Consider the following 57671-nt stretch of genomic DNA (forward strand, 5'->3'; position numbering starts at 1 on the left):
ATGATGGAAGGTAAGACGTTGCATGAGATTATCACTGAAATTAAGACAGCGTTTAAAGCGATTTTTAAGTAAGTTTATTTTTTTCCGCCCCACTTTGGGGCTTTTTTATGGAGTGAACTATGAGTAGTTATATCAAACAAATCCAAACCACACTTAAGCAAGCAGGGCTATACACAGACGAAGTTGACGGCATTGCCGGCCCCAAAACAGTTGCTGCAGTCAAAGCCGCTGCTGCTAACGAGCTGCTAGATGCAGAAGCCAAGCGAGCAGTTGAGCAACAAAACGCATCACACCCTGAGCTTGCCACACCCAAGCCTGACCAGCCACTTGTTGAAGCTAGTGGCTTTGAGCTTGGCGAAAAGAGCTTAAAGCGATTAGAAGGCGTTAATGACAATCTTGTCAAAGTGGTCAAGCGAGCGATTGAAATTACCCCCATTGATTTCATGGTTGTTGAAGGGGTGCGTACTAAAGAGCGTCAGCGTCAGCTTGTGGCCAAAGGTGCCTCTAAGACAATGAATAGCCGACATCTGACGGGTCATGCTGTAGATATTGCCCCCGTAGTAGATGGTCAAGTGTCTTGGGATTTTAATGACTACTACCCACTTGCAAAAGCAATGGCAACTGCCGCCACAGAGCTTGGCGTTAAAGTTCGTTGGGGTGGAGCATGGACGACCATCACTAATAAATCTGGTACACCGCAAGATTGGGTGAAAGCCTATCGTGCAGGTGGTGGACGCTTCTTAGATGGTCCGCATTTTGAGTTGCCTGCTTGATTCTGCTCCAAAAGCTGCTCATTTGAGCGGCTTTTGTTTTGCCTGAGCTGATTACTCTTGTTCTAGCTGATAAATCTCAATCACATTGCGACAGCGACTGTTATCCATCGTGTAGATGGCTTAAAATAAAAAACCCCATTTGGGGTTTTTATTGAAAATCTGGCGTATGCACCAGCTTTGATGAGATTTTTTAGTTAAGTGATAGGGTGAAATAATAAGAGTATATATGAAAGTATATTTAATTTCAAATATAAAAAAATACAATATTATCAATATATTATATAAGTAATTCCAGTCCGACCACTGGTACCATCTAAACTTCCGTAGAAGTTCGTTAAAGTTCAAAAACCCTTGAAGTGTATGGCTTTAAGGGTTTTTTATATAAAGTCCATAAATTTTTATTGCAATACACAATTTTAGGGGTAAAATTTGGGATGCATCATGCATTTAGGCATCATTCTAATGCCCCCAGTCATCTTGATAAGCCAGCCTTCTACTTAAAAACCCTTGATGACCAAGGGTTTTTATATTTGCTATGCTTGTTTATTTGGCAATCACCCCACACGCCATGCGAGCACCGCCACCGCCCAAAGGTGCTGGATGGTCAGAATGGTTATCGCCACCTTCATGAATCATCAAAGACAAACCTTTGATTTGTTCTAAGCGTTTGATGCGTGGTGCCAATACTGATGTGGAAGCTGTGCCATCAGCATTGACAATCAGCACAGGCAAATCACCCAAGTGGGCATCATGTTGCCAAGGCAGACCATGTTTGCCTGCATGTTTGGGGTCCCAATGACCACCTGCCCCCAAACCTGCTACCAGTTTGCCGTCTTTTTCTTTGGGTTCACAGCTTGGGTTTTCATGCAGGTGAAAGCCATGTGCACCAGCAGTCAAACCATGCAGTTTGGGTGTGAACACCAAACCATGTTTTGAGCGAGTTACTTCAACCACGCCAACATCTTTGTTGCCAGCAACAGGGTCAAGCAGTTGCATATTGATGGTCAGTGCTGGCTTTGCCATTGCTACTGTAGATACTGCCAATAGAGCTGTGCATAATAATTTATTGACAAATTTAATCTTCATAAAAAATCCTTGAAATGCCACTAAAAAAAATTAAAACTATCCACAACAGCCATAGCCGTCATGAAGGTGTGGTCATTGTAACAAAAATACACAAATAAGAAAATGAGAAATCTAAAAATTTTGATTGGTGGTTGGATTGTGGGTGCGGTATGGTAGGGTTTTCTTTTGTTTTTAGCGGTGTTTTAAAAATGGTTTATTGGCTTGATCATCTTGGTTTGCGGTACTGTAAATATCAAGATGACAAGCTGGTAATCCTTTAAATGTAGAAAAATTGATTGATATGTAGCAGATATCTTGATGAAGTAAAGCATATTTTACTAAGTCTAAATTACCACTTGGTCTTAAAATATGTTATATTAGGATGCTTTTACATTTGAGAATAACCATGAATATCTTAAAGCCCTTTGCTTTATCATTGGCTATTTTTTTGCCTTTTTATTTGAGTGCTTGCCAAACTTTAACCAATACGACCCCACAAAATACACATAACACACCCAAAACTCAACAATTACGCCTATTTCAAGACATTAAAAAACACAAATTAGACAACGGTCTTACTGTCATCATCAAAGAAGACAGGCGAGCTCCTGTCGTCATGACCCAGATTTGGTATGGCGTGGGGGCAAATGATGAGCCAGTTGGTAAAGGCGGGTTGTCGCATTTTTTGGAGCATTTGATGTTTAAAGACACCCCCAAGGTCTCTGGTGATGAATTTAGCCAACTGATTAGCCATTATGGGGGCAACAACAACGCCTATACTAACGCAGATGTTACCGTTTATCATGAGATTTTGCCTGCCAATCGCTATCCCTTAGCCTTGGAGCTTGAAGCCAATCGCATGAAAAATATCTTGTTTAAACCTGAACAAATCCAAAGCGAACGTCAAGTTATCCAAGAAGAACGCCGAGTTCGCACCGATGATAATCCCATGGCAAAGGCATTTGAAACTTGGCGAGCCTTTATTTATAAAGACACGCCACGTGCTCACCCTGTGATTGGCAGCATGGCAGACATCAACAACCTAAGTATGGACGACTTACAAAACTGGTATCAAACATGGTATGTGCCAAATAATGCCACACTGGTTATTGTTGGCGATGTGGACAGTGATGATGCTTTGGCTTGGGTGAAAAAATATTTTGGACAAATCCCCAAAGGAGCAAAGACACCCCCACGCACACCTGCCCAGTTTATTCATGCTGATGATATATTTGTTGGACAAGGCGGTATCAATGAACGTACCATCACCATTTACGAACCTGTCAAAGTACCAAGCATTATTTTGGCATGGCAAGTCCCAAGCTTATCTAGCTTACGCCTAAGCGGTCATGACAACCCCAAAACACAGCGTGAATTGCTTGCTTTGGGCTTATTTGATGACGTGTTAAGTGGTGGCGGGTCTAGCCGTTTTGCCAAAAATTTAATTAAAAATAACAAGGTTACTTCTGTCAGTGCCAGTTATCAAGGCACAAGCTATGGTGATGGCTTATTTGTTGTTGGTATTACGCCCAAAGCAGGGAGCAGCCTTGATGACACCAAACAGCTTGTGCTTGATGAAATAAAACGCACCATGACCGACCCCATTACCCAAAAAGAGCTTGACCGTTCTTTTATTGCTTTAAAAACCGCCTTGGTATTTGCATCCGAAGGCGTGTCAGGGCAGGCTCAAATTCTAGGTGAGCTTCACCACAACAACATCAGTTTTGAGCAAATCCAACAAGAGTTAGACACCATGCCAACCATTACTGCTGATGAAATCAAAAATGCGGGCAAAAAATACTTGACCGATGAACGTATGTACACAGCTTATATTTTACCAACTGATAAAGATGAGCAATGATTACCAAAATTATTTTAAAATGCCAGATGTGATTAACAGCTTAATTTATCTCAATCTTATTTTATCAGACTTACAATAAACACATCAAAGATACAAAAAATATGAAGAGTTTTACCCTAAAATCGCTCAGTTTTGCTTTGTTATTATGCACCACGCCCGTTTTGGCAAATCATCACAGCCACGTACAAACAACTACCAGTAACACGCCTTTGCCTGTGCTTGACAGCCTAAGTGATGATAAACCCCTTAAATTAAAAATCCCCCGCATGGAGCGATTTGATGTACAAGGTGTGCCTGTGATTTTTACACAAATCAATGAGCTGCCAATTTTAGACATTTCTATGACTTTTAAAGGCGGTTCTGCCAAAGATGACACCATTCGCCCTGATGGTCATGGTATTGCTCACATGACCGCCATCATGATGACACAAGGCACGACCAATCTTGATGAAAATGAATTTGATGAACAATCAGAGCTGCTTGGGGCAAGTTTTGGGGCGGCGGCTTATTTAGATACTTTTACTTTTGATTTTAGAAGTTTATCAGATGACAAAGCGCTTAATTCTGCCCTTGATTTGTTTGTTGAGATGATACAAAATCCCAGTTTTGACGAGAATATTTTAAAACGCAACCAAGCTCAGCTTGATGTGGGCTTTGAGCATGAAAAACAAAACCCCAGCCATCTTGCTCATTTGGCATTTTTACAGACCATGTATGGCACGCACCCCTATGCCACACCCATTATTGGCACACGACAAAGTGTCAGCATCATCCAACGTGATGATTTGATTGCTTATAAAAACAACTATCTTACCCAAAGTAATGCCCACATCACCATCACAGGCGACATCGGCCACAAACAAGCCCACGCCATCGCAAACCGCCTTGTAAGCACCTTGCCCAAGGGTGATAAGGTAAGCGATTTACCTGCACCCATGCCACCAACACCCCAACACGTCCACATCCCTTATGACAGCACCCAAACACACATCTATATTGGACACATGGGCGAAAAAGAAACCAAAGACCCCAAAGAGTGGCAACGTCGTACCAATTTTAGCCTTGGTAATGCAGTTTTGGCAGGGGGCGATTTTAATGCTTATTTGATGAACGAAATTCGCAAAAAAGGCGGTTATACTTATGGCATTCAAGGCGGTATGCATGTCTTTGATGAGCGGGGCTATTATCGCATTTATTTTGCCACTCAGACTGACAAAGCCACCGAAGCCATAGAAAAAACCCTAAATGTGATTAATAATACCAAAAAACATGGCATCACACAAAGCGAGCTTGACTTAGAACGCACCAGCCGTCAATATGCCCACCCCATGAGTCTTGCCACCAATTTGGCGATTCATCACACGGCAAGCACACTGGGCTATAATGATTTGCCTGATAACCACATCAATGATTATTTGGTGCGACTGGACAAGGCGACCTTAGATGATGTCAATCATGCTCTAAATACCTATATTCGCCCTGATGAGTTTATCATTGTTACCATTGGTAAAGAAAAACCCAATCTATCACATCTATTTGATAAACTCAAAAATAAACCAACTGATGACAAATAACAAATTAATATTTGGCAAATTAAAAAATATCTGGCTTTAAATAAGGCACATCATGCGATTTTTTGTAGAAAATGAATTAAGTGTTGGTACGAATTTTGTTTTACCTGATAACGTTTATCATCATTGGTGCAAGGTGCTAAGAGCCACGATGGGCGATGTTGCCACGCTGTTTAATGGGCAAGGGGGGGAATACACCGCCAAACTGACCAACATCAATAAACAGTCCGCCACGGTCTTTATTGATAAATTTAACCCCATTAATCGCACACCGCCATACAAAATCACCCTAATCCAAGCCATCAGCAAAGGCGAACGCATGGATTGTACCATTCAAAAGGCGGTGGAGTTGGGCGTATCTGCCATACAGCTCATTATAACAGAACGCTCTGAGCGTTTGCGTTATGAGCGTGATTACAAAAAATTGCACCATTGGCAAAAAATCGCCATTTCTGCCTGTGAACAATGTGGCATGAATCTTGTTCCTAAAATTTTACCACCGATTGTGTTAAGTGAGTTTTTACCCACCTGTCATGATGAACTAAAAATTGTCATGAGTCTGCCACATGATGACCACACTTTTCACCCAAGTATGCTACCTGCTACCATCAGTTTATTGGTAGGAGCAGAAGGTGGATTGTCTGCTGATGAAATTGCTCTGTGCCATCATCATGGTTTCGTATCGTGGGCGATAGGTGAGCGGATTTTGCGAACAGAAACGGCTGGCGTGGTGGGAATGGCAGGGCTTGCGGTGATAAATGCCATGCAATCGCATTAACCTGACTGGTGTGAATTGGATTTGAAAAATGCTGTTGAGATAAAAATTAGTTTATAGTACAGGCTTATGTTTGGGTTTTTGTTGAGTGAAAATGGCTATTATCTATTTTTTATACAAAAAAAAGGGTTTTTATCTCTATAAACCCTGATTTATTTAATATGGTAGGCCCAGCAGGACTTGAACCTGCGACCAAAGGATTATGAGTCCTCTGCTCTAACCAACTGAGCTATGAGCCCTTAATATCATAAATAAAATTAAACATTTATTAAGATAAATATTTTACAATAAATTAAAACTAAATGCAAATATTTTTTTCATACACATCAAGTTAATTAAAAATTCTTGTTACTACTTGCTACAAAAAAATCTAAAAATTTGCAAATATGATACAATATTCACTGTAAAAAACTTAATTTAATTACTTTATGATAAATCAGATAATGGATAAAAATTTAAACAGCTCTCTTGATAACCAACATCGTTTACTAAAACCCTTATACATCAACGGTTTAAAGATTGAAAATCGTTTATGGTTGGCACCAATGGCAGGCGTAACAGACAATCCCTTTCGCCGTCTTGCCAAGTCTTTTGGGGTAGGTCATGCCATCAGTGAGATGATGATTGCAGACACAGCGTTGTATGCTCGCAAAAAATCTTTGTACCGTGCTAATTTTGAAGGAGAAATTGCTCCCATATCTGCCCAAGTGGCTGGGGCTGAGCCTGACAAACTTGCCCAAGCGGTCAAGTTTCAAGTACAAAATGGGGCGGCGATTGTGGACATCAATATGGGTTGCCCTGCCAAAAAAGTGTGCCGTAAACTCTCTGGCTCGGCACTGCTACAAGATTTGGAGCTGGTTAAACGACTGCTGGATAGTGCGGTAGAAGCGGTAGCAAATTTGGGCGTACCCATCACGCTAAAAACTCGCCTAGGCTTTGAAAATGGCAAAGAAAACATTTTGACAGTTGCCAGTATTGCCGAGCAAGCAGGGATATCCGCCCTTGCCATACACGGACGCACCAGAGAAGATTTTTATACAGGTCAGGCACGTTATGAGCTGATTAAGCAGGTCAAAGCCCATGCCAAAATCCCCATCATTGTCAATGGCGATATTGACAGCCCCCAAAAAGCCAAATGGGTTGCTGACTACACAGGAGCTGATGCGGTGATGATAGGTAGGGCGGCTCAGGGGCGACCGTGGATTTTTAAAGACATTACCCATTATTTGAACACTGGCGAAATCCTGCCCAGCCCAACTGCTGGTGAGCTAAGACAGATTGTGCTTGCTCACCTTGATGAGTTGTATCGTTTTTATGGCGAATACTCAGGTTGTCGCATTGCTCGTAAGCACATTGCGTGGTACACGGGTGGGCTTGCCAATTCCAATGCTTTTCGTGAAGCGATGTATCGTGAAGAAACCACCGCAGGACAATATCGGGCGGTGGATGAGTTTTTAAAGCTAGAATCTTAGTGTTAATGAACTGCCTCAATCACGAAAACTTATGAACACTTAATGCTATTCTGACGTTGTGTCTTTGTTGGGGTTGTCCTTTTCGGTAATAATATCAGCATTGGGGTCGCCAAGGCTAAATATCTCACTAAAAATGGGCTGTGCTTTTAACAGCAGTTTTTCTTTTTGCACATAGGCATGGTTGATTTGTACTTTTTTAAAATAATCTTTGAGACGCTCTTTGGGTAGAAATTTGTTGGGCTGAATTTCTGCTGTTAGCCACCGCCCAATTTCCAAATAGATAAAATTGCCTTTGTATTCAATAAAAGGTTTGCCTTTTAATTTTGGCGACAGACTCAACAAAAAGGGCAGGGGGTCTTTGTTTAAAAAACGCCGATACATATTGATGACTGACTTGATGGCAGGTTTTTTCCACCATGATTTGGTGTGTAGGTCTAAAATTTCGGTGTCGCTGAGCTGTTCAAAGACAACAATTTGGGTAAATTTATCTGCTCTGATTTGCGTCAAACGAAAATTGCTGGCAATAGAAAAGTGCATGCCCAAAAAATTGGCAGTGCAATACAAACGTAAATAATCGTCTAACAATTCTACTTTTAAATCCAGTAACAAACCAACATTTTTTACAACGTATTGTTGCAGGGCATCATTGAGCTGAGTTTGGCTGACCATGACCAAAATCTCATCGGACAGATTATCTGTGGTGGTGGCGTAGCTGTGTTTGATATTGGCAAGTGTACTTTGCCAGTTGTTTAAAAAATTATCAGTCAAAGGAATGCTATAATCGTTCATCGGTTGTCTGTTAAAAATAAAAGGATTGTAACAAAAATTTTGGGCATTGTGTGTGTTATTTAAAAAATAGGGGCAATTTGCCCCTGCATAAAACCATCAAATACACTCGCCACGCCACAAATCGTCTAAGCTTTCACGTTCTCGCACCACACGATGTGTGCCATCATCACACATAATCTCGGCAGGTCGTGGACGGCTGTTATAATTGCTTGCCATCACAAAGCCATACGCACCTGTTCCTGTGATGGCAAGGGTGTCGCCTACTTTTAAAGCAAGTTGACGGTCTTTGCCCAAAAAGTCGCTAGACTCACAAACTGCCCCAACAACATTCCAAGTGGTAAAAGGTGTGTCTTGGTGTGGCTGAGCAGGAATGATGGCCATCACAGAGTCATACAAAGCAGGACGAATTAGCTCAGACATCGATGCATCCACGATGGCAAAGTTTTTGTGCTCAGTAGGCTTTAACACATCAACCTTAGTCAATAACACGCCTGCATTGGCACTGATATTGCGACCGGGTTCTAAATGTAAACCAAGCCCATATTTTTTTTGCAAATCAAGCAGTTTTGGCAGTAACGCATTGGCAAATGTTTGTACACTGGCAGGATTTTCATCAACATAACGCACGCCCAAACCACCACCCAAATCCAAATGGCGTAGATTGATACCAAGGCGATAAAGTTGGTCAATAATCTCAATCATTTTATCCAAAGCATCCACAAAGGGCTGTATGTCGGTCAGCTGTGAACCAATATGGCAATCAATGCCAATGAGATCAAGATTTGGCAGTGATTTGGCAAGCTGATACGCTTGAATGGCTTGGTCATGACTGATGCCAAACTTGTTGTCTTTTAAACCTGTGGAGATATAAGGGTGCGTTTTTGCGTCCACATCAGGATTGATGCGTAGGGCGATGGGAGCGACTTTGTTCAGTTTGCTTGCAACTTGACTGATAAGCTCAATCTCGCTGATGGCTTCCACATTAAAACAGCCAATCCCTGCATCTAGGGCAGTGGTGATGTCGTCAGCGGTTTTTCCCACACCAGAATAGACGATTTTACTGGCCTGTCCGCCTGCTTTTAATACACGAAAAAGCTCGCCCACTGACACAATGTCAAAACCTGCCCCTGCTGTGGCAAGAGTGGCAAGTACGGCTAAGTTTGAATTGGATTTGACTGCATAGCAAATTTGTACATCTGACAAAGGAGCAAAGCTGTCCACATACGCCTGATAATTGGCAAGTAGGGCGTTTTTGCTATATACATAAAGTGGTGTGCCATAAACTTCACTTAAAGTTTTTGTACTGACATTATCTATAAAAAGTGTGCCATCTTGGTAATGGATAAACGGCAAATCTGCCACAAAAGATTTTGGGTCTAACGTCAAGATGGGGTGTTGGGTGCTGTTTGCCATGACTGCTCCATGATGTGAGTGTTGGGGGCTTATTGTAACAAAAAATGATGATTTTACCATTTTTATTTTGGGTTTTGAGTGGTTTTAAAAGCTGATGACTGCCAGTAAAGGCATGATGACGATGTTTGGGGCTTTTTATGTTAAAATGGTCAAGGTTTTTCTTGATTTTAGATGTTATGACTGCACCAGTTTTAAAGCACCACACCTTTAAGGACAAATTTATTGCATGGCTACATTTGACACGTTTTGACAAACCAATTGGCACAGAACTGCTACTTTATCCGACCTTGTGGGCGTTATTTTTGGCAAACGTTGGGTTTGGGAGACTACCGAGTGTCGCTCATGTGGTGATTTTTGCGATGGGGGCAGTACTCATGCGTGCCTCAGGTTGTGCCATCAATGATTTTGCTGACCGCAAAGTAGATGGGCAAGTCAAACGCACCAAATCTCGCCCCTTGGCAGACGGACGATTGTCAGCAAAAACAGCAGTTTTGACTTTTGTTGGGTTGTCGCTTTTGGCAGCAAGTTTGCTTGTGTTTTTGCCCGTACAGGTGTTTTATTGGTCGCTCATTGCGGTGGTGCTTGCCTTTATTTATCCATTTATGAAACGTTATACCCACCTGCCTCAAGTGGTGCTGGCAATGGCGTTTGGGTGGGCGGTGCCAATGGCGTATGTGGCGACCATTGGTAAGGTGGATGTTTGGGGCTGGCTGGTGTTTGGGGCGTATATGTGTTGGACGGTGGCGTATGACACTCAATACGCCATGTGTGATAGGGATGATGACATAAGAATTGGTGTCAAATCTACTGCCATTTTATTTGGTCGACTGGATGTGGTCATCATCATGATGTTGCAGGCGTGTTTTGTGGGAATGATGGCGGTGGTGTTGTGGCATTATTTTAATGGTTGGGCGGTGTTAGGCATATTACCTGTGGTAGCAATGGTCATTCATCAGTATCATTTGATTAAACATAAAGAACGTCTCAGCTGTTTTAGTGCCTTTCGTCAAAATGCGTGGGTGGGGCGGTATATGTTGCTGTTGGTGGTTGGTTGCTGTTTGTTTTAACTTTTAGTAGTAAGCAATTCGGTTTTTATTGGTTTTTGGAAAAATGACCCAAAGAGTCAAATTCCATTTTGTAGCGATTTTATTTCAAATAAGTTAATTTTATCTATTTTATCTGGATGAACAACTATTCTTAATTGCGCTGGATATTTAAATCTTGTTTCACTAATTCTAAATGTCCATAGCATTATTTTTAATAACTCTTCATCAGTAATATTTTTATGTTCTTTTATCCGAGTAATGCCAGAGCCAAATATTGGAACCGATACACTTCTTTGAGCATAAACTGCATTGATTTCGTCCCAAAATTTAATCAAAAACTCCAAATACTCCGGCATTGTTAGAACTGCTTGATTTAAATTATTAAATTTAGCAAAAGCAGTTATTAAGTATTCATCATTATATAAACAAACTGTGCCAATTTTATATTTTTGTTTTTTTCCATCAAGACGGCTTGTATTTTTTTCTAAAATATTTTCATCTCTAAATTTGTATTTATTAATGTAGCTATCTAATTCATCAACAGTTTGATTAATTATTTTTTCAATAAAAATACCATTTAAAGAAGCTTTTGAAATAATTTCATTATCTACTTTTGTATCAAAGTACTCATTAAATGGAATGGCTTTCAAATCATCTTGAACAAAGATATCTCCAGTTACTATGGAAATAGTTGTATTTTCAATATAAAGATTAATTTTTTTCCATTTTGAGACATATATCCATAATCCTATATAAAATAAAAAGGAAAATGTAATTAATCCAATAGGATAATAGATTTTTTCTTTTAATGGTTGATTGTCAATAAATAAAACTATTAAACCAAATATTGTAGAGAAGGCAGAGAAATAGCTCCAAAACATTTTTCTTAAATTAGCATCAAAAAACGAACTTTCATTTATTATTCTCTAAAATAAAAAAGGAAGTTATTTCATAGAAATACTCCCCCTAACTTCACTTATCTATAAAAGTAAATTCCACTATCACGTTTATTTTGAACGGTAAAATTGCTATTATTCAATGCTTTTCGAATAGTCTCTTTTTTCATTGGGATATGCAATGTTGGTACATTTTCCATTAACTCACGAAACCTGGGTAAATTATCCCACAATGATTTAATTTTATTATTTAAATCTGTTTGTTGTGAGTTTAATAATGATGACTCATCTGAATAATCTGGATAAACCACAATAACAGGCAAACCTTTCGTTCCAATACCATATTCAATTTCTTCGCGCAATGCTCTTGAATTTAAGGTTCTTTCACTCAAAAATAAAATGACATTTTTAGATACGCTTAATCGTTGATGAAGTCTAGGTTTTAATGTTCCCTCCTAATCACTACCATCACGCACATTGTAAGTTGCATCATGTGCATTAATGAAAGGAAAAGAGTTGTCTGCTGCTTTCCAAGCTTTCAATAAATTGTAAAAACAAAAATCTTTAGTAGCATGTGCTTTTAAATTGCTTTCACTAAAAGGCTCTTTGACATAAAATGCAGAATAATTTTTGGTTCTGTTGCTCATATAGAAATCTCTCTAATTAAAGTTGTATGAATAAAAATATTGATTTTATGTGTTACACATAATTAATGAATATTAATGAATTTAACCCACTGTTACATTACAACTATCAATGACACCGCCACCCAAGCACACTTCACCATCATAAAACACCACCGACTGCCCCAAAGTAACCGCTCTTTGTGGCTCATCAAAGACCACACGCACTTTGTCATCATCATGGTAAATGGTGCAGGTTTGGTCGCTTTGGCGGTAGCGGGTTTTGGCAGTAAGTTTAATGCCATCAGCAGGCGGGCTAACAACCCAGTCCAGTTTGTAAGCGGTGAGCTCAGTGCTTTGTAACATGGGGTGGTCATGTCCTTGCCCAACAATTAAGCGATTATTCACCAAATCTTTATGCAAAACAAACCACGGCTCTTCGGGGCGATTTGCCACACCGCCAATGCCAATGCCGCCACGCTGACCGATGGTGTAGTACATCAAACCGTCATGCGTGCCTAATTTTAGACCATCATCACTATAAATGTCGCCTTGTTTGGCAGGCAGATAGGTTTGTAAAAAGTCCTTAAATTTACGCTCACCAATAAAGCAAATGCCTGTACTGTCCTTTTTTTTGGCAGTAGCAAGCCCATGTTTTTCGGCAATGGCACGCACGTCTTGTTTTTCAAGTTCGCCCACAGGAAATAAAGTTTTGGCGATTTTTTCACCACTTACTGCGTGTAAAAAGTAACTTTGGTCTTTGTTATTGTCTAGCCCCCGCAACAAACACGCTTTACCATCTTGTTCAAAGCCACGCCGTGCATAATGTCCTGTGGCGATATAGTCTGCCCCAAGGTTTAAAGCATAATCCAAAAAGGCTTTAAATTTGACTTCTTTGTTGCACAAAATATCAGGGTTTGGCGTGCGACCTGATTCATATTCTTCCAAAAAATGCTCAAAGACATTATCCCAATACTCCGCCGAAAAATTGGCGGTATGAAGTGTGATACCAATACTGTCCGCCACCGCTTGTGCATCAGCCAAATCAGTCATGGCGGTGCAATATTCGGTGCCGTCATCTTCTTCCCAGTTTTTCATGAACAAGCCTTCTACATCAAAGCCTGCTTCTTTTAATAAAACAGCAGATACAGAACTGTCCACGCCACCAGACATACCCACGATGACTTTGATGTCTTTGGGGGGTTTATTCAGGCTGGTGGCAACATCGGCAAGGGTAAAGGCTTGGGTCATAAGATGGCTCTTTGTGGGTATTTTAAACTTAAAATTATATAGGCATGGTGGTGCATTTTGCAAGTAAACAGGTAGCAATAATTTTCTTGAAAAAAGTACCAAATGGTACTATAATAGCTAAAATTAGTACCATATCGGACTTTTTATTTTTTGATATATTTTTTACAGTAAGGTCAATCATGCACGCACTAGATACGATTGCTGAATCCATGATGAAGTTTTTGAATTTGTATGAACAATGGGCAAAACAGCAAGGCTATTTAAATAATGAATTTTTTGTATTGTATTCTATTGGTCGGCATGGTCAATGCACGCCCAAGCAAATCGCCCAAGATTGGTGTTTACCCAAACAAACCGTAAGCAATGTTTGTAAACAGCTGATTGCCAAAGGTTTGGTTGTCTATCAGATTGATAGCACTGACAAGCGTGCTAAATTATTGCGTTTGACCACTAATGGACAAGAGGTAGTGATACCTATGTTGGCACATCTTGAGCAGATAGAATATGACAGCATGAGAGAGTTTGGTGAACAAGCATTGGTCAAATTTGAAACAGACATTCTAAAACTGACACAGATTTTAAGCCAAAATTTGGGTTTGGTGGGAATAAATCATGACAATGAATAGCACTAATAATGTTTGGTCAAGTCTTTGGCATATTGCCAAAACCAACAAACCTGCCTTGTCATTGACCTTTTTGTTGGTGGCATTAGAAAATGTGTTATTGTTGACTTATCCCTTGTTTGGTAGTTTTGCTGTCAACGCCATTGTTGTGGGGAATTTGTGGCAGGCGTTAAGTTATGCTGTGGTAGTGCTGTTGATTTGGCTGGTTGGCTCATCAAGACGAGCGGTGGATACACGCACCTTTGCTCGTATTTATGCCAATTTGGCGGTGCCTGTGATTGTCTCACAGCGTGAGCAAGGATTGGATACGTCTGCCATTAGTGCTAGAGTGGCATTGTCTCGTCAGTTTGTGAATTTTTTTGAGCTACATTTACCAGTGCTGATGACTGCTGGCTTTTCGGTGATGGGCTCGGTAGCCATGCTGCTATTGATTGAGTTTTGGTCGGGGGTAGTGGCTTGTGTGATTTTGGCAGTATTTATGGTGATTATGCCAACCTATACCAAAGTCAATGGTGGTATTTATGCCAAACTCAACAATCGCCTAGAAAAAGAAGTGAGCGTGATTGAGCGTGGTCGTTTCGATGAACTGATAAGGCACTATGACCTGTTGGCAAAAATTCGTATTCGCTTGTCTAACAGAGAGGCACTGAGTTATTTGATGGTGGGCGTAGCAATGGCGATATTATTTGCGGTGAGCATCATTCAGCTCACCACCAAAAGGGCAGAAGCAGGGCATATTTATGCCGTCATTACTTATCTTTGGACTTTTGCCATGTGTCTTGATGATATGCCGCGATTGATAGAGGAGTTTTCTAATCTAAAAGATATTGGTAAACGGGTGTCACTATCTTGATGTCTTTGGTGCTCATTGATGGAAAAAGATTAAGATGATACACTATGATAAATGATTGTTTGGGGATGGTTGATGTTAAGAATTGGTCAAGGTTTGGATGTTCATGCTTTTACACAGGGTGATTTTGTGACGCTAGGTGGTGTGCGTATTCCCCACACACAAGGCATCAAAGCCCATTCAGATGGTGATGTGTTATTGCACGCTTTGGCGGACGCACTTTTGGGGGCGTTGGCACTGGGCGATATTGGTCAGCACTTTCCTGATACTGACCCTGCTTTTAAGGGCACGGACAGTAAAGTTTTATTAAAACAGGTTTATGAATTGGTACAAATTTAGGGTTAAGGTAGAATTTTGCAAGGTGGTCAATGCTAACAAGATGATTATTGTATGGTATTTTGAGTATTTTGTATAAAAACCGCCCATAAATCATGAGCGGTTTTTGATGGTTAAGAGTGATTACTCATAGTTGTCGATACTCGGACAACTACAAATCAAGTTCTTATCACCATAAACGTCGTCCACACGACCAACGCTTGGCCAAAACTTGTGTTTACGCACATAGTCTAGTGGGAAGGCGGCATAATCACGACTATAAGCACGCTCCCAAGTATCAGCCGTTACTACGCTGGCGGTGTGTGGGGCATTGACTAGGGGGTTGTTGTCAAGTGTCCAGCCATCTGCACCATTTTTCACCTTTAAGGCTTCTTGTTTGATTTGCTTTAAGGCGGCAATGAAGCGGTCTAGCTCATCTTTGCTCTCGGACTCGGTGGGCTCAATCATGAGCGTACCTGCCACAGGGAATGACATGGTTGGTGCGTGAAAACCATAGTCCATCAAGCGTTTGGCGATGTCAGTTTCTGTGATGCCGGTTTCTTCTTTTAGGGGGCGGATGTCAATGATGCATTCATGAGCCACAAAGCCATTTTTGCCCGTATAAAGCACAGGATAGTCGTCTGACAGTGATTTGGCAACATAGTTGGCATTGAGCAAGGCTTGTTTGGTTGCTGATAGCAGTCCATCACGTCCCATCATGGTGATGTACATCCACGAAATCGGCAAAATGCTTGCTGAGCCATAAGGGGCTGCTGATACCGCACCTTGACCATTGGTGGCATTATGCACAGGCGTTACGCTGTGGCTGGCAATAAAGGGGGTAAGGTGGGATTTTAGACCAATGGGACCCATGCCAGGACCGCCACCACCATGTGGAATGCAGAATGTCTTGTGTAGGTTCATGTGTAGCACGTCCGCCCCTACGTCCGCAGGCTGCATGATGCCCACCTGTGCGTTCATGTTGGCACCGTCCATATACACTTGCCCGCCGTGTTCGTGAATCAGGTCGCAAATATCACGAATGCCTTCTTCAAACACGCCATGTGTGGACGGATAAGTAATCATCAACGCCCCAAGATTGTCAGAATGTGCTTCACATTTGGCGGTCAAATCATCAATATCCACGTTGCCGTTGTCATCGGTGGCAACGACCACCACTTTCATGCCCATCATTTGAGCGGTGGCAGGGTTGGTGCCGTGTGCTGAGCGGGGGATTAGGCAGACGTTGCGGTCTGTTTGACCTTGAGACTCATGATAACGGCGAATCGCTAAAAGCCCTGCATATTCACCACTTGCCCCAGAGTTAGGCTGCATACTGATTTCATCAAAACCCGTAATGGCTTTTAATTGCTCTTGCAGACTGTCAATCATCTCAATGTAGCCCAAGACTTGTTCACGTGGAGCAAATGGGTGAACATTGGCAAACTCATTCCAAGTAATCGGTAACATCTCGCTTGTGGCATTTAATTTCATGGTGCAAGAGCCTAGCGAAATCATAGAGCGGTTCATCGCCAAATCTTTGTCTTCTAAGGATTTAAGATAGCGAAGCATTTGATGTTCGGTGTGATGACTGTTAAAGACAGGGTGGGTCAAAATCTCATCTGTACGCTCTAAATCCCCCAAAGCACTTTCAGCCACATCAAGACTGCCAGTAGCTCCAAAAATTTCACACAAGGCATCAAAATCTTCTCTTTCGGTCAGTTCATGAAATGCCACTGACACGCCAGTTTCGCCGTGTGTCCATAGGTTGTAGCCACGTTCTTTGGCGGTATTAAAAACTTTTTGGGCGTCATCTGCCTTATCAAAATCAACCAGCACGGTATCAAAAAATACGTCATGACGTACCTTTAAACCACTTAATTTGACTGCTTTGGCAAAGGCGACCGCTAGGGCGTGAATGCGTGTGGCAATGCGTTTTAACCCAACAGGACCATGATAGACGGCATACATGCCTGCCAAGTTGGCAAGTAAAACTTGGCTGGTGCAGATGTTTGAGTTGGCTTTTTCACGGCGGATGTGTTGCTCACGAGTTTGTAGTGCCATACGTAGGGCGGTGTTGCCTTGGGCGTCTTTGGAGACACCGATGATACGACCAGGAGCAGAGCGTTTGTCTTTGTCTTTAAAGGCAAAATAAGCAGCGTGCGGACCCCCAAAACCCATCGGTACACCAAAACGCTGAGTGCTACCTAGGGCAATGTCTGCTCCCATCTCGCTTGGCGATTTGAGTAGGACAAGACTCATAATATCTGCCCCTACAATGGCGTACGCCCCTTTTTCTTTAACGGCAGCGATGACATCTATTAAGTCCACCACATCACCGTCTTTGCCAGCATATTGAAAATACGCCCCAAAAAACTCACCAGATTTGGCGGTGTCAAAATCACCTACTACCACCTCAAAGTCAAAATATTTGGCACGAGTTTTGATGACATCTAGGGTTTGTGGGTAAGTGCGACTATCCACAAAAAACTGGTTGGATTTGGATTTGGCACAGCGTTTTGCCATGGTCATGGCTTCTGCGGCAGCAGTCGCTTCGTCCAGCAAACTTGCCCCTGCCAAGTCCATGCCAGTCAAGTCAATGCACACTTGTTGGAAGTTGAGTAGGGCTTCTAGGCGACCTTGGGCGATTTCGGCTTGGTAGGGGGTGTAAGCGGTGTACCAACCGGGATTTTCTAGCACATTACGCTGGATAACAGCAGGCAGGCGAGTGGGGCTGTAGCCTTGACCGATATAGCTTTTGGCGACCGTGATGTTATCCGCCATCGCTCGCAGTTTGGCAAGGGCTTCGTGTTCGGTGGTGGCGGTGGGTAGGTCAAGTGGTTTGTTAAGACGCACTGCTTGGGGAACAACGGCATCAATGAAGCTCTCTAAATCATCAAAGCCCACGGTGTTTAATAGGGCTTGTTGTTCGTTTTGGTCTTTGCCAAGGTGGCGTTCCACAAAGGCGTTTTGGTTAAATAGGTCAGAGAAAGTTTGGGTCATGGGGTTTCCTTAAAAAAATATTAAGTTGGGATTAGTATGGGTTAAAATTTTCTTCAAAATCTTGCTTTTTCTCTAAAAACCACTCGTCATTGGGATGAAGTTCTATTGCATTATTCAAAGTGTCTCGGTATTCTTGATAAAGCGTATTAAAAATGTATTTTGCATTTTCATATTTTTCTGTATCTGCTGTTATCATTAAACCATTGCTAAAAGCAGAATAACCGTGAACTAAATAATTTAATGTTATAACTTTTTGAACTAAAATGTCAAAAGAATTTGGATTGTACTTTAATAATTCAGTTAAAATATGATTAGCAACAAATAAACGCCCATTTAACCTGATATCTAGTTGCTGATTTTCTGGTAATTTTGATAGTATTTCTGCACACTGATACCAAAATATACCTTTATTGTCTGTTTTTGCTAACTGAATGTATTTTTGATAGTCTATAATTTGATTATCTTCTTGTACCAATTTGGATAAATTTTCTAAAAATTCATATTCTTCTTTGCTAAGTTCATTCATTATTCGCTGTTTGTACTTACTCATGGCGATTGACTGATTATTTGTTTGTGAAAACAATAAATTCGGAAAACTAATGAAAAATATGATTGGTAAGATTTTTGATAATTTCATATATTCTGCATGATAAATTAATCATGGCGTAAATTTTTAAAAAATCACACCATGATTGCTTGTGCTTACAGACTGTTTTGATATTCGTCCGCACTCATTAGGTTGTCATAATCAGCAGGATTGGCAGGCTTAACCTTAAAGAACCAGGCTGCACCATAAGGGTCTTCATTGGCAAGCTCTGGGTTATCCACCAGTTCTTCATTGATTTCTACGATTTCGCCAGAGATGGGGGCATAGACATCAGAGGCGGCTTTGACGCTTTCAACCACCGCAATCTCTTGGTCAGCTTCCACAATGCTACCCACTTCGGGCAGCTCAACATAGACCACATCACCGAGCAAATCTTGGGCGTGGTCGGTGATGCCAACAGTGATGGTGCCGTCAGCTTCTAGGCGTAGCCACTCGTGGCTGGCAACGTATTTTAAATCAGCAGGGATATTACTCATGGGTGTCTCCTAGTGAGTTTGTTGTCAAAAATAGGGAGTAAAGCAAGCACTTTTAAACACAAAGTGCTTGAATGTTAAACTTAAATATTGGTTTCTAAATATACCATCTGTGTTTGTAGATATTCTTCCAGACCGTGTTTGCCATCGGCACCGCCAATACCTGACTTTTTCCAACCAGCATGAAAGCCTTGCATGGCTTCAAAGTTTTCACGGTTGATATAAGTTTCACCAAATTGTAGACGGCGAGTTACATAAAAGGCTTCGTTGAGATTGTTGGTATAAACCGAGCTGGTCAAGCCATAGTCGCAGTCGTTGGCAAGGGCGATGACTTCGTCCAAAGTCTCAAAAGTCGCAATCGGCAACACAGGACCAAAGGTTTCGTTTTTCATGATGTCCATGCTATTATTGACATCTACCAAAACAGTGGGCTCAAAGAAATAGCCCTTACCTTCGGCACGTTTACCACCCATCAGCAAAGTTGCCCCTTGTTCGATTGCACGAGCCACTTTGGCTTCTACCGTTTGGGCGGCTTGTTCGTTGATGAGTGGACCCATATCAAGCTCACCTTCGCCAGCTTCGCTTGGGTTGCCGTAGCGGACAGCTTTCATGGCGTCCATCATCTTGGCAGTAAAGGTGTCTTTAATGCTTGAATGCACATAAACACGCTCAGCACAGTTACAAATTTGTCCTGTATTGCCCACACGAGATGCCAGAATGGATTTTACCGCCAAATCCAAATCAGCATCTTTTAGCACGATGGCGGGGGCTTTACCACCCAATTCTAGTGAAACTTTGGTGATGTTTGGGGCAGCGGTCGCCATGACTTCTTGACCTGCACGCACCGAGCCAGTTAGGCTAACCATGGCGACTTTTGGGTGTCCTGCCAAATGACTGCCTGTTTCATTACCACCATTAACCACGTTAAAGACACCAGCAGGCAAGCCCACGCTGTCCACGATTTCACTAAAAATTTGGCAGTTGATTGGCGTAAAGCTACTTGGTTTAATCACAATGGTGTTACCCGTTACCAAAGCAGGTCCCATTTTGCGAGCGATTAAGAAAAACGGAAAATTCCAAGGCAAAATGCCAACAATCACCCCCAAAGGACGCTTAAACAAAAAGATATTTTCACGTGGGCGGTCGCTTTGTAAAATCTCACCTTCATAGCGTCTTGCCCATTCGGCTTGATAATCCAAATAATCGGCGGTAAACATCACTTCAATGCGTGCCAAATCACGGGTTTTACCACCTTCGGCAACGATGGTATCGGTCAGCTCATCAGCTCTGGCACGAATGCCGTCAGCGATTTTGTGCAAATATGCCCCACGCTCCACCGCAGGCAAACGCTCCCAAGCAGGCTGGGCAGTATAAGCAGCTTCTACAGCACGATTGACATCATCGGCAGTGCCAAGCGGTTCTTTGGCAATCGCTTCTTCGGTGGCAGGGTTGAGTACGTCAGTGTACTCGCCTGTAAAACCGGTATCAAACGCACCATTGATATACATACTTAAAGATTTCATCACGCATACTCCTTGTTTGGGTTGAAACTTTGTTTTGGGTATAGACTGCTTTTGCCATCTCTGACATTTGACAGTTTAACACAATTTTTTGCTCTGTTTTAAACTGGCAAGATTACTTAAAATCAATAAATTTAGCGTTAAAGTCTAACTTTTACAATATTTTGGCAAAATGTCATCAAAATAAGGCAAAAGCTTGCTGTTTAATTCTTTTTTAATATAAAAACCATCAAATGGCTTTTTCCAATATATGGGTTGTCAATTTTGGGCTGTTTGTATTGTGCCATCATCAAATAAATCTTTGCTATGCTTCATTGCTAATTTGATGGTTTCTTGCCTTACGGCATAAAAAAACACATATTCTTTATCACCAATAAACTGACTGCCATATTCAAAATATAATTGCCAATCAATCAAAAAATGCTTTTCCCAAAATTTGCCACCTTGTTGGGTTAAGCCCATATAGCCATCATCTTTAAGAAGCGTTAACTGTTGGGCTTTTTCATTTAAACTTGGATTTTCTAGATTTAAATTAAAACTTTCTACAAAATCATCGGCAAAAATGGCAGATGGCTCTACTCTCATGGTATGTAATAAATGAATGATGGTTAGACTTAAATCATTCATCTGTGAGTATCTTGGTTAATGGCAATTTTCTTTTTCAAAATCATCAATTTTTTGATAGATTTCATCATTATCAATAATCTTTGCTAATGCTTTTGCAGTCAAATGATGGTCATTTTCTATCAAGACATCAGCACCTTGGGCTAATAAAAACGCCACCACATCAATAAACCCTTGCTCCACAGCATTATGTAAGGGTGTGTAACCGTGTTCGCCCACAGCGTTAATATCTGCCTCATTTGCCAATAATAATCTAAGCTCATCAATACTGCCACGAACACTAGCAACATGAATGGGATAATCGCCAAAACTGCTTTTTTGATGAACGCTAGATAATTTCATGCCAATATATTCTGGCAGTTCATTGTACTTTTTTAATAAATTTAACATCTTGTATGATTTACTGTCTTTGTAAGATGTGCCAATCATATTTTTGTGTCAAAACTTATAAATGGCTAAGTACCAACCATTGTCCATCTTGTTTTATCATTTCTATATGGGCAGATTTGTTTTCACCCGACTCGGCAGATTCATAAATGATGTTAAAATTTAGGGCATTTTTGGCAGGCATAGACCAATTACCAATACGCACAACATTGAGACATTTGTCCTGTGCAAGATACTTCATGCCGTTGGTTGGGCTCCATAGGTTGACCTCGGCTTGCACATTGGGTGAGCGAATGGCAGCAATGCCTTGGACATAATAACCCATAGAGCAAGAGGCATTGATGGCAAGCGTTTCAATGTTGTTTTTTGCTTCATTGGCAGCGGTATCAATTTGAGCATTATTGGCTGACATAAAAGCAGACTTGACTGCTTGGCGTTGGCTAGCACTGGGCTTTAATAAAATTTCAGACTTGGCAAAAGATGCCTGATAAATGATGAGACAGCCAAGTACTGCCATAAATTTTAAGGTGGGCATAATCACTCCTTAGGTGTTTACCAAGTCTGCAAAATCAATCAAACTGCTTTTGACCGTTTCTTACAAATGGCAGTTTTAGCACTCGCACGTCCACTTCCTTGCCACGCATGATGACTTTGGCAGTATCGCCCTTAAAGTCGGCAGGCACACGAGCAATGGCGATGGCTTGCCCCAAACTTGGACTAAACACGCCACTGGTGGTAATGCCTTCACCTGCATCAGTAACGACCGTCATACCCGCACGTAGCACGCCACCTTTGCCAGTTTGTAAAAGCCCCACTTGTTTGACTGCCACACCTTTTTCTTTTAGGGCGACTAGGGCAGATTTACCGACAAAATCACGGTTTTCGTCCTTTAAATCCACCGTCCACGCCATGCCAGCTTCTAGTGGACTCACCTCATCGTCCATGTCGTTGCCGTATAGGTTCATGCCTGCTTCCATACGCAACGTGTCTCTTGCTCCAAGACCACATGGACTTACACCTGCTTTGACCAGCTCATCAAAAAATGCGACTGCTTGGTTGCTTGGCAAAATCACCTCCACGCCATCTTCGCCAGTATAGCCTGTGCGAGCCACAAACCAATCATCGCCCCCTGTTTTTTCCGAAAGGTCAGCTCCAACAAAGGGCTTTAAGCCATTGACCGTGTCTGTCCAGTCAGCTTTGATGGAAAGTAGTTTTTGAGTGGCTTTTGGACCTTGGATGGCAATCATCGCCAAATCATAACGTGGCGTGAGTGTTACGCCAAATTCTGCACCCACTTTATGAAATTGTGCTAAGTCTTTTTCACGAGTTGCCCCATTAGAGACGATACGATAAGCGGTTTGTGCTTCGTTCATGCGATAAACGATTAAATCGTCTATCACGCCACCATTATCATTGAGTAGGGCGGAGTATAGGGCTTTGCCAACAAAGGACAGTTTGGCAACATCATTGGCAAGCAGTTTTTGAAAAAAGGCTTTGGCGTGTTCGCCTGTTACGTCCGTAACGAGCATGTGCGAGACATCAAACATGCCTGCATCAGTACGCACAGCTTCGTGTTCGGCAAGTTGTGAACCGTAGTGGATGGGTAGCTCCCAACCGGCAAAATCAACCAGTTTGGCATTTGCTTGGATGTGAGCGTCATAAAAAGGGGTGTGTTGTAGGGCAGACATGATTTTTCCTTAAATTAAGTGCAACATAGTGATTATCAAAATTTTTACCAAACATAAACAATATTTGGTTGGTTGCACCCCATCTGTCCTGATACCTGAGATTTTCAACAGATAAATCCGTTTTCTTCCCTTCGGTGAACTTTTGTTCTCTCCAGATTGTGTTGGTAATATTTTACCAAATTTTTCAGTCCTTTTACCTGAGCGATTATAGGGTTGTTTACGCCTTCGGTGATGGTTTGGACAAACCATGCTCTCCTGAAAAATTTTAACGCCCATATTATGAAAAAAAATGCTACAATTTACAAGTAAAATTTTAAATTTTTGCAAAATAAATAGGTATCATAAAAAATTTATCTAAAAGTGAGAAAAACTTATGCATTGTGATGTTTATAAATTTCCCAAAAGTCCTGATTGGTATGTGTACATTGCTCGTCCTGATTATCCTAATGATACTGATGAGATTAAAGATTGGCTTGGTGTGTTGCCAAGCGAGCTACGTGCCAAATTGGGTTTGGGGACTTTTGTTATGCACTTAGATTTGTTAGCACGAGACAAATTAGCCCAAGCTGACATCAAGATGGTAAAGACCAAACTTGCTGAGCAAGGCTATTATGTGCAAGCCCCGCCAGCAGATGTGTTGGCACAGCAAGCTTTGGCAAAAGCAAAAGCTCTACAAGACAATAAATATGATTAAAAAGTGTGGTTTTTTGTAAAACTTCAAAATACCAGCATAAATTTGTGGTAGAATTGAGTGTTTATTTTGTGGTGTACGATTATGGATTGGCTAAAAAATCTAATAAAAAACTTGCCCTTAGATGCCATGAGTGAATGGGCAACCCAATTTATCACATGGTGGAGCAATATTACCTCGGGCATACCTGATGATGATTTGCCTTTTTATGCCTATGTGGGTGCGTCTGTTTCGGTATTGCTACTGCTACTTTTTGTGATTCGTGTGATGCCACGCACAATGGGTGGGGTGTTTTGGGTGTTTTGTGCATCGGTGCTTTTAACGCCTGATACTTTTTCAGGAGAAGGACAAGTAGCTCCTGCGGTGGCAGGGGTGGCACATGGCATTTTGATGAAGGATTATGCAGGAGCAATGGCTTCTTTACTGCCAATTTTGACGGTCTTTGTGGTGCTGTTGTGTGTGGGAGCGATTTGGCAGATTTTGCGTGGTGTGGTGGAAACCAGCGTTGCCAAAGCTCGTGAAACTGCACAAATTCAAGCGAAAAAACAAGAACTTGCCAAACAATCTGAAAATACCACCGTATAAAATCTTTTTTTTGCTAAAAAATTTTGCTATAATGAGTGGCTTGTTAAATGATTTTGGTATATTACTAAAATTGCTTTTCAATCTCCTTGCCATCATACAATGATGGCTGTTTTAATCCGTAGGGAGTCCTTATGAGACATTATGAAGTGGTGCTACTGGTACACCCAGACCAAAGCAACCAAGTTGCCGACATGGTAACAAAATATCGTTCTATCGTTGAAGAAAATGGTGGTACCAACCATCGCCTAGAAGATTGGGGTCGCCGTCAGCTGGCTTATCCAATCAACAAAATCCACAAAGCACACTACGTGCTACTAAATATTGAATGTAACGATGCAACACTAGCTCAGCTAGAAGAGCTATTCCGTTATAACGATGCCATCATTCGTAGCCTAGTTATCCGCCGTGAAGCTGCCATCACTGAGCAATCACCTTTGGCAAAAGAAGCCGAAGAGAAACGCACTCGTAAAGCCAACCGCCGTAACGATGTTCGCACTATTGAAAGTGAGAACGAAGTTGCTGACAGCGAATAATTAAGGAGACATATCATGGCACGTTTTTATCGTCGTCGTAAATTCTGCCGTTTTACCGCCGAAGGTATCACGCATATTGATTACAAAGATGTAGAGCTGTTAAAGCAATACATCAGCGAAAATGGCAAAATCATTCCTAGCCGTATCACAGGTACTTCCACCAAGTATCAACGTCAGTTGGCAGTTGCCATTAAACAAGCTCGCTATTTGGCACTATTGCCATATACCGACAACCACAAGTAATTAACGGAGAAAAATCATGCAAGTTATTCTATTACAGCGTGTCGTTAATCTTGGTAAACTTGGCGAGACTGTTGATGTAAAAGCAGGTTATGGTCGTAACTACCTAATCCCGCAAGGCAAAGCCCTGCCAGCTAACGAAGCAAACATTGCCAAGTTTGAAGCACGTCGTGCTGAGCTTGAAGCTGCCGAAGCTGCCGAATTGGCAGAAGCCAAATCTCGTGCAGACGCATTGGCAGATGTCAATGTCATCATGCGTGCCAAAGTGGGTGATGAAGGCAAACTATTTGGTTCTATTGGTGCTCGTGATATTGCTGATGCCTTGACCAAATCAGGCTTGCCAGTTGACCGCTCAGAAGTTAAGATGCCAGAAGGTTCATTCCGTCAAGTGGGCGATTACAAAGTGGTGATTCAACTTCATCATGACGTTACTGCTGACATCTTGGTAACTATTTTGTCAGAAGATGCAGAAAGCAAAACTGATGAAGATGATGAATAAGTAGTCATTAAATAAGACAAGCTCTTTTTAGGGCTTGTTTTTTTGTGGGAAATATTTTGTTGTATGTTGGATGATTTTTATAAAAAAATGTTAACAAGTGAGTGCTTAGATTTGTCTTTTCGGATGGAAACATCATGTCAGATTTAAGCGATATGTCTTACAAATAAGATATTAAAAAATATGCTTTATTTGGCATGTTTTTTATATAGTAACTGCATTATAAATCATGTTATGGAAGTGATTTAATGATGTGATGTTTGATGAATTAAAATCATACCTAAGTACATTTTGAGCTATCAAAAAAACCATGATGGTGATATTAATTTTTGGGGTGATTAGAATAAAAATAGCAGGCACCAGTTTTAAAGGCATGGCGTTGGTGAAAAAAGAGCCATTCCAAGTACACTAGTAAAAATAATAAAAAAGGGATAATATTGACTATTACCCCTTTTGTGTTGATGAATGTTATCTGTTTGACAAATGGTCTTTAACATTTTTAGCAAATTGACGTAGTGTATCCACGGTGCTGTCCCAGTCCAAACAACCATCTGTTACTGATTTGCCATATTCTAGTTGTGATAAATCAGCAGGGATATTTTGACGACCGCCTTTAAGATGACTTTCAATCATCAGGCCCATGATGGATTTGTTGCCGTTTTGGATTTGGTGGGCGATGTTTTGAATGACCATGGGTTGCAGATAAGGGTCTTTGCCAGAGTTGGCGTGGCTAGCATCCACCATGATTTTGCCCGATGTTTTGCCTTTGGCAAGCTCATTTTCGGCGGCCAATATGGCAGTCTCATCATAGTTGGGTTGGTCGTTGCCACCACGCAGGACGACATGAGCATATTTGTTGCCACGAGATTTGATGATGGAGACTTGTCCATCTGATGATAGCCCCAAAAAGCTGTGTCCTGATTTTACCGCTTGCATGGCATTGACTGCGACAGTCATGCTGCCATCTGTGCCATTCTTAAAACCAACAGGGCAGGACAGACCGCTTGACATTTCACGATGGGTTTGTGATTCGGTGGTTCTGGCACCAATGGCTGACCAGCTGATTAAATCTTGCATATATTGGGGGGTGTTGGGGTCAAGTGCTTCGGTGGCACAAGGCAGACCTTTTTCGTTTAATTCCAGCAAAAGCTTGCGAGCCATACCAAGCCCTTTTTCAATGTCAAAACTGTCATTCATATCAGGGTCATTGATAAGCCCTTTCCAGCCTGTGGTGGTGCGTGGTTTTTCAAAATACACACGCATGACAATAAATAACTCATCTTTTAATTCGTCTGCCAGCACTTTTAATTTGTCAGCATATTCATGCGCGGCATTAACATCATGAATGGAGCAGGGACCAACAACAACTAAAATGCGTTTATCAATGCCATCTAGGATATTTTCAACCACTTTTCGTCCATTGAGTACCGTGTTAAAGGCTTGGCTGGTTAAAGGGTAAGTGCGTTTTAATTCAGCAGGAGTAATCAGGGGGGTGATTTTTTCGATATTCACATCATCAATTTCGGTGTGGTGAGTTAAAAATGACATAATGCCTACCTTGCAAGATGGTTGGGTAAATCGTGCTATTATGCACATAAATCAGGGTTTTGGCAAGTTAAAATCTCATCAAAGATATGATAAGTTGGCATATCTATTGTATGTTAATGACAAAAACCGCCCAATCTAAATTGAGCGGTTTTTTGCATCAGATGATGTCTATTGATTAGCCGTGGCATTCACAAGGGGCTTTCATGTCAATCACCATACGCCCTTGAATTTTACCATCATGCATCTCTTGGAAAATTTGAGCGGTTTCGGCTAGGGTGCGTTTTTGTACCACAGGCACAACCAATCCTTCTGCACCAAATTGGAATGCTTCAGCAAGGTCTTGGCGAGTGCCAACAAGTGAGCCAACAACTTCAATGCCATCTAAAACAATGCGTGGAATGGATAAATCCATGGTGTCAGGGGGCAGACCAATGCACACCACACGTCCAGCTGCTCTGACAGCATCAATGGCAGAGTTAAAGGCATCTTTGGAAACTGCGGTTACAACTGCTGCATGAACACCGCCCACTTTTTCATGAATGACTTTGGCAACATCGTCTGTTTTTGGGTTTAAGGTGATGTCTGCTCCGCATTCTTTGGCAAGCTGTAATTTATCATCATTAATATCAATGGCAATCACGTGAGCTCCAAAGACTTTTTTGGCATATTGCACACCCAAGTTGCCCAGTCCGCCTGCTCCATAAATGGCTACCCATTGCCCTGGGCGTACGCCTGATACTTTAATGCCCTTATAGGTGGTAACGCCAGCACAGGTGATGGAGCTTGCTTGGGCAGGGTCTAATCCTTCTGGCACTTTAACGGCATAATCAGCATCTACGATACAATGTGTTGCCATGCCACCATCGGCGGTGTAGCCTGCATTTAGTACGGTACGGCAGAAAGTCTCACGACCGCTATTGCAGTATTCGCAAGCACCGCACGCTTTAAATAACCAAGCGATACTCACACGGTCGCCTACTTTTAAGGCGGTAACACCGTCTGCGATTTCGGTAACAATGCCAATTCCTTCATGACCAAGTACACGCCCTGGTTTGTCGCCATAATCGCCTGCCGCTACATGCAAATCTGTATGACAAACACCACAATACTCAACTTCTACAAGAGCTTCATTGGTTTGTAGGGGGCGAATTTCTTTTTCAATGATTTCTACGTTACCATCACAGGCTTGGGTAACAACTGCTGCTTTCATCTTTGCCATCATCAACTCCTTGTTTGGCAGGTGGGTGGAACAGTTATGATTAAATTATGCCCAAAAAAATTGCATTAATCAAGCAAAATTTACAAAAAAATACAATAAAATCAATCATTTAGATATGAAATAACATTTCAAAATAATTATCAGTTATTTTTGGACAGTTTTTGCGATAAGATTCTGATAAAAAGGGTGATTTTTCCGATAAAAATCCAATTTTGAGTATGGAGCGTGCTTGTGGTATGATAACGTATTTTTTGATTGATATGTTTGAGATAAATAATGACCACGCCCACTTATGCCGAGATTTTATCCGTTGTTGCCGATGACTTTGCTGTCATGGATAAGCAAGTTTTTGGCTCATTAAACTCCAAAGTTCAGCTCATCATGAAAGTATCTGACCATGTCATCAACGCAGGAGGCAAACGTATGCGACCTTTGATGACTTTGCTTGTTTCGCGTCTGATAAATGATGTGCCAAGCGATAAGGCAAATGAGCTTGCAGCCATTACCGAAATGCTTCATACAGCAACGCTTGTGCATGATGATGTGATAGACAGCTCGGGCATGAGACGGGGGCGACCTACTGCTAACGCCACTTGGAATAATGCCACGGCGGTCTTGGTGGGGGATTATTTGATTGCTCGCTCTTTTAATCTTTTGACGGGTTTTGGCGATATGACGCTTTTAAAGCTGTTTTCAGACGGCACGTGCGACATTGCCGAAGGTGAAGTGCTACAATTACAACATCAGCATAACATTGATACCACCGAGAGCGATTATTTGCAAATCATTGATGGCAAAACATCACGTCTGTTTATGATGGCGTGTGTGGGGGCAGCCTTATTGCATGGCAAACATCATGATAAAGAGCTGCTTGGTGCTTTGTCGGATTTTGGGCAGCATTTTGGTAATGCTTTTCAGATGATTGATGATGTCATGGATTTTGTGGGCGATAGTAATGCCATGGGTAAAAATTTGGGTGATGATTTGGCAGAAGGCAAACCCACTTTACCCATCATTAAAACCCTTGAAATTTTAAATAAGGCAAACTCACCTGATTATGACATCTTGCGTATCGCTGTGCAAACAGGTAAAACAGACAATCCTGCCGCTTTGATTGATTTGGTCAAATCATCAGGGGCGTTGGAGTACTGTAAAAACCGAGCAAGACAAGAGACCGTTTTGGCTCAAAATGCCCTTGATAAACTGCCTGATAACAAATACTGTCATGCACTTTGTCAGCTAACTAGGCTTGCCAGCAGTCGGCTGATTTGATGGGGCTGGCGTGTTTTTGATATTTGCCATTTGTGCCAGTGTGCTTGTGTCTGTCTTTTTAAAAATCGCAAGATGGCAGCACATTGACATAGCACAAGCGATTTTGGTGAATTATATCACCGCCATTGTGCTGTGTTTGGTAGTGTTAAGCCCTGATTTTAGTGGTGGCTTGACTGGTGTGTTACATGGCGGAGTAATGATATTTGTGCTACTTGGGATACTTTTGCCAAGTGTGTTCATCATCATGGCAAAAGCGGTGCAGATGGTTGGCATTGCCAAATCAGACGTGGCTCAAAGGTTGGCGTTGTTTTTGCCAATACTGGCATCTTTTACCATTTTTGGAGAAACCTTAACTCTTGCTAAGGGCGTGGGGATTGTTTTGGCGTTTTTGTCGTTGATGACTTTGACATTCAAGCCCAGCTTAAACTTTACTCAAAATCAACCAATTAGCACCAAGCAGACGGTATTGGTATTAGGTGGTGTGTGGGCAGGCTATGGCGTGATTGACATTTTGTTTAAACAGATGTCAAAGCTTGGCAATGCCTTTGCTCACACGCTACTGATTAGTTTTGTATTGGCATTTGTATTGCTGTTTGTTTATCTGATGACCCAAAAAACACGTTGGCATGGCAAAAGTCTTGCCAGTGGTGTGATATTGGGCGTGCTAAATTTTTGTAATATTTTATTTTATATTAAAGCACATCAAGTCCACAAAGACGACCCCACGCTTGTATTTGCAGGCATGAACATTGGTGTGATGTGTGTGGGAGCGATGGTGGGTGTGTTGATTTTTAAAGAAAAGCTAAATAAAATCAATATTTTAGGCATATTATCAGGCATATGTGCGGTGTGGTGTCTGTTTTATTTGGCATAACTGTGGAGTTATTATGAAAGCTTCTGCTGTTTTGATTTTAATTGTCTGTTTGATGGGCTGTCAAAATACCCATTTGTTTGTATCGCAACCTAAACTGTCGGATGATGCCCGTTATTTTTGTGAAAAAGAGTTATTAGGAGACATCATACAACAGCAAATCGGCGGTCAAAAGGTGGCGTTATGTCAGTTTGTGGACAATACAGGAAAAGTGCAAAGCCATGATGCTCATGCGTTACTAAAAGGTTTTGCTGATATGATGATAAAAGGCGATACGTTGCCTAGACGCGCCACCAAGACAGTAGGCGCGGCAAATCCTGCCAGCACCTATTGCGTGGAGCAAGGCGGTCAATCGCACATCAAAACTGATAAAGATGGCAATCAATATGGCGAGTGTCATCTGCCTGATGGGCGTGTGGTTGATGAATGGGAATATTTTCGTAAAAACAGCCCATCGCCCTAGCTAAATAAAAACTGATACATAAAAGATTGATTTTATCCATCATCGCCTGATTGTAAAGGTTTGTTTTGTGTCATCTTTTTATAAAAATCACACTGTTTGAGCTAAGATAAGAAAGGTGTCATATCAACTAAATAAATATGTGGTTATATTCCAGTTTATATTAAAGCCATCAGGCATATCTTACCAAAATCCCCCCATTTTTGTCAAAATCCATTATAATAATCGCCCCATTGATGATAATGAAGATAATCTATGAGCAACCTAAACCCCCGCCAAGAAGAAGCCAAATGCCATGTAGATGGAGCCCTGCTCGTCCTAGCAGGGGCGGGTTCTGGTAAAACGTCTGTCATTACCCAAAAAATCGCCCATCTTATCCAAAACTGCCACATCCCTGCAGAGCGTATCACCGCCATGACTTTTACCAACAAGGCGGCTCGTGAGATGAAAGAGCGTGTCAAAAAATTACTTCCAAGTGAAGAGACTCGTGGGCTGACGGTGTCCACGTTTCATCAGTTTGGTTTGCAGTTTTTGCGGTATGAACTCATGCACACGCCTTTAAAGGGGAATTTTAGTATCATGGATAGTGATGACAGCAAGCGTTTGATTGCTGAGCTGATGGTGCGTGATAATTTATCAGGGGCAGAACGTGGCGACATGCTTGGTAAGGCACTAAATATGATTAGTGATTGGAAAAATGACCTTATTGCCCCAGAAGATGCCCAAAAGAGCCTAGATGACCCAGAAGATGTGATTTTTGCCCATCTTTATGAGTTGTATGAGCGTCATTTGCGGGCGTACAATGCGGTGGATTTTGATGATTTGATTGTCTTGCCTGCTCGCATTTTAAAAGAAAATCCCATCGTCCGCCAAAAATGGCAAAACCGCATACGTTATTTGTTGGTGGACGAATACCAAGACACAAATACCGCCCAGTATGAGCTGATTAAGCTGTTGGTTGGTACATCTGCTCGCTTTACTGTGGTGGGCGATGATGACCAGTCTATTTATGCATGGCGTGGGGCAAAACCTGAAAATATGGCGTTGTTAAAGCAGGATTTTCCTGATTTGACCGTCATTAAATTAGAACAAAACTATCGCTCCACCAACCGCATTTTGTCATCTGCCAATGCAGTCATTGCCAATAATGAGCATTTGTTTGATAAGGTGCTGTGGTCGGATAAAGGGCATGGTGAAAAAGTGCGAGTGCTGACTTGTTTTGATGATACGGCGGAAGCTGAGCGTGTGGCAAAGGAGATTGTTACCCATCGCATGCGTCATGGGGGGACATGGGAGCAATATGCGGTACTGTATCGCTCAAACTTTCAAGCTCGCCCCCTAGAAGCACAACTTCGCTCTTTGCAAGTGCCTTATAAACTCTCTGGCGGTACGTCCTTTTTTGCTCGCACGGAGATTAAGGATGTGATGGGTTATTTGCGTATCATTTTAAACCCTGATGATGATTCGGCATTTTTAAGAGTGATTAACACCCCAAAGCGTGGCATGGGTTCAGCCACCTTAGAAAAATTAGGGTTGTTTGCCCAAGAGCTTGGCTCATCATTATTGGTGGCGTGCTTACATACAGGATTGCGTGCGGCGGTGGGGGCAAAAGCAAGCCATACTTTGCAGGATTTTGCTCATTTTATTGAGCATTATACTCGTGAGCTGTATGACAATCCTGACCCCATGCCCCTTGTGCGTCAGATGATTGTAGAGACAGGTTATATTGATTATATCAAAGCGGACAGCAAAACCCCCCAACAAGAAAAAAATCGTCTTGACAACATAGAATCGCTCTATCAAAGCATTGCTCGTTTGATTGAGCGGGCAGAAGACGATGATGAGCGAACCATAGATGCGGTGATTCGCAAACTGGTGCTACTAGACATGCTTGAACAACAACAAGAAGAAGAAAACACCAACAAAGTCAATCTGATGACCCTACACGCTGCTAAGGGTTTGGAGTTTGATTATGTGTATGTCATTGGGGTAGAAGAAGACATTTTGCCCCACAAAAACTCCATTGTTGCTGATACCGTAGAAGAAGAAAGACGGCTGATGTATGTGGGCATCACACGAGCAAGGCACGAGCTAACACTTATGATGGCACAAAAACGCAGAGTAGGTAGGGATTATAAACCTACCACGCCATCACGGTTTTTAGATGAATTGCCTGATGAGCATATTGATTATCCTGCCAAACGCAAAACCACTCATGCCGACCCAAAACAAATTGCTCATGAATATTTGGCAAATATTCAAGCCATGCTTGCTCAAAAAAGGGGCGGTTAGTTGTTTTGGTTGTTTGTTGCAAGTGCAACACACATGTCTAGCAGACGATTGGCATAGCCGACTTCATTATCATACCATGCCAAAATTTTAAATTGCTCGCCTGCTTGCATGAGCTGTCCGCCATCTATGATGAGCGAATGGCTATCACCGATAAAGTCGCTGGACACCAAAGGCTCATCAGTATAATCCATGATTTTTGCTAAGGTGGTTTGGCTGGCGTGTTTTAATAAGGTTTTGATGCCATCTAAGGTGGGCGTACGTTCAAAGATGATATTAACATCAATACAAGCGACATTTACCGTTGGTACTCGGATAGAATGACCGTTGATTTTGCCTTGCAAAAATGGCAAAACTCGCACGGTGGCGTTAATGCTGCTAGATGTGGTGGGTATGATGTTATGCCCTGATGCACGGGCTCGCCTTAGGTCTCTGTGGGCTTGGTCTAGGACGGTTTGGTCGGCGGTTACGGCATGAACTTCGGTCATCATCACACAAGATAGCCCAAAGGCGTTGTGCAGGGTGTGAAGTAGTGGCACAAGAGCTTGGGTGGTGCAAGATACGCCAGAGATGATAGGTAGGTCTTTGTGCAGTAAATTATCATTAACACCCATGACCACACTGGCATCCACTTTATCAAAAGGGGCTTGTCCGATGATGACTTGCTTTGCCCCTGAGATTCGGTGTAGGTTTGCTTGTTCATAAGAGCGAAAATGCCCTGTACATTCTAAAACAACATCTATATCTAGCGTATCCCATGCCAAAAGTGCAGGGTTTTTTTGATTAAACATTAAAATGTTGGCAAGGATTTGTCCATTTTTTTGCAAAATCAAACGCTCATCTTGTATGAATGCTTGACCGTTTAATCTGCCGTGTGTGCTGTCAAATTTTAATAAATGCAATAATGTATGAGCATCTGCCACATCATTGATGGCAATAATATCCAAACAAGAAAAATTTTCGTAATTTGCCAAAAACGCACGCACCAGCATACGTCCAATACGCCCAAAGCCGTTGATGGCAAGGCGAAGTTTAGGGGTGTGAGTCATAATCTTCCTTATCTGCCCTGATAAAGGCAAGGGCAAGACGTACGGTGTGATAAGGGTAGGGCGTGGGCAGAGCTTCAATAATGGGGCGAAGTTTGGGCGGGTCGTCAAGCTCGCCTTTGCTTTCTAGGTCATTTAATACCGCTTTGATGTCAGCAAGTACCTGATTGCTTGGGGCAAATCGCTCATAATCAGACACCCCATCTTGAGCGATGAGTTTGTTGATATGTTCTGTGATGGTGGATTTGGCAAGATGGCGTTTGTTGGCAATCTCATCTAGGTCAAGCCCCTGTTGTATCAGCACTTTGGTGGCGTGCAGGGTGTTTGTATTGATGGTTTTTGGTGGGGTGGTGGGTTTGGTGGGTATGTTGGTTAAACCGCCACAGGCTGTGATAAAGGCGGTTTGTTGAGCTTTGATGGCGTCATCTGTCATGGCGGTAAAATGGCGTTCATGTTCATCAGACAGATCCAACAGGCGTTTATCCACACGAAACACCCATTCGTCCAAACGCAGGCTTTGATGGTTCATGCCAAGCAGTTTTAAGCCGTCCAAAGAACGCAGGCGAGATAGTGCCACATAGCCTTGCCCAGTCTCAAAAGTGCTTGATAAATCAATCTCAGCAGCGTCCAAGGTCATGCCTTGGGATTTATGTACGGTAATCGCCCAAGCAAGACATAAGGGGATTTGGGTGTAGTTTGCCAAAACTTGTCCGTCGGCGTCTTCTATCGTCCACTCCTCAGGTTCGGCGATGACATTTTGTCCTGAATTTAAGCGAACAATGGGAGGTGTGCTGTGATTGGCGGTTTTTTTTGTGCCATCATCCAAGCCAACAAAGCCCACCACTTCCCCCATTGTGCCATTAGACACGCCAAGCTCGGGGTTGTTTTTGACAAACATGACTTTTGCCCCTTTTTTAAGCGTTAAAGTGTCAGTTGCACGTACGTTCTTTTTTAGGGTGTCAATCAGTGCTTTTTCGCCAAATGTGGTGCATTCAAAGGTATGAGATGGGGTATTTAAAGCAAATAGGGCTTCTTCGTTAATCTTATCCACACTGGCATTATGAGTATAAAGCCGAGTGCGATTTAGATTGATGGTGTTATTTTTGGTGGCAAGTAAAGTGTTGATGGCGGTTTGGCTGACGGTTTGGCTGCGGATTTGGTTTAAAATGTCGGTCAAAGAAATGCCGTATCGCTGGATTTCATCTTGGTTATTTTGGCGGTGTTGTTCTGATAGGTAGCACACTTGAAATTTGGCACTTAGCCATGATTTTGCCATGAACGCAAACTTTTCTTTGTTGCTTTCGCCTTTGCCACCAATGGGGGGAAGCTGAAAAAAATCCCCTGAAAAGATGACTTGCATGCCACCAAAAGCTTGGTCATTTTCTCGTACGGTGCGTAAAATTTCGTCCAATAAATCCACCTGCCGAGCATGAAGCATGGAAATTTCATCAATGATAAGCACTTTGGTGTCTTTTAGGCGGTCAATGACGGTTTTACGAGATTTTAGGCGAATAAAATCGTCCTTGGTAAAATGGTCTTTGATGCCCATGCCGCTCCATGCGTGTATTGTCATGCCATTTATGTGCGTAGAAGCAATGCCTGTGCTGGCGGTGATGGCAACAGGAATGTGTCTGGTTCTTAGGTGGCTGATGTATTGATTAAGGACATAGGTTTTGCCTGCGCCTGCCTGTCCTGTCAAAAAGACGTTTTGTCCTGTTTTTAAGATGTCAAGTGCAATGCTTTGTTTCATGGCGTTTTGATGTGTTTAAAAAGTGTAGGATAGCATATTTTTAAGTTTTACAAAAACAAAACCAAAAAATTGGCAAAACCACGCCCAACCCATTATTTTGGGAGCTGTGGGGGTTTTTCGGGCTTTGGCAAAGGGTTTTTAGCGTTGTTTTCGCTGTTCATGTCCAGCCCAATCTCACCAGCTTCTATGTGTCTGTCATGTTTGTCTTTGAGCTTGACCACATCAAGCGTTTCCTGGCTTAAATCGGTATTGGCGACTTTATTGGCGTTTTGTGGGCTTGTTTTTTTATTGCCTAAGCGTCTGACGACATAGCCATGTGGCATTTGGGTTTCTTTGACATTATCGTCTCGAATGATGCGACCTTCGCTGTCAATGCGTGCGTATTTGACGCTTTCATTTCTGGGCATGATAAAATCTTTGGGCTGAGTGATGAGATGTTTGATTATCAAATCCCCCAAATCTTTCCATTGACTAAAATGCACTTCTTTGGAGCGAAGGGCAATCATTAAAGAAAGCGAAAAACTCACCATCAAATTGACAAAACCAATAAGCAGCACGCCCAAAAATGAATACAAGGCAAGTTGCCACGTCAAATCAAGTGGCGATAAAAAAAACAGCCCATGCACAAGATTGGCCGAAGCAAAAGCAATGTGGCGAATGTCTAGTGGCAAACCAAGCATGTATCCGATGGTGGCGGTACTACCCAAAAAGCAACCAAAGATAAAATTCCCCATAATCGCCCCAAGGTTGGCTTCCACAAAATCACCCAGTTTGTTTTGCCAATGAATTGGCATGACATAAGATAACAGACGGTGTCTTTTGATACGCTCGCCAATTTTGTTAAAAGCTGCCAGATTGTCATAATAGCCAGAAATCAATCCTGATAAAAACAAAAACACCCCTGCAATGGCGGCGTGTGGTAAAGACAAGGAGCGAAGTGGGTCTAATTCATGCAAAAGATGGGCGGCTTTTTTGGTGTCAATCATGGGGGCATCATAGATTTGTACCCAAGCAAAAGCAATGATAAACGCCACAGGTATGGCAATGGAGATGTTGCCTAAAATGGCAATGAATTGTGTTCGCATGATGTCCACAATCAGCTCTGCAAGTTTGCTAAGCTGTTTGATTTTTTTGTTGCCACTTTCAGAGATGGTAGAAGCGATGGCGGCGGCGGTCATGGCAGGCTGTTTGGTGGCGACTGTGCCACCTGCGATATGAATACCCACAAAACCCAAACCATAAATCATGCTGTTCATAAAGGCTTTGCCAATAGGGGCAAGCACAAGATTTGAGCCTAGAATTTTTAAGGTCGCCATAAAAGCAATAAAAAATCCCCCAATGGCAGCCTTTTTATACATTTTTTTATATCCAAGGGTGTCGGTGCTGATATAGTGCTCACCAACACGCCCTGAATTTTCGGTGATTTTACGAGATAAAAGTTTGGTGTTGTTTTTGATAAGATGACCAAAACTGTAACGGTTTTTTGCGGTGCGGACGACTTCTTGGATAAGCTCTACAATGGCTTTGTCTCTGTTTTTGTTACAGTCAGAAACCAGCTCCAACAAGATTTGCATGCGATGAATGCTTTGTTCTAAACGCACCAACATATTGGTCATGCGAATAGAAATGCCCGTTTTATAGACACGTTTGCGAATATTATCAACAATATCACTACATTGCTCCAACATGACCAAGACAGGAGCAGGGTCAATGTCAATCTCGGGTATGGTATCGGTCATGGCATCAAGATTGTGAGCTTGTCGGTATTCATTGACAAACAATACAGTTTCTTGGTTTTGGGCGACAAAAGCTGCGGAATAAGACAGCACTTGTGGATAAGTTTCCATCATTTCAGCGTGTAATCCTATGCCACTGATGCGATAGGATAAAATAACTAAGGAGTTAAGAATGCTGTTTTTGGCACTGGCAACAAGCTCTAAGTTGTCTTGACCAACTTTTAAAAGTTCTACCAAGTCATCCCAGTTTTTTGCACTGATTAAAGAAAGCCACTCTTCATCGGTGGCACTATCAAAAAGGTAATTGGCAAGCTCTACAACAGAATCTTCTTCGGGTAATAATGGTAAAAAGCGATGACCGATTAAGCGGTTAATGCTATGAGAAAAGCTGTCATCAGACACAATGCCTGTGTTGGTGTAGAGAGTGATTCTTTGGTAGCTGTCAGTGAGTTTTAGAATAAATACCGCAAGCCCTGTGCTGTATTCTGGGTTTTGTTTTAAAATTTCAATCAAATCGGTGATTTTTTTGTTGGCAAGTTTTTCATCGCCATTATTCACTCTTAAAAAATCAATCAATCGCTTTAAGGAAGCAGGTTCGGGCAGTGAACGTAACGCATTAATGTGGGCTAAAATATGTTCTAAATCATTGCAAGTTGCAAGCAAAATGTATTTTCCTAGCTAAAATTAGCCCCTTATTCTATCATATTTGGTGAGTGCTGACATTGCCTATTTCGCATAAGGTATGAAAAACTGGAATAAAGCGACTGGCAGGCAAAAAAAGTGGGATAAAATTAAAGCTTTGTATAAAGCAATAAGGACGAAAATTCGCCCTTATTTTGCTTTATGTGGCGACATCAATCGGCAAAAAACTCAGGCTTAAAAGCCATGATGCTATCTGCCCCATGCGTTGCCATATCTGCATGAGCATTTAGACGTGGCAAAACACGAGCGACAAAATAGTCCGCTAAGCGTAATTTGTCAGCATAAAAATCCCCTGCTTTTATCTGTCCATCTGCCCCAAAGCAGGCACGTACTATCAGTACATACATATAGGCGTAGCACAAATAGCCCACAGCGTGCAGATAGTCCACTGCCGAGCCACTGATGGTGTTGGGGTTGGTTTTGGTTTGAGCCAATATATGTTCGGTCAATTCTTGTACACCTTCACAAGCCAAGAGCGTGGCAGAAATGATGGCGTGGTCAAAAGTGGCGTTTTGGCAAGTGCTTTTAATCTCATCAATCAAGGCAAAAAGCGTAACTCCTTGATTTTTAACCACTTTACGCCCCAAAAGGTCAAGGGCTTGAATGCCGTTGGTGCCTTCATAGATTTGGCTGATACGCACATCACGAACGATTTGCTCCATACCCCATTCTTTGATGTAGCCATGTCCACCAAAAACTTGTTGGCAGTCTATGGTGGCATTTAGTGCCATGTCGGTCAAAAACGCCTTAGCAATGGGAGTAAGTAGGGCGACTTTGGCATTGGCTGTTGCTTTGATGGTATCATCATCGGCAAATTTGGCAATATCAAGCTCACGAGCCACATACATGGCAAAAGTGCGAGTTGCCACGCTGTTGGTTTCGGCATTTAAAAGCATGCGACGAACGTCAGCGTGATGAATGATGGGGTCGGCAGGTTTGTCAGTAAGCTTTATACCATCGTCAGCACGTCCTTGTAGGCGTTCGTGAGCATAACGGCAAGCGTTTTGATAAGCAAGCACACTTGCTCCAAGACCTTGTAAGCCCATGGTAACACGCTCATAGTTCATCATCACAAACATCGTGGCAAGACCTGTGTTTTCTGCTCCAACCATGTAGCCTGTGGCGTTGTCAAAATTCATGACGCAGGTGGCAGATGCTTTGATGCCCATTTTATGCTCAATAGAACCCGCTTGTACGCCGTTACGCTCACCTAGAGTGCCATCAGCATTAACCAAAAATTTTGGCACAATAAATAACGATATGCCTTTTGAGCCTGCTTTTGCATTGGGTGTTTTGGCAAGCACCAGATGAATGATGTTTTCGGTCAAATCATGCTCACCTGCGGTGATAAAAATCTTTGTTCCTGTGATGCTGTACGAACCGTCCGCATTGGGTGTGGCACGAGTTTTAATCATGCCCAAATCTGTCCCCGCATGAGCTTCGGTGAGACACATGGTGCCTGACCATTCGCCTGTATAAAATTTAGGCAAATAAGTGGCTTTTTGCTCATCACTACCGCTTGCAAGCAGACACAAACTGGCTCCCACGGTTAAGTTGGGGTATAGAGCAAAAGATTGGTTGGTGGTAAACAGCATCTCTTCACACAGCATGGAGAGTATTTTTGGCATGCCTTGACCGCCAAATTCAGGGTCGCCTGACAGTCCAATCCAGCCCATGTCGCCGTATTCTTTAAAGGCAGTTTTAAAGCCTGTGGGTGTGGTAACTTGTCCATCACCAAGATATTTTGCCCCTTCGTCATCGCCCGATTGGTTTAGGGGGAGTAGGCGTTCTGTGGTAAACTTTGCCATTTCATTTAAAATCATCTCCACAGTGTCGCTGTCCATGTGCGATAGAGCAGGCGTGTTTTGCCAAAAAGTGTGAGTATCAAACACATCATATAAAGTAAAACGCATTTCATCAAGAGGGGCGGTATAAGATAGGGTCATAGGTAGTCCTTTGTTGATTTAAGAATGATGTATTAAATTTACCTAAATTTTTGGGCTTTGGCAAGAGGTATTTGTTTGGGTAATAAAGTGCGATAATTTATATCAAAAGTATCTTAGCACCAATGAATTGGTGAAAGCAGGTAAACATGAATTAAAACCCAAACTTAACCGATTAAAGCAACAGCTTAGTCATCATAAAATGCACCAGTATATGTCCAAAGGTTTAAAAAGTACCATTGTAGAAGACACCATCATTTTAAATACTGACCATACTTATGAGTCTGCTTTTGAAGAAGCCATCAGTCAATATACCAAACACATTCCTGATGTCATCAAACAAGGCTTTAAACTTTTAACACTTCACCCTGACACTCAGGCATATCAGTTTTTAGCACAAGCCACTCAGTATTCAGATTTTACAGCCAAATATGTCTTAGCAGAATATCTGCAAGAACAAGGTAACAGCCTAGATGACGCCATCAGTCAAGCCCAAGAGACATTCATTAACTTTGATGTGCCAACATCAAGGGGGCTTGATTATGCCAATAAGATGGGACTATTTATGTTTACTAAGTTTTTTATTAGATTCCAAAAAGTACTACAAAAGCAAATCAAAGACAATCCTGTACAAGTAGCCATACAATCTTTACTATTACATTATGGCTTAGATTTACCCACAGTGGTAGAACCTGCTTGGTTGCTTAATATAGACCCCATACCTGTTGATGGCAGTCTATTGATTGCTCCTAATGCCTTGGTGGACATTACACCGATTGACTTGGCTACTAGGGTGTTGTAGGTAGTAAGTAAAAAGACCTAATAACACTAGGTCTTTTTATTGGCTTTAATAATGTCTTCCACAGTTAAAGGGTTAGCTTTCCATTTAGTAGCAAGCAATTCAAAATCTTTAAATAAAGTATCTTTATTAACTTGTATTCTGAGTTGATTAACAGATGGACTAACTTGTTCCCAAAGCTGGATAAAGTTAGAACAGTGCATACGTTTAAACAGACGCTCATCTAACAAACCACTATTAATACCTATGGCATAAAATTCATGACGACTTAATACAGTGAGCATTTTAGTGCGTATGTATTCTTGTGCATAACTAAGTTCGTCCTTATCTTTTTTAAGAATGGCAGGTAAGTCTAAATACTCTTCTGCTGAGTCTTTAAGGTCTGAGTGCTTGATGTAGTATTCTTTATAGAAATGTTTGGGATTTTTCAAGAATAATAGCAAATCTGATTTGGCTTCAATAAGGTGTATGTCATTATTATCTGACAATATGATTTCCAAAGTTGCTTTTTCTTTGGAGATGGTTTTGGAAGAGTTGATGGTAAATACGGCAATAATAGCAGACACACCAATAATGGTTGTTTGTATGGCATAAATCCAATCAGAAACAGACCATGTATTGATGTGTAGTATTGTGTAGATTTTTTGTGGTAAGGGTATAAGTAGTCCAATGGTTAAAACAATTAACCATAGATAATAAACCTTATCATGTTTAAACTTCATAAGACCAGTTTATTGGTTATTTAACCGTCCCAACCCTCTGAGAATTTGTACACGATATACTCCTAACTTTAATGTTATGGGCTAAAAATGCCTTATATATTTGAAATATAAGGCATTTTAATTATTAAACAATAAATATATGATTTATACTAACATGGTTATTTAAGGAAGTAAATGTCTAAAAAGACCATTAAGGTAAAAATCATATAAGTTATTGACTTTTAAGGGTTTATATGGTGGAGATGGCGGGAGTTGAACCCGCGTCCGCCAGCACTACGCCCATGACTCTACATACTTAGAATCTGTCTATGGCTTTAATCCGCACCGAACCGACAGTCAGGTAGGCTTGGACGATTTGCTAAGAGTTTGCCTGACGCATCGCAACGCTACGTCAAACTATCCTTTGTGCGTTCGCATCGGGGTGAGCAACCAGACCAAAGGCAATCTGTGCCGACCCAAGTAGCCCTTAGGCTGCTAGTGCGTAAGTTTCGTCGTTTGCGACTATTTTAATTGTACGTTGATTTACAAGAGACATACGCTCTTGGTATGCATCATTGAGTTTCATTACCAGCGTCGAAGCCAGAACATCCCCAATATTTTGATTATAATGAATTTTTTTATAAAAATCAAGTATTCAATGCGACTAAGCCACAAACATATTTAAAAAATACTTACTATAACCTTATATAATACAACATAAATGAACAAAAAATGTACAATAATTGCTTTGACTTACATGATGTTCTTTGTTAGATTATCAATAGAAATAAGTGTTTCACTCATTTAAAAGGAGACGACAAATGCGTAGTAAATCACTCATTTCCTTGGCTATTTTGGTAAGTTGCTTATCAAGTGTATCAGCGTTTGCTTGCCAAAAACCAAATGTCAATCAATTTAACTATCAGTATGTCCATTGTCTAGAAGAGGGACTTGCTCTATTTAAACCCAGAGGTCAGCCTTATGGCTATATGGATCAGCGTGGCGATGTGGTCATTCAACCACAGTTTGAAGAAGGCAAACGCTTTAAAGAGGGTTTAGCTGCTGCTAAGGTAAATGGCAAATGGGGTTATATTGATAAAAGTGGTAGCTTTGTCATCAGACCACAATATGAATTTGCCAATGATTTTTATAATGGCGTGGCTGAGGTTCGTAAGATGGGCGATAACAAGCTGACAAAAATCAACAAACAAGGTTATGAACAAGGTGCAGGCAACTCAAATCCAGCAACATCTTCACGTCCGACCATTATAGACCCTTCATCGCATAGAGACATAGCGTATCCACAGCGGCAGATATACAGATAAACCATCCTGCCACTACTAAAAGCAAATGTGAATTCACTTGCTTTTTTGTTTTGATGGTTTGTTTTAAATCTACTAAGTTGATTTATCCATGTTTTGGTGCGTAATCCGCCAATTCTGGATTAATGTCTGTTTTACCAACATTATTGGCATAATTACAAAGCGTTGCCAGTGCCACGCCCATCACAACATCTAGGACATTTTGGTCATTGTAGCCAACCGCCTTAAAGGCTGCAAGCTCTTCGTCAGACACCGCCCCACGCTTGTCAATCAGCTGCATGGTAAACTGAGCAAGCGCTTGATATTTTTCGTTGCTGTCAATATTGGTGCGATTACGCAAGGCTTCTAGCACATCATTGGGCATTTTTAGGCGTAGTGTGCCAATTTTGGTATGTCCTGCCACACAAAAATCACAGCCATTGTGAGCGGCAGCAGTGATTTGTACCACTTCCACTTCTTCGGCAGTCAGCGAGTTTGAGCTGTTCATTTTGCCAACTTCTTGATAAAAAGCAAGGGCATTTGGCGAATTGGCAAGCACACCAATCAAATTAGGAATAAAGCCATTGGCTTTTTGCACCGCTTGCATACGCTCTTTGGCTTTTTCTGGGGCGGTATCAGGGGTGTGGACAGTCAAACGTGCCATAAATAACTCCATTAAACAAAAGTACTGTGCTTTATGGGTACATCTCTTAAAATTACAATAGCCAATCAAAAATTTATATTTTTTATTTAAAATCAATAATTTATAAATAAATTTTAACAGATTGGCAAACAGATGATTGAAAAATTTATCATCGCCTAGCATATATTTGACAAGAAAGCAAATTAAATTTTTAGTTTGCAACAGTAGATAAAAAGAAGGTACTTATGAATTTTGAAAAATACACCACCAAATTACAAAACATCGTCAGGCAAGCCCAATCTTTGGCACTCTCCAAAGACAACACCAGCATTGGTTCGGTACATTTGTTGGCTGCCATGCTTGCTGATGCATCTGTGATGTCGCTATTACAAAACGCCAAAGCAAATTTGTCTGTACTACAAGGTGAAACCCAAGCCTTGCTTGAACGCCAAGCGATAACACCCACACCAACTGGTCAGATAAATTTAGGTGCTGATGCTGCACAAGTGCTTAATTTGACCCAAAGTTTGTCCGCCAAAGCAGGTGATGAGTTCGTGGCAAGTGAGTGGCTACTGCTTGCCTTAGCATCACAAACCGACACCAAAAAAGTCTTTGCCCAAGCAGGTGTGAGCACCGACACCTTGACCAAGCTCATTCAAACCATCAGAGGAGATAACACCGTGAACACACAAAATGCCGAAGAAACTCGTAACGCCCTAGAAAAATACACCATCAACCTAACCGACCGAGCCCGCGAGGGTAAACTTGACCCTGTGATTGGGCGAGATGATGAGATTCGCCGTACGGTACAAGTGTTATCAAGACGCACCAAAAACAACCCTGTGCTCATCGGTGAGCCGGGGGTGGGTAAAACCGCCATTGTTGAGGGGCTGGCTCAGCGTATCATCAACGGCGAAGTGCCAGAGAGCCTAAAAAATAAAGAAGTGTTGTCGCTGGATATGGGTTCGCTCATTGCAGGGGCAAAATATCATGGTGAGTTTGAAGAGCGTCTAAAAGGCGTGCTAAACGACCTTGCCAAACAAGATGGTAACATCATTTTGTTTATTGATGAGCTACACACCATGGTTGGAGCAGGCAAAACGTCAGGGGCGATGGACGCAGGCAATATGCTAAAACCTGCCCTAGCTCGTGGTGAGTTACGCTGTGTGGGAGCAACCACGCTTGATGAATATCGCCAATACATTGAAAAAGACCCTGCACTAGAACGCCGCTTTCAAAAGGTCTTGGTGGATGAGCCAAGCGTGGAAGACACCATCGCCATTTTGCGTGGCTTAAAAGAGCGTTATGAGCTACATCATGGTGTTAAAATCACTGACAACGCCATCATTGCTGCCGCCAAGATGAGTCATCGCTATATCACCGACCGTCAGCTGCCTGACAAAGCCATTGATTTGATTGATGAAGCAGCAAGCCGTATCAAAATGGAGCTTGACAGCAAACCTGAGAGTTTGGACAAACTTGACCGCCGTATCATTGCCCTAAAAATGCAGCTAGAAACGGTCAAAAAAGATGATGATGCAGGCAGTCTTGCCCAAGCAGGACAGCTACAAAATCAAATTGATGAGCTAAGCCGTGAGTACAATGACTTAGAAGAGATTTGGAAAAGCGAAAAAGTCTTGGTAGAAGGCACCAAACAAGCCCAAGTGGCACTTGATAAGGCGCGTATCGCCCTAGAAAAAGCCCAACGTGAAGGGGATTTGGCAGAAGCGGCTCGTTTGCAATATGGCGTTATTCCAGAGCTACAAAAACAGCTTGCCGATGAACATCATGACGAAACCACCACGCCCAAACTCCTTAGAAATAAAGTAACCGATAACGAAATCGCCGAAGTGGTCTCAGCTGCCACAGGCATTCCTGTTGCCAAGATGATGCAAGGCGAGCGTGATAAACTGCTTACCATGGAAGACAAACTCCATGAGCGTGTGGTTGGTCAAGATGAAGCGGTGTTATCGGTTGCCAACGCCGTACGCCGTAGCCGAGCAGGACTATCCGACCCTAACAAACCAAGCGGTTCGTTCTTGTTTTTAGGTCCAACAGGTGTTGGTAAAACTGAGCTGACCAAATCGCTGGCAAATTTCTTATTTGACTCAGAAGATGCGATGGTGCGTATTGACATGAGTGAATTTATGGAAAAACACAGCGTGAGCCGTTTGGTGGGAGCACCCCCAGGCTATGTGGGCTATGAAGAAGGCGGTGTGCTTACCGAAGCGGTACGCCGTAAACCATATAGCGTGGTTCTGTTTGATGAAGTGGAAAAAGCCCACCCTGATGTCTTTAATATCTTGCTACAAGTTTTGGACGATGGGCGTTTGACAGACTCTCATGGACGTGTGGTGGATTTTAAAAACACTGTCATCATCATGACATCCAACCTTGGCAGTCATAAAATCTTTGACATGGCAGGTGATGGCTATGACAAGATAAAATCGGCGGTGATGGAGTCGGTAAACGCTCATTTTCGCCCAGAATTTATCAACCGTATTGATGAGATTGTGGTCTTTCATCCGCTTGGCAAAGAGCAAATGGCAGGTATTGCGGGCATTCAGCTTGACCGCTTAAGAGCCAGACTAAAAGAGCGTGAACTGTCCCTTGTTTTGTCAGACGAAGCAATGAGCGAGCTTGTTGGGGTGGGCTACGACCCTGTGTTTGGGGCACGCCCCTTAAAACGCGCCATCGTTCAAGAGATTGAAAATCCTTTGGCCCAAAGACTGCTTGCAGGTGAGTTTGTGGCAGGGGATACTATCTTGGTGGGGATTGATGACGGCCAGTTTATTTTTGAAAAATTAAAGCTGAACTGATGATTTGCCTAAGAGCTGTTTACCAAAATGAGTACAAAAAGATGGTTATTTTAACGAATGCTTATTTTTCTGATAAAATACCATCTTATGATAGTCATAACACCGCCCAAAAGGGCATTTTAGGAGATGACAGATGAAAAAACTACTGACTGTATTTGCTGTAAGCACTTCTTTGCTTTTGACTGCGTGTGCCAGTCAGCCTTACCAAACCAACACTCAAACTCGCAATGCTGTACTTGGTGGAGCGGCTTTGGGGGCGGCGATTGGGGCATTGAGCCAAACTGATGATGGCGACCGCAAAGACATTGGTAAAGGTGCCGCCATTGGAGCGGTGGTTGGTGCAGGTGCAGGCTACGCCACAACTCGCTAAGTGATTTGAAATAAAAAATCCCCAAGTCATTTGGGGATTTTTTTATGGGTCAAATCATCACCAAATCAGCTCATTGGCAGAATTTTGGGTGATAAAGCCATCAGGAATTTTACCATTATCTGATTGCCACTGAGCAAATGCACGGCGAGTGTTTGTGCCTGCCATGCCATCAGGTGTACCAGCGTTGTAGCCTTTGGCGTTTAGGTTCTCTTGCAGGCGTCTGACCTGAGCGGAGGATAGCGGGCGTTCGTGGCGAGGCCAATTTGAGACAATGCCACTTTGTTTGCCAATACGTTTGGCAAGCAGTGCCACACCAAGGGCGTAATTTGATGAATTATTGTACACTTTAATCACATCAAAATTTGGCGTTAATAGTAGGGCAGGTCCTAAGATGCCAGCAGGTAGCCACAGCTCAGCAGGTGTGTTGCTGTTGGGTAACGAAGTACCATTAATAGACAACAATCCTGCTTGTTGCCAAGCGCTTAGGGGCTGTTTTTGACCGATGAGCTGATGGTTAAAATGACTTGGTAAGCGAACTTCATAAAAAGCATCCAAACCAGCAATCCAGCCACTGCCACTTAAATAGTTAGCGGTGGAGCTTAGAGCATCAGAGATGACCCAAGGATTTTTTTGCCCATCATTGTTGCCATCTACGCCTTGGGCGAGCCATGTTGATGGGATAAACTGGGTGTGTCCCATGCCCCCTGCCCAAGAGCCTTTAAGTTGTGAGCGATTGACATCACCACGATTTATCATGTCTAGCATGGCGATAAGTTCCCCTTCGGCAAAACTACGGCGGCGACCATCATACGCAAGACTAGATAAGGCATTGACCAAATCTGTATTGCCCGTGGCTGCCCCATAAGATGACTCCATACCCCAAATGGCGACCACAATTTCACGGGGAACGCCATATCTGCTTTCAAGACGAGATAATAAACTTGGGTATTCATCAGCTTTGGCACGCCCTGTGCTGACCCGATTGCCTGATGTGGCGGATTCGGCATATTCCCAAGGCATTTTGGCAAATTCTGCTTGCTTACCATCTAAGGAGATGACTTGTTGGTTGAGACTGGCGTTATTCATCAGAGCATAAACATCGTTAGCACGATAGCCACGAGCAATGGCACGATTGATAAAATCGCTTTTCCATTCACCAAAACTGCCATAAAATTGTTTTGGTTCAACAATCGGAGCAGGTGCTGATACGCTGGGTGTTACCGCAGGCGTGGGGACGTTTTTGGTGGCAGGGTTGGGTGGTGTGGGCTTGGGGGCTTGGGGAGCAGGCAGTTTTGGTGGCTGAGCCACTTCAATGGGTGTGGGTTTTTTGGGAGCGGTATTGCACGCTGCCAATGCACCAACCATGCACGCAAGCACACTTAGATAAAAAACAGGGTGTTTATAAAATTTGGGTATCATAGTCATCACAGGGGTTAAGATTAAAAATTGAGTTTTTACTCTATCATTAGTCGGTTAAAAAGTCTAGGGCGTGTTGAATCTTTATAATGCAACTTACAAATTGGTAATACTGTGGCAAGATGTGAGATGATTATGTGTTGGTAAATATATATTTACCATGTTAAAAATTGTCCAAAACAAAAAGCCAAGATGTCTTGGCTTTTTGGCGGTTGATTTGCTATTTTTTGTGGTAGGCAAGTTTAACGCCAACAATATAGCCATCATTATCTTTAAATTGACCAGCTGTGGTGCGAGTGGGTAGCTGAGCAGTGGCATCACCAAATTTTAGGTATTTTGCCCCTGCTGACACTGACCATTCAGGCGTAAAATTATATTTTGCTCCCAAGCCCAAGCTATAATAGCCTTTAATAGGACCTAATGTGCTGATGGGGTTACCTGCACCACTGTCATAACCAATGTTGCCTGAGACAGAGACTTTATCGCTAAGTTTTTTACCAAGCCCAATCTCGCCTGACCACTGGTCTTTGGCGTAGTCAATGATGGGTGTTTTGGCGGTCTGAGTATAAAGTGTTGGACGAATGTCAAAATCACTCCACGGCACATAACGCACTTTGGCGGTCAGAAGCATGGTGGGCGATACACCTGTTTGAAAATCTAGGTTATAAGATTCAGGCAGGGTAACACGAAATGGCTGGGTTTGTCTTCCTGTCTGTCTAAGTGCAGGAAAAACTTCGGCGATGTCGGTTTTATGCTCAATGTCAGAGCGATAAGTCAAAGATGCTTTTAGGGCAATCTCTGGCTTGGTGTATGCCACCCCTGCGACCCAGCCTAAGGCATGGTCAGTACTTATTTTGGCATCATAGCCTGTCGCTCGGTCATAAGCTGTGCCACGCAGATGCACCTCACCATTTAGGCGTTGTAGGGCAGGACCGCCATAGATTTGGAAGTTTTTATTTTGACCAAATTTTGCTCCAAGCAGGAAAGTGGCGTTTTGGGTGCGGATTTCTACATTGGTGCCTTGACCTTTTTGTGCTTCAGCAGTGTTAGAAATTTGATTGACGGGCGCTAACTGTTTAATGGCTTCACTGGCCAGATGCTGTGCCGCAGCCTCCCCAACATCTATTCTTTGCTTATCTAGAATTTGTTGCTGTAAAATGGGTCCTAATCTTTTGCTGGCTTTTTCAAGTTCAATGTCGTTAATTGAACCATCTGGATTGACTGCAAGAGAACTTAATGCTCTTGGGATATTTTGACCATTTGTACCAGCAACTAAAGCTGAATAAGTTGCATCTGCACCTTGACTAACAAAATTACTGTTACCAAAATGCTCAACCGCCGCCCCCCAAGGCTCATCATACAGCACACCCACGCTAAATGTGTCATTGATGTCTGCTTTAACCCCAAAGCGAGCAAAATCATAGGCTTCTGCCAAATCTCCTGTACTGCCACCATTCATGTCCGTCCCTGAGACATCGGCATCAATATAGGTATAGACCACTTCTCCATAAGTGCCATCTTGTAAAAAAGCAGTAACGTCCTGTCCTGAACGGTCAAGACCCGCCCCATAAGTCGTCATGCTCAGTCCACAAAGGGTGGCAAGTGTTAGTGTTTTATAAGAAAAATATGTCATTGCTAACTCCTGTTATCAGTTTTTAAGTAACATTTGTAAAATATTACGCATTTCCCAAATCAATGTGTAACAAGCGTATATTAAAACAATCGTTTTGGAAATACAAGAAAAAAAATCCAATCATCAGATGAACGGTTTTTTGTGATAAGCTTTAAATGATAATAAGAATTGGTTTAATAGTGGGGCGGTTTGTCAGCCAACAAATCAAACGGAGCGATACCCTCATCATGCTCTTTTTCTAAAAATTTATAAATCAGTTTTAATTGGTCTTGTAGGTCTTTTAATTCACGGTCTTGTTTGGCAATCACGTCATTTAAGGTATCAACGGTATTTTCAAGATATGCCAGTTTGATTTGTAAATCAATCAGATGATTTGCCAAATCCGCAGTATCAAAGGCGACATTGGTCATATTTTTCCTTTTTGCGATAAAAATTTGCTATAATTGCCCCATTTTATCACCGATTATCACATATGGCACTAATTACCCTAAAAAACATCTGCCTGAGTTTTGGCGTCTCTCCCATTCTTGACCATGTGAATTTTTCCTTAGAACAAGGCGAGCGAGTCTGTTTGATTGGACGAAATGGCGAAGGCAAATCCACACTTTTTAAGCTCATCAATGGCACACAAACTGCTGATGATGGCGAGATTTTGATTGTTGATGGCATAAAAATCGCCATGCTTGCCCAAGATGTGCCAGATGATGACGGCACTTTGCTTGATGTGGTCATGAATGGTGATGAAAAAACAGCCAATCTATTAAGAACATATCATGAACTGTCTGAAAAATGCACCCAAGGTCAGATGAATGCTTGTGAGCAGATGGCAGGCGTGCAACATGAGATTGATGCTTTGCATGGCTGGGATTTGCAAAGAAATGCTCGCACACTCCTTGATAATATGGGCTTAAATCCAAATGATACGTTGGCAGATTTGTCAGGGGGGCGTAAAAGACGGGTGCTGCTTGCTCGGGCATTGGTGGTCAAGCCTGATGTGCTACTGCTTGATGAACCGACCAACCATTTGGACGTGGAGAGTATTGATTGGCTGGAAAATTATCTATTAAATCAAAATCTTACTGTATTATTCATTACCCATGACCGTAAATTTGTGGACAATCTTGCCACACGCATCATAGAGCTTGACCGTGGCAAGCTGTCAAGTTATGATGTCAGTCAAGGTATTGGTGGCTATGCTCGCTACCAAGAATTAAAAGAGTTAGAGCTAGAAAGTGAAGCCAAATCCTTTGCGGAATTTGATAAAAAACTTGCCCAAGAAGAAGTGTGGATACGCCAAGGCATTAAGGCTCGTCGCACCCGCAACGAAGGTCGTGTTCGGGCATTAAAAGCATTAAGAGAAGAACGCAAACAAAGACGAGATGTGGTGGGCAATATCTCCATCAGTCAAAACGTGGGTGAAAAATCAGGGAAAATTGTCTGCGAAGTCAATCATTTAACCTTAAAGTATGACAATAAAATTTTGGTGAAAGATTTTTCCACTTTGCTCATGCGTGGTGATAAAGTGGGTATTATTGGCAAAAACGGTGTGGGCAAAACTACCTTGATTCGCACAATTTTGGGGCTTGATGACACGGCAAAAACTGATGGTAAAATTCGCCTTGGCACCAATTTAAACATTGCTTTTTTTGACCAATTAAAAGACCAGTTGGAGCTTGATAAATCTGTGGCCGAAAACGTCTCGCAAGGCTCTGATTATGTGGACGTGGGCGGACGGCGAGTGCATATTTTGGGCTATTTGCAGGATTTTTTGTTTGCCCCAAACCGAGCCAGAACACCTGTAAAAGCACTATCAGGGGGCGAAAAAGCCCGAGTGCTACTTGCCAAAAATTTATTAAAACCTGCCAATGTATTGGTGCTTGATGAGCCAACCAACGACCTTGACATGGCGACTTTGGAGCTGTTGGAAGAATATGTGGTGGGTTTTGATGGAACCATTTTGTTGATTAGCCATGACCGCACTTTTATGGATAATGTGGTAACGCAAACGTGGGTGTTTGATACTGACAAAGATGGCAATGGGGTCATCAATGAATATGTGGGCGGTTATCACGACTATGTAGAACAAAGCCAAAGACAAAAGGTTGGTCAAACTGTTGTCAAAAAAGATGAAGCAAAAGCCCCAAAAATCAACAAACCCAAAACCGACAACACCCAACCGCAAAAACGTAAATTATCATATAAAGAACAACGAGAGCTGGAAAATCTGCCCAATGAGATTCATCAGCTTGAACAAGAGCAAGCGACATTAAATGACAAGCTGGCAGATGGTTCATTGTTTGTGAGCGATTTGGCATTGGCGACAACATACAGTCAAAGGCTTGGCGAGATTGATGAGATGTTGCTTGAAAAACTAGAACGATGGGACGAGCTTGAAAGTTTGAGCAAATAAATTTTGTGGGATGGGTGATTTATGATGGAAAAACGCTTTTTATCTACGTTGTGTGTTTTGTCGTGTGGACTGAGTGTTAATACAGTCTTTGCCGATATTTATGATAAGCAAGACGACCAACGTATCCAAGATGTGCATATTCAAAAACAGGTTGAAATGACACAACCTGTTGCCCCTGATGTGCCTAAAACATCAAGTGAGCAAGGAAAAAGCTTGTCAATATCAGCAGATGAGCTGTTAAACTACCCTGATTTGGTGGTGCGAGCGATGGCGATGGCGGTACTTCAAAACAACTTTGATGATGTTGCTTTTTTGTTGCCTTATTATCAAAAAATCCCCAATCATTTGCGTGAAACCATGCTAGAACAATGGGCAAAAGGCATGGTTGCAGAAGCCCAAGGAGACGCAAAAACTGCTGTCCGAGCCTATCGCAGTGCTTTATCGGTCAATAATGATGCAAGTTTGTTGCGATTGCGTTTGGCGATGGCGTTGTATGCCAATAAAGAATATGATGCGTCCGAAGACCAATTTACCAAGCTACTAAGCGAAGAGATGCCACCACAAGTTGCCCAGTTGATACATCAATATTTGACCGCCATCAAACGCCAAAATCGTGTGTCCATCAATGGTGGTATCAACTACTTGGCAGACAAAAACATCAACAATGCCCCTAAAAATAGCGATTTGGGTGGGGGTTGGACAGCCCCCAAGGCTCAGTCGGCTCATGGCATAGGCTTTAATTTTGGGGTGGATAAAAAATGGCGTCTGCCACAGGGGTTTTTTGGTCAAACACGCCTTGATACTTATGGTAAATATTATACCAATAACAAGCCTTATAATGAGCTGACGGTGCGTGTGTTGGCAGGAGCAGGACATGAGAATGCTCGTCATAGTTTTGCTTTATTGCCTTTTGTGGAAAAAAGCTACTATGCGGGGGGCAATGCGGATAATGACAAGCTGAAATATTTTTCCACATCCAAAGGCATATCAGCACAATGGAGCTATTGGCTAAATCCAAAATGGCAAGCCAGCGTTTATGGGGAATATGCCAAACAAGATTACACCACACGCAATCACCTGGACGGTGAAAGCAAAAGTTTGGGTGTTAGTGCGTTGTACTTAGCCAATGCCAAACGCTACTATTTTACAGGGATAGATTATCACAAAACCGACACAAAAGATGCCGATGATTCTTTTGTGCGTCAAGGTGTGCGAGCAGGCGTGGGGCAAGAGCTTGGGCTTGGATTTAGCACTCGTGTGAGCGTGAATGTGGCTCAAAAAGAGTATCAAGGTGTGGGATTTTTTGGCAAAATTCAAAAAAATAACGAATATGGGGCAAGCGTTTCTGTTTGGCACAAAAAAGTACATTATGCAGGCATTACTCCACAAATCACTTGGCAGTATAATAAAGTGGACAGTAATTTGCCTTTGTATGAATATGACAAACACCGAATTTTTATAGAAATGAGTAAAAAGTTTTGAATAATTCAGCCAATAAACATTGTTGTGGGTCAAATTGTCATTCTGATGATAATTTGCAACAATCAAACAATGACCTACCGCAAATTGACATTAAAAAAATGCCTGATTTGACCGCCACGCATAAACAAACCCATATGGCGGATAAATTGCCGTTTCGTTTGGAGTTTTTAATGCCAAAGTATTGGGGGATTTGGCTGGCGTTTATGATATTTTTACCACTGATTTATCTGCCACTACGTATTCAGTTTATGATTGGGCGACATATTGGCAGACTGGCTTTTTTATTGGTCAAAAGGCGTGTTAAAGACACATTGGTAAATTTGAATTTGGCATTTAAAGACAAATCTGATGATGAAAAATTAAAAATTGCCAAGCAGGTTTTTGTCAATCAGGGCATTGGCATTTTTGAGACCTTAAACGCATGGTTTCGCCCCAACGTATTTAAACGTACGTTTAGCATTTCAGGATTGCAACACCTGATTAATGCTCAAAAAGAAAATAAAGCGGTGATACTGCTGGGTGGGCATTTTACCACCTTGGATTTGGGCGGTCGGCTGTGTACACAGTTTTTTGGGGCGGATTGTATGTATCGCCCCCAAAATAATCCTTTGCTTGATTGGTTTGTGTATAATAGTCGCAGACGTATTTTTGATGAGCAAATCAGCAGTCGTGATATGAAAAAACTCATCAGTCGGATTAAGGCGGGCAGGGTGATTTGGTATAGTCCCGACCAAGATTTTGGGTTGGAGCATGGTGTGATGGCGACATTTTTTGGTGTGCCGTCTGCTACCATCACCGCTCATCGGCGTTTTGTGAGCTTTGATAAAAAAAATCCGCCTGTCTTTATTGTGATGGACATGATACGCCAAACTCCTGATTATATTCCAAAAGGCAAACGTCCGCATTATCACATCACGCTGTCATCTGTGCTTGATGGCTTTCCAAGCAATGATGAACAGGCAGACGCACAGCGTATCAATGACCTGTTTGAAGTTAATATCAAAAAAAATATTGCCCAATGGATGTGGTTTCATCGGCGATTTAAAACACAGGCAAGTGGCAAGAATTTTTATGAATAAGTTTTACGGTTTATCGTCTGGTGGTGTGTGATGGGAATTTAAAGAAAAAGCCATTGATTTACTTTTTTCTTTAATTCTTTTACAATAACCTGATACCAATAAAGAGCATTGTCATGTCTGACCAAAACGCCATCTCTATTACAGTTCTATCCAAAACTCCCATCACACCAACCTTATTTAGTTTTACGACCACACGCCCTGATGGTTTTCGCTTTGAAGCGGGGCAGTTTGTGCGACTAGGTGTTGCCCCTAATGAGTTACAGGTCAATCAAACTGCCCCAAAAAACGCCATTAGCCCCAAGATTTTTCGGGCGTATTCGGTGGTGTCATCGCCTTATGATGAGCATTTGGAGTTTTTTTCGGTGGTTGTGCCAGATGGGGCGTTTACCAGTCAGCTACAACATTTACAAGTGGGTGATACTTTGTATCTAAACCCAGAGCCGTTTGGTTTTTTGACCTTGGCACGCTATCAAGAGCCAGCTCCGCAGGATTTATGGCTATTTGCCACTGGCACAGGACTTGCACCATTTATTAGTATGCTTGGCGATATGATGACATGGCAAAATTATCGTGATATTGTGTTGGCATATAGCTCTCGCACTCTTGCTGAGCTGGCTTATGTGGATAAAATCGCTGATTTGCAAAGCCAGTTTGGTCAGTTCATAGACACGCCAGCACGTTTGCAGTTTGTGCCGATTGTTACGCGTGAAAAAGCTGATGGCTGTTTAAACGAACGCATTCCTACTTTGATTGAAAGTGGCAAACTTGAAACTCATGTGGGGCTAAGTTTAAACCCTGCCACATCACATATCATGCTTTGTGGCAATCCCCAAATGGTAGAAGACACCAAAGAAACTCTAAAATCCAAAGGTTTGACCATGAACCGCCGTGGCGTGGGTAATATTGCCGTAGAGAATTATTGGTAAAGGAGAAAGTGATGTTAAATCAAGCTCATACAGCGTTATTGGTTGTGGACATTCAAAATGGCTTTGTGGATGGTAATCTGGCGGTGTCAGGCTCTGCCAAGATTATCCCTGTGGTTAATCAGCTCATTGCACAGTTTGATAACGTCATTTTAACCCAAGATTATCACCCTGCTGACCACGTTTCTTTTTATCAAAACCATACAGGCAAACAGCCCTTTGATACCATTGAGCTTGATTATGGCATGCAGGTGTTGTGGAATCGCCATTGTGTGCAAGGCACCGTGGATGCGTTGTTTCATTCGGACTTGCAGGCGAGTAAGGCTCAGCTGATTATCCGTAAAGGTTATCATCGCGATATTGACAGCTATTCAGCATTTATGGAAGCTGACAGACGCACCATGACGGGACTGGCAGGATACCTAAATGAGCGGGGCATCAGCCATGTGTATGTTGTGGGCATCGCCACTGATTTTTGTGTGGCATGGACAGCGATAGATGCGGTGAATTTAGGCTTTGACTGCACAGTGATTACAGACGCCACCGCCCCAATAGATGTCAATGGCTCGTTAGATAAGGCGATGAGTGATATGACAAAAGCGGGTGTCAAATTGATGACATATAAAGAGATTTTGGTATAATCGATTTTGTTGTGTATTGGACTTTAAAGGAATGAATTATGCGTAAATTTACCATCTTGGCTATCGCACTTGTTATGGCTGGTTGTGCTTCTACTTCTGGGGTGCAGACACCACAAACCCGTACTGATAAGCTAACTGCTCAGCAAAATTTAGAAAAAGTATATTACCAAAATATTTACCAAGACAATATGACGGTTAATGATAATCAGGTGGTGTTAATTGGTCGTAATAAACAGATGATTAGCAAACAAGCTGATTATACTGAAAATGAGCTTGTCATTATCAAACGTAGCAAGACCGCCAACTAGCCACGGCTCAGACATTACTGACGGTTGCCAGTGTTTTTGCATTAACACCAATAACGCCCAACTCGTTTCAAAAAGACCAATTAAGAGGAGAGGTTTTAGAGCCTAAATTTGACAACAAAACCCTAGATTATGCTCGCTCG

53 protein-coding genes, 1 tRNA gene, 1 other RNA gene, 1 pseudogene and 2 riboswitches are annotated in these 57671 nt (G+C 42.2%); of the genes and pseudogenes, 28 read left to right on the top strand and 28 right to left on the bottom strand.

Annotated features, from left to right (window positions below):
• The first annotated feature begins 119 nt into the window (after positions 1–119).
• Complete coding sequence (locus tag CEW93_RS06420; RefSeq protein WP_089540460.1) at positions 120–773, top strand: M15 family metallopeptidase; 654 nt, start codon at positions 120–122, stop codon at positions 771–773.
• Between the two features lie 543 nt (positions 774–1316).
• Here CEW93_RS06420 and sodC read toward each other — a convergent pair.
• Entirely contained in the window at positions 1317–1859 is a 543-nt protein-coding gene (gene sodC / locus CEW93_RS06425) for a superoxide dismutase family protein (protein ID WP_089540462.1), read from the bottom strand.
• A gap of 385 nt (positions 1860–2244) precedes the next feature.
• Between sodC and CEW93_RS06430 the strand changes: the two genes are divergently transcribed.
• The 3 genes from CEW93_RS06430 to CEW93_RS06440 all read left to right on the top strand — a co-directional run bounded on the left by CEW93_RS06430 (position 2245) and on the right by CEW93_RS06440 (position 6048).
• On the top strand, positions 2245–3699 hold the full coding sequence (locus CEW93_RS06430; protein ID WP_186727919.1) for a pitrilysin family protein: 1455 nt from the start codon (positions 2245–2247) through the stop codon (positions 3697–3699).
• A gap of 101 nt (positions 3700–3800) precedes the next feature.
• Positions 3801–5273, top strand: a complete 1473-nt coding sequence (locus CEW93_RS06435; RefSeq protein WP_089540466.1) for a pitrilysin family protein — start codon at positions 3801–3803, stop codon at positions 5271–5273.
• 49 nt (positions 5274–5322) lie between these two features.
• Positions 5323–6048: a 16S rRNA (uracil(1498)-N(3))-methyltransferase gene (locus CEW93_RS06440; RefSeq protein ID WP_089540468.1), complete on the top strand. Its 726-nt coding sequence runs from the start codon at positions 5323–5325 to the stop codon at positions 6046–6048.
• A 159-nt stretch (positions 6049–6207) separates the two neighbouring features.
• On the opposite strand, the gene CEW93_RS06445 is transcribed toward CEW93_RS06440, so the two are convergent.
• Positions 6208–6284, bottom strand: a tRNA-Ile gene (locus CEW93_RS06445).
• A 204-nt stretch (positions 6285–6488) separates the two neighbouring features.
• Here CEW93_RS06445 and dusB point away from each other — a divergent pair.
• Positions 6489–7517: a tRNA dihydrouridine synthase DusB gene (gene dusB, locus CEW93_RS06450; RefSeq protein ID WP_089540470.1), complete on the top strand. Its 1029-nt coding sequence runs from the start codon at positions 6489–6491 to the stop codon at positions 7515–7517.
• A gap of 45 nt (positions 7518–7562) precedes the next feature.
• On the opposite strand, the gene CEW93_RS06455 is transcribed toward dusB, so the two are convergent.
• Together CEW93_RS06455 and lysA are read right to left on the bottom strand one after the other, a co-directional pair.
• Entirely contained in the window at positions 7563–8306 is a 744-nt protein-coding gene (locus CEW93_RS06455) for a hypothetical protein (protein ID WP_089540472.1), read from the bottom strand.
• Positions 8307–8402: 96 nt separating this feature from the next.
• A complete protein-coding gene (lysA, locus tag CEW93_RS06460; protein WP_089540474.1) occupies positions 8403–9719 on the bottom strand; it encodes a diaminopimelate decarboxylase in 1317 nt (438 codons plus the stop codon).
• Positions 9720–9895: 176 nt separating this feature from the next.
• On the opposite strand from lysA, the gene ubiA reads away from it, so the two are divergent.
• The gene (gene ubiA, locus CEW93_RS06465) at positions 9896–10786 is read left to right on the top strand and encodes a 4-hydroxybenzoate octaprenyltransferase (protein ID WP_089540538.1); all 891 of its coding nucleotides are present in this window, start codon (positions 9896–9898) and stop codon (positions 10784–10786) included.
• Positions 10787–10842: 56 nt separating this feature from the next.
• Here ubiA and CEW93_RS06470 read toward each other — a convergent pair whose 3' ends face one another.
• The 4 genes from CEW93_RS06470 to mnmA all read right to left on the bottom strand — a co-directional run bounded on the left by CEW93_RS06470 (position 10843) and on the right by mnmA (position 13535).
• Complete coding sequence (locus CEW93_RS06470; RefSeq protein ID WP_222432727.1) at positions 10843–11646, bottom strand: macro domain-containing protein; 804 nt, start codon at positions 11644–11646, stop codon at positions 10843–10845.
• A gap of 95 nt (positions 11647–11741) precedes the next feature.
• Entirely contained in the window at positions 11742–12053 is a 312-nt protein-coding gene (locus CEW93_RS10995) for a hypothetical protein (protein WP_255503987.1), read from the bottom strand.
• Positions 12054–12116: 63 nt separating this feature from the next.
• Complete coding sequence (locus tag CEW93_RS11000; protein ID WP_255503988.1) at positions 12117–12308, bottom strand: hypothetical protein; 192 nt, start codon at positions 12306–12308, stop codon at positions 12117–12119.
• Between the two features lie 81 nt (positions 12309–12389).
• Positions 12390–13535: a tRNA 2-thiouridine(34) synthase MnmA gene (gene mnmA / locus CEW93_RS06480; protein WP_089540478.1), complete on the bottom strand. Its 1146-nt coding sequence runs from the start codon at positions 13533–13535 to the stop codon at positions 12390–12392.
• A 179-nt stretch (positions 13536–13714) separates the two neighbouring features.
• Between mnmA and CEW93_RS06485 the strand changes: the two genes are divergently transcribed.
• The 3 genes and pseudogenes from CEW93_RS06485 to ispF form a co-directional block, all read left to right on the top strand.
• A complete protein-coding gene (locus CEW93_RS06485; RefSeq protein ID WP_186727920.1) occupies positions 13715–14161 on the top strand; it encodes a MarR family winged helix-turn-helix transcriptional regulator in 447 nt (148 codons plus the stop codon).
• The gene (locus tag CEW93_RS06490) at positions 14148–15011 is read left to right on the top strand and encodes an ABC transporter six-transmembrane domain-containing protein (RefSeq protein WP_222432728.1); all 864 of its coding nucleotides are present in this window, start codon (positions 14148–14150) and stop codon (positions 15009–15011) included. The genes CEW93_RS06485 and CEW93_RS06490 overlap by 14 nt, the downstream gene beginning before the upstream one ends.
• Positions 15012–15083: 72 nt before the next feature.
• A pseudogene (gene ispF / locus CEW93_RS06495) lies at positions 15084–15338 on the top strand (2-C-methyl-D-erythritol 2,4-cyclodiphosphate synthase); the annotation flags it as partial.
• A 129-nt stretch (positions 15339–15467) separates the two neighbouring features.
• Here the strand turns inward: ispF and gcvP are convergent.
• The 8 genes from gcvP to gcvT all read right to left on the bottom strand — a co-directional run bounded on the left by gcvP (position 15468) and on the right by gcvT (position 23625).
• Positions 15468–18326, bottom strand: coding sequence for an aminomethyl-transferring glycine dehydrogenase (gene gcvP / locus CEW93_RS06500; RefSeq protein WP_089540483.1), 2859 nt, complete (start codon positions 18324–18326; stop codon positions 15468–15470).
• 31 nt (positions 18327–18357) lie between these two features.
• Entirely contained in the window at positions 18358–18963 is a 606-nt protein-coding gene (locus CEW93_RS06505; protein WP_089540485.1) for a hypothetical protein, read from the bottom strand.
• A 65-nt stretch (positions 18964–19028) separates the two neighbouring features.
• Positions 19029–19409 carry a glycine cleavage system protein GcvH gene (gcvH, locus tag CEW93_RS06510; RefSeq protein ID WP_089540487.1) on the bottom strand — a complete coding sequence of 127 codons (381 nt, stop codon included), beginning with the start codon at positions 19407–19409 and terminating at the stop codon, positions 19029–19031.
• Between the two features lie 80 nt (positions 19410–19489).
• Entirely contained in the window at positions 19490–20929 is a 1440-nt protein-coding gene (gene aldA, locus CEW93_RS06515; protein ID WP_089540490.1) for an aldehyde dehydrogenase, read from the bottom strand.
• A 255-nt stretch (positions 20930–21184) separates the two neighbouring features.
• Positions 21185–21553, bottom strand: coding sequence for a hypothetical protein (locus CEW93_RS06520; protein ID WP_089540492.1), 369 nt, complete (start codon positions 21551–21553; stop codon positions 21185–21187).
• 15 nt (positions 21554–21568) lie between these two features.
• Positions 21569–21940 carry an ankyrin repeat domain-containing protein gene (locus CEW93_RS06525; RefSeq protein ID WP_089540540.1) on the bottom strand — a complete coding sequence of 124 codons (372 nt, stop codon included), beginning with the start codon at positions 21938–21940 and terminating at the stop codon, positions 21569–21571.
• A 55-nt stretch (positions 21941–21995) separates the two neighbouring features.
• On the bottom strand, positions 21996–22472 hold the full coding sequence (locus tag CEW93_RS06530) for a hypothetical protein (protein ID WP_089540494.1): 477 nt from the start codon (positions 22470–22472) through the stop codon (positions 21996–21998).
• Positions 22473–22506: 34 nt separating this feature from the next.
• Positions 22507–23625: a glycine cleavage system aminomethyltransferase GcvT gene (gcvT, locus tag CEW93_RS06535; protein WP_089540496.1), complete on the bottom strand. Its 1119-nt coding sequence runs from the start codon at positions 23623–23625 to the stop codon at positions 22507–22509.
• 73 nt (positions 23626–23698) lie between these two features.
• Positions 23699–23790: riboswitch (glycine riboswitch) on the bottom strand.
• A 10-nt stretch (positions 23791–23800) separates the two neighbouring features.
• A riboswitch (glycine riboswitch) is annotated at positions 23801–23893 on the bottom strand.
• A 105-nt stretch (positions 23894–23998) separates the two neighbouring features.
• On the opposite strand from gcvT, the gene CEW93_RS06540 reads away from it, so the two are divergent.
• The 5 genes from CEW93_RS06540 (at position 23999) to rplI (ending at position 26173) form a co-directional block, all read left to right on the top strand.
• Positions 23999–24319, top strand: coding sequence for a YcgL domain-containing protein (locus CEW93_RS06540; protein ID WP_089540498.1), 321 nt, complete (start codon positions 23999–24001; stop codon positions 24317–24319).
• An 81-nt stretch (positions 24320–24400) separates the two neighbouring features.
• The gene (locus CEW93_RS06545; protein ID WP_089540500.1) at positions 24401–24901 is read left to right on the top strand and encodes a hypothetical protein; all 501 of its coding nucleotides are present in this window, start codon (positions 24401–24403) and stop codon (positions 24899–24901) included.
• Positions 24902–25032: 131 nt separating this feature from the next.
• Positions 25033–25434, top strand: coding sequence for a 30S ribosomal protein S6 (rpsF, locus tag CEW93_RS06550; RefSeq protein WP_089540502.1), 402 nt, complete (start codon positions 25033–25035; stop codon positions 25432–25434).
• Positions 25435–25449: 15 nt separating this feature from the next.
• The gene (rpsR, locus tag CEW93_RS06555; protein ID WP_066802327.1) at positions 25450–25677 is read left to right on the top strand and encodes a 30S ribosomal protein S18; all 228 of its coding nucleotides are present in this window, start codon (positions 25450–25452) and stop codon (positions 25675–25677) included.
• Between the two features lie 16 nt (positions 25678–25693).
• Positions 25694–26173, top strand: coding sequence for a 50S ribosomal protein L9 (gene rplI / locus CEW93_RS06560; RefSeq protein ID WP_089540504.1), 480 nt, complete (start codon positions 25694–25696; stop codon positions 26171–26173).
• Between the two features lie 465 nt (positions 26174–26638).
• On the opposite strand, the gene CEW93_RS06565 is transcribed toward rplI, so the two are convergent.
• On the bottom strand, positions 26639–27718 hold the full coding sequence (locus CEW93_RS06565; RefSeq protein WP_089540506.1) for a 3-deoxy-7-phosphoheptulonate synthase: 1080 nt from the start codon (positions 27716–27718) through the stop codon (positions 26639–26641).
• Between the two features lie 175 nt (positions 27719–27893).
• Positions 27894–28937 (bottom strand): alcohol dehydrogenase AdhP, encoded by a 1044-nt coding sequence (gene adhP / locus CEW93_RS06570; protein ID WP_186727921.1) that lies wholly within the window; start codon positions 28935–28937, stop codon positions 27894–27896.
• Between the two features lie 276 nt (positions 28938–29213).
• On the opposite strand from adhP, the gene CEW93_RS06575 reads away from it, so the two are divergent.
• The 4 genes from CEW93_RS06575 (at position 29214) to CEW93_RS06590 (ending at position 33832) form a co-directional block, all read left to right on the top strand.
• Positions 29214–30209, top strand: a complete 996-nt coding sequence (locus CEW93_RS06575; RefSeq protein ID WP_186727922.1) for a polyprenyl synthetase family protein — start codon at positions 29214–29216, stop codon at positions 30207–30209.
• Positions 30210–30219: 10 nt separating this feature from the next.
• Positions 30220–31083: a hypothetical protein gene (locus CEW93_RS06580; protein ID WP_089540508.1), complete on the top strand. Its 864-nt coding sequence runs from the start codon at positions 30220–30222 to the stop codon at positions 31081–31083.
• A gap of 13 nt (positions 31084–31096) precedes the next feature.
• Positions 31097–31543, top strand: coding sequence for a DUF333 domain-containing protein (locus CEW93_RS11005; RefSeq protein ID WP_255503989.1), 447 nt, complete (start codon positions 31097–31099; stop codon positions 31541–31543).
• A 252-nt stretch (positions 31544–31795) separates the two neighbouring features.
• Positions 31796–33832 (top strand): UvrD-helicase domain-containing protein, encoded by a 2037-nt coding sequence (locus tag CEW93_RS06590; RefSeq protein ID WP_089540510.1) that lies wholly within the window; start codon positions 31796–31798, stop codon positions 33830–33832.
• Here the strand turns inward: CEW93_RS06590 and CEW93_RS06595 are convergent.
• The 4 genes from CEW93_RS06595 to CEW93_RS06610 all read right to left on the bottom strand — a co-directional run bounded on the left by CEW93_RS06595 (position 33829) and on the right by CEW93_RS06610 (position 41009).
• The gene (locus tag CEW93_RS06595) at positions 33829–34878 is read right to left on the bottom strand and encodes a type I glyceraldehyde-3-phosphate dehydrogenase (RefSeq protein ID WP_089540512.1); all 1050 of its coding nucleotides are present in this window, start codon (positions 34876–34878) and stop codon (positions 33829–33831) included. The two genes, CEW93_RS06590 and CEW93_RS06595, sit on opposite strands and share 4 nt — an antisense overlap.
• Positions 34862–36625, bottom strand: a complete 1764-nt coding sequence (locus tag CEW93_RS06600; protein ID WP_089540513.1) for a helix-turn-helix domain-containing protein — start codon at positions 36623–36625, stop codon at positions 34862–34864. The genes CEW93_RS06595 and CEW93_RS06600 overlap by 17 nt, the downstream gene beginning before the upstream one ends.
• A 92-nt stretch (positions 36626–36717) precedes the next feature.
• The gene (locus CEW93_RS06605) at positions 36718–39024 is read right to left on the bottom strand and encodes a site-specific recombinase (RefSeq protein WP_255503991.1); all 2307 of its coding nucleotides are present in this window, start codon (positions 39022–39024) and stop codon (positions 36718–36720) included.
• 191 nt (positions 39025–39215) lie between these two features.
• Entirely contained in the window at positions 39216–41009 is a 1794-nt protein-coding gene (locus CEW93_RS06610) for an acyl-CoA dehydrogenase C-terminal domain-containing protein (protein WP_089540517.1), read from the bottom strand.
• A 211-nt stretch (positions 41010–41220) separates the two neighbouring features.
• Between CEW93_RS06610 and CEW93_RS06615 the strand changes: the two genes are divergently transcribed.
• Positions 41221–41808 (top strand): hypothetical protein, encoded by a 588-nt coding sequence (locus CEW93_RS06615; protein WP_143822791.1) that lies wholly within the window; start codon positions 41221–41223, stop codon positions 41806–41808.
• A gap of 26 nt (positions 41809–41834) precedes the next feature.
• Here the strand turns inward: CEW93_RS06615 and CEW93_RS06620 are convergent, their stop codons facing one another.
• Together CEW93_RS06620 and ssrA are read right to left on the bottom strand one after the other, a co-directional pair.
• Entirely contained in the window at positions 41835–42527 is a 693-nt protein-coding gene (locus CEW93_RS06620) for a DUF4760 domain-containing protein (protein ID WP_089540520.1), read from the bottom strand.
• 234 nt (positions 42528–42761) lie between these two features.
• Positions 42762–43119: a transfer-messenger RNA gene (gene ssrA, locus CEW93_RS06625) on the bottom strand.
• 208 nt (positions 43120–43327) lie between these two features.
• Here ssrA and CEW93_RS06630 point away from each other — a divergent pair.
• Entirely contained in the window at positions 43328–43831 is a 504-nt protein-coding gene (locus CEW93_RS06630) for a WG repeat-containing protein (protein WP_089540522.1), read from the top strand.
• Between the two features lie 82 nt (positions 43832–43913).
• Here the strand turns inward: CEW93_RS06630 and CEW93_RS06635 are convergent, their stop codons facing one another.
• Entirely contained in the window at positions 43914–44471 is a 558-nt protein-coding gene (locus tag CEW93_RS06635; RefSeq protein ID WP_089540547.1) for a carboxymuconolactone decarboxylase family protein, read from the bottom strand.
• Positions 44472–44695: 224 nt separating this feature from the next.
• On the opposite strand from CEW93_RS06635, the gene clpB reads away from it, so the two are divergent.
• Both clpB and CEW93_RS06645 read left to right on the top strand, forming a co-directional pair.
• The gene (gene clpB / locus CEW93_RS06640; protein WP_089540524.1) at positions 44696–47269 is read left to right on the top strand and encodes an ATP-dependent chaperone ClpB; all 2574 of its coding nucleotides are present in this window, start codon (positions 44696–44698) and stop codon (positions 47267–47269) included.
• Positions 47270–47402: 133 nt separating this feature from the next.
• Positions 47403–47639: a YMGG-like glycine zipper-containing protein gene (locus CEW93_RS06645; protein ID WP_089540526.1), complete on the top strand. Its 237-nt coding sequence runs from the start codon at positions 47403–47405 to the stop codon at positions 47637–47639.
• Between the two features lie 57 nt (positions 47640–47696).
• Here CEW93_RS06645 and CEW93_RS06650 read toward each other — a convergent pair whose 3' ends face one another.
• The 3 genes from CEW93_RS06650 to CEW93_RS06660 all read right to left on the bottom strand — a co-directional run bounded on the left by CEW93_RS06650 (position 47697) and on the right by CEW93_RS06660 (position 51098).
• Positions 47697–49064 (bottom strand): lytic murein transglycosylase, encoded by a 1368-nt coding sequence (locus CEW93_RS06650; RefSeq protein WP_255503992.1) that lies wholly within the window; start codon positions 49062–49064, stop codon positions 47697–47699.
• A gap of 211 nt (positions 49065–49275) precedes the next feature.
• Positions 49276–50688: an outer membrane protein transport protein gene (locus tag CEW93_RS06655; protein WP_089540529.1), complete on the bottom strand. Its 1413-nt coding sequence runs from the start codon at positions 50686–50688 to the stop codon at positions 49276–49278.
• Between the two features lie 173 nt (positions 50689–50861).
• The gene (locus CEW93_RS06660) at positions 50862–51098 is read right to left on the bottom strand and encodes a SlyX family protein (protein WP_089540531.1); all 237 of its coding nucleotides are present in this window, start codon (positions 51096–51098) and stop codon (positions 50862–50864) included.
• Positions 51099–51160: 62 nt separating this feature from the next.
• Here CEW93_RS06660 and CEW93_RS06665 point away from each other — a divergent pair, with 62 nt between their 5' ends.
• From CEW93_RS06665 to CEW93_RS06690, 6 genes are all read left to right on the top strand, one after another.
• Entirely contained in the window at positions 51161–53098 is a 1938-nt protein-coding gene (locus CEW93_RS06665; RefSeq protein WP_089540533.1) for an ATP-binding cassette domain-containing protein, read from the top strand.
• Between the two features lie 21 nt (positions 53099–53119).
• Positions 53120–54580 carry a surface lipoprotein assembly modifier gene (locus CEW93_RS06670; protein ID WP_089540535.1) on the top strand — a complete coding sequence of 487 codons (1461 nt, stop codon included), beginning with the start codon at positions 53120–53122 and terminating at the stop codon, positions 54578–54580.
• Positions 54581–54633: 53 nt separating this feature from the next.
• Positions 54634–55659 carry a lipid A biosynthesis acyltransferase gene (locus CEW93_RS06675; RefSeq protein WP_370511942.1) on the top strand — a complete coding sequence of 342 codons (1026 nt, stop codon included), beginning with the start codon at positions 54634–54636 and terminating at the stop codon, positions 55657–55659.
• Positions 55660–55772: 113 nt separating this feature from the next.
• On the top strand, positions 55773–56585 hold the full coding sequence (locus CEW93_RS06680; protein WP_089539409.1) for a ferredoxin--NADP reductase: 813 nt from the start codon (positions 55773–55775) through the stop codon (positions 56583–56585).
• An 11-nt stretch (positions 56586–56596) separates the two neighbouring features.
• On the top strand, positions 56597–57223 hold the full coding sequence (pncA, locus tag CEW93_RS06685) for a bifunctional nicotinamidase/pyrazinamidase (protein ID WP_089539410.1): 627 nt from the start codon (positions 56597–56599) through the stop codon (positions 57221–57223).
• 38 nt (positions 57224–57261) lie between these two features.
• Entirely contained in the window at positions 57262–57531 is a 270-nt protein-coding gene (locus CEW93_RS06690) for a hypothetical protein (RefSeq protein ID WP_089539411.1), read from the top strand.
• The last annotated feature ends 140 nt before the right edge of the window (positions 57532–57671 follow it).

The organism is Moraxella sp. VT-16-12, assembly GCF_002224245.2.
In the GTDB taxonomy this organism is placed as follows: Bacteria; Pseudomonadota; Gammaproteobacteria; order Pseudomonadales; family Moraxellaceae; genus Moraxella.

Excerpts from the sequence above, each read along its gene's own strand:
- CEW93_RS06420 (WP_089540460.1), top strand. The coding sequence starts at position 120 with ATGAGTAGTTATATCAAACAAATCCAAACCACACTTAAGCAAGCAGGG.
- sodC (WP_089540462.1), bottom strand. The coding sequence starts at position 1,859 with ATGAAGATTAAATTTGTCAATAAATTATTATGCACAGCTCTATTGGCA.
- CEW93_RS06430 (WP_186727919.1), top strand. The coding sequence starts at position 2,245 with ATGAATATCTTAAAGCCCTTTGCTTTATCATTGGCTATTTTTTTGCCT.
- CEW93_RS06435 (WP_089540466.1), top strand. The coding sequence starts at position 3,801 with ATGAAGAGTTTTACCCTAAAATCGCTCAGTTTTGCTTTGTTATTATGC.
- dusB (WP_089540470.1), top strand. The coding sequence starts at position 6,489 with ATGGATAAAAATTTAAACAGCTCTCTTGATAACCAACATCGTTTACTA.
- CEW93_RS06455 (WP_089540472.1), bottom strand. The coding sequence starts at position 8,306 with ATGAACGATTATAGCATTCCTTTGACTGATAATTTTTTAAACAACTGG.
- lysA (WP_089540474.1), bottom strand. The coding sequence starts at position 9,719 with ATGGCAAACAGCACCCAACACCCCATCTTGACGTTAGACCCAAAATCT.
- ubiA (WP_089540538.1), top strand. The coding sequence starts at position 9,896 with ATGACTGCACCAGTTTTAAAGCACCACACCTTTAAGGACAAATTTATT.
- CEW93_RS06470 (WP_222432727.1), bottom strand. The coding sequence starts at position 11,646 with ATGTTTTGGAGCTATTTCTCTGCCTTCTCTACAATATTTGGTTTAATA.
- CEW93_RS11000 (WP_255503988.1), bottom strand. The coding sequence starts at position 12,308 with ATGAGCAACAGAACCAAAAATTATTCTGCATTTTATGTCAAAGAGCCT.
- mnmA (WP_089540478.1), bottom strand. The coding sequence starts at position 13,535 with ATGACCCAAGCCTTTACCCTTGCCGATGTTGCCACCAGCCTGAATAAA.
- CEW93_RS06485 (WP_186727920.1), top strand. The coding sequence starts at position 13,715 with ATGCACGCACTAGATACGATTGCTGAATCCATGATGAAGTTTTTGAAT.
- CEW93_RS06490 (WP_222432728.1), top strand. The coding sequence starts at position 14,148 with ATGACAATGAATAGCACTAATAATGTTTGGTCAAGTCTTTGGCATATT.
- gcvP (WP_089540483.1), bottom strand. The coding sequence starts at position 18,326 with ATGACCCAAACTTTCTCTGACCTATTTAACCAAAACGCCTTTGTGGAA.
- CEW93_RS06505 (WP_089540485.1), bottom strand. The coding sequence starts at position 18,963 with ATGAAATTATCAAAAATCTTACCAATCATATTTTTCATTAGTTTTCCG.
- gcvH (WP_089540487.1), bottom strand. The coding sequence starts at position 19,409 with ATGAGTAATATCCCTGCTGATTTAAAATACGTTGCCAGCCACGAGTGG.
- aldA (WP_089540490.1), bottom strand. The coding sequence starts at position 20,929 with ATGAAATCTTTAAGTATGTATATCAATGGTGCGTTTGATACCGGTTTT.
- CEW93_RS06520 (WP_089540492.1), bottom strand. The coding sequence starts at position 21,553 with ATGAATGATTTAAGTCTAACCATCATTCATTTATTACATACCATGAGA.
- CEW93_RS06525 (WP_089540540.1), bottom strand. The coding sequence starts at position 21,940 with ATGTTAAATTTATTAAAAAAGTACAATGAACTGCCAGAATATATTGGC.
- CEW93_RS06530 (WP_089540494.1), bottom strand. The coding sequence starts at position 22,472 with ATGCCCACCTTAAAATTTATGGCAGTACTTGGCTGTCTCATCATTTAT.
- gcvT (WP_089540496.1), bottom strand. The coding sequence starts at position 23,625 with ATGTCTGCCCTACAACACACCCCTTTTTATGACGCTCACATCCAAGCA.
- CEW93_RS06540 (WP_089540498.1), top strand. The coding sequence starts at position 23,999 with ATGCATTGTGATGTTTATAAATTTCCCAAAAGTCCTGATTGGTATGTG.
- CEW93_RS06545 (WP_089540500.1), top strand. The coding sequence starts at position 24,401 with ATGGATTGGCTAAAAAATCTAATAAAAAACTTGCCCTTAGATGCCATG.
- rpsF (WP_089540502.1), top strand. The coding sequence starts at position 25,033 with ATGAGACATTATGAAGTGGTGCTACTGGTACACCCAGACCAAAGCAAC.
- rpsR (WP_066802327.1), top strand. The coding sequence starts at position 25,450 with ATGGCACGTTTTTATCGTCGTCGTAAATTCTGCCGTTTTACCGCCGAA.
- rplI (WP_089540504.1), top strand. The coding sequence starts at position 25,694 with ATGCAAGTTATTCTATTACAGCGTGTCGTTAATCTTGGTAAACTTGGC.
- CEW93_RS06565 (WP_089540506.1), bottom strand. The coding sequence starts at position 27,718 with ATGTCATTTTTAACTCACCACACCGAAATTGATGATGTGAATATCGAA.
- adhP (WP_186727921.1), bottom strand. The coding sequence starts at position 28,937 with ATGGCAAAGATGAAAGCAGCAGTTGTTACCCAAGCCTGTGATGGTAAC.
- CEW93_RS06575 (WP_186727922.1), top strand. The coding sequence starts at position 29,214 with ATGACCACGCCCACTTATGCCGAGATTTTATCCGTTGTTGCCGATGAC.
- CEW93_RS11005 (WP_255503989.1), top strand. The coding sequence starts at position 31,097 with ATGAAAGCTTCTGCTGTTTTGATTTTAATTGTCTGTTTGATGGGCTGT.
- CEW93_RS06590 (WP_089540510.1), top strand. The coding sequence starts at position 31,796 with ATGAGCAACCTAAACCCCCGCCAAGAAGAAGCCAAATGCCATGTAGAT.
- CEW93_RS06595 (WP_089540512.1), bottom strand. The coding sequence starts at position 34,878 with ATGACTCACACCCCTAAACTTCGCCTTGCCATCAACGGCTTTGGGCGT.
- CEW93_RS06600 (WP_089540513.1), bottom strand. The coding sequence starts at position 36,625 with ATGAAACAAAGCATTGCACTTGACATCTTAAAAACAGGACAAAACGTC.
- CEW93_RS06610 (WP_089540517.1), bottom strand. The coding sequence starts at position 41,009 with ATGACCCTATCTTATACCGCCCCTCTTGATGAAATGCGTTTTACTTTA.
- CEW93_RS06615 (WP_143822791.1), top strand. The coding sequence starts at position 41,221 with ATGTCCAAAGGTTTAAAAAGTACCATTGTAGAAGACACCATCATTTTA.
- CEW93_RS06620 (WP_089540520.1), bottom strand. The coding sequence starts at position 42,527 with ATGAAGTTTAAACATGATAAGGTTTATTATCTATGGTTAATTGTTTTA.
- CEW93_RS06630 (WP_089540522.1), top strand. The coding sequence starts at position 43,328 with ATGCGTAGTAAATCACTCATTTCCTTGGCTATTTTGGTAAGTTGCTTA.
- CEW93_RS06635 (WP_089540547.1), bottom strand. The coding sequence starts at position 44,471 with ATGGCACGTTTGACTGTCCACACCCCTGATACCGCCCCAGAAAAAGCC.
- clpB (WP_089540524.1), top strand. The coding sequence starts at position 44,696 with ATGAATTTTGAAAAATACACCACCAAATTACAAAACATCGTCAGGCAA.
- CEW93_RS06645 (WP_089540526.1), top strand. The coding sequence starts at position 47,403 with ATGAAAAAACTACTGACTGTATTTGCTGTAAGCACTTCTTTGCTTTTG.
- CEW93_RS06650 (WP_255503992.1), bottom strand. The coding sequence starts at position 49,064 with ATGACTATGATACCCAAATTTTATAAACACCCTGTTTTTTATCTAAGT.
- CEW93_RS06655 (WP_089540529.1), bottom strand. The coding sequence starts at position 50,688 with ATGACATATTTTTCTTATAAAACACTAACACTTGCCACCCTTTGTGGA.
- CEW93_RS06660 (WP_089540531.1), bottom strand. The coding sequence starts at position 51,098 with ATGACCAATGTCGCCTTTGATACTGCGGATTTGGCAAATCATCTGATT.
- CEW93_RS06665 (WP_089540533.1), top strand. The coding sequence starts at position 51,161 with ATGGCACTAATTACCCTAAAAAACATCTGCCTGAGTTTTGGCGTCTCT.
- CEW93_RS06670 (WP_089540535.1), top strand. The coding sequence starts at position 53,120 with ATGATGGAAAAACGCTTTTTATCTACGTTGTGTGTTTTGTCGTGTGGA.
- CEW93_RS06680 (WP_089539409.1), top strand. The coding sequence starts at position 55,773 with ATGTCTGACCAAAACGCCATCTCTATTACAGTTCTATCCAAAACTCCC.
- pncA (WP_089539410.1), top strand. The coding sequence starts at position 56,597 with ATGTTAAATCAAGCTCATACAGCGTTATTGGTTGTGGACATTCAAAAT.
- CEW93_RS06690 (WP_089539411.1), top strand. The coding sequence starts at position 57,262 with ATGCGTAAATTTACCATCTTGGCTATCGCACTTGTTATGGCTGGTTGT.